A 45,800-nucleotide genomic window follows, 5' to 3' on the forward strand; every position below is an offset into this window, starting at 1 on the left:
CCCGCGGGCTTCTCGGCGGTGCGGCCGATGGCGGTGGCCATGCGGTTGATGGTGGCGACGCGCTTGTCCTCCAGCGGGCCGAGGATCGCGTTCTGTACGAAGTTGGGGCCGCCCTGGCCGACGGTGTCGGTGATCCGCTGGTTGGCCTCGGCGATCTGGGTGTTCAGCAGGGTGAGGTTGCGGTCGATCTCGGCCTGGGCGGAGGCCGGGACCGCGGGCAGCGAGCCGGCGACGTCCGGGCAGTTCACCGTACCCGCGGCGCCCGTGTCACCGGCGTCCCCGGCACCGGCACCCGCGTCACCAGCACCCGCGTCCCCGGCACCCGCGTCACCAGCACCCGCGTCCCCGGCACCGGCGTCATCGGCATCTCCCGCCCCGGCATCTCCCGCCCCGGCATCCCCCGCCCCGGCATCCCCGGCACCCGCGTCACCGGCGCCGCCGCCCGCCGCGTTCAGGGTGCAGGGCGCGAGCGCGTCCAGGCCCGCGGGCTTCTCGGCGGTGCGGCCGATGGCGGTGGCCATGCGGTTGATGGTGGCGACGCGCTTGTCCTCCAGCGGGCCGAGGATCGCGTTCTGCACGAAGTTCGGGCCGCCCTGGCCGACCGTGTCGACGAGCCGCTTGTTCGCCTCGGCGATCTGGGTGTCGAGGAGGGCGAGGTTGCGGTCGATCTCGGCCTGGGCGGAGGCCGGGACCGCGGGCAGCGAGCCGGCGACGGCCGGGCAGCTCACCGTACCGGCCGAACCGGCCGCCTTACTGCTGTCACCCTCCCCGGCCAGGGCGTTACCGGCGATCACGGCACCGGACAGGACGACCGCGGCGGCGCCGCCGGCGATGAGCACACGACGCTTGTTGTACTTCGGAAGAGCCCTGGACATGCGGAAACCTCACTCGGATAAGGGTGGGGTGGGAGTCGTCCGGTGGATGGCCGGACGGCTCGACCTCGGTGCGTACAACGCGGCGCCTGCGTTCGGTGAGGTGTACGAGGCGAGGGCGCCCGCCGTTCAAACGTCACGCCAATCTCATCGAGATTGACGAATCATACGGAGGGGTGCATAGTTATGCCCATCAGTGAATGCACCGTAAGGAGAAACCCGTGACCGAGCGCGTCGTACTCGCCTATTCGGGCGGCCTGGACACCTCCGTCGCCATCGGCTGGATCGCCGAGGAGACGGGCGCCGAGGTCATCGCCGTTGCCGTGGACGTCGGCCAGGGCGGCGAGGACCTGGACGTCATCCGCAAGCGCGCGCTCGCCTGCGGTGCGGTGGAAGCCGAGGTCGCGGACGCGAAGGACGAGTTCGCCGAGGAGTACTGCCTCCCGGCGATCAAGGCCAACGCCCTCTACATGGACCGTTACCCGCTGGTCTCCGCCCTCTCCCGGCCGACGATCGTCAAGCACCTCGTCGCCGCCGCCCAGAAGCACGGCGCGGGCATCGTCGCCCACGGCTGCACCGGCAAGGGCAACGACCAGGTGCGGTTCGAGGCCGGGATCACCGCCCTCGGCCCGGACCTGAAGTGCATCGCCCCGGTCCGCGACTACGCGATGACCCGGGACAAGGCGATCGCCTTCTGCGAGGAGAAGAACCTCCCGATCGCGACCACCAAGAAGTCCCCGTACTCCATCGACCAGAACGTCTTCGGGCGCGCCGTCGAGACGGGCTTCCTGGAGGACATCTGGAACGGCCCGATCGAGGACGTGTACGAGTACACCTCGAACCCGGCCACGCCGCGCGAGGCCGACGAGGTGATCATCTCCTTCAAGGAGGGCGTCCCCGTCGCGATCGACGGCAAGCCCGTCACCGTCCTCCAGGCGATCCAGCAGCTCAACGAGCGGGCCGGCGCCCAGGGCATCGGCCGGATCGACATGGTCGAGGACCGGCTCGTCGGGATCAAGTCCCGGGAGATCTACGAGGCGCCCGGCGCCATCGCGCTGATCACCGCGCACCAGGAGCTGGAGAACGTCACCGTCGAGCGCGAGCTGGCCCGCTACAAGCGGCAGGTCGAGCAGCGCTGGGGCGAGATCGTCTACGACGGCCTGTGGTTCTCCCCGCTCAAGCGCGCCCTGGACGGCTTCATCAACGAGGCCAACCAGCACGTCACCGGCGACATCCGGATGACGCTGCACGGCGGCCGCGCCGTCGTCACCGGCCGGAAGTCGGACGAGTCGCTGTACGACTTCAACCTCGCCACCTACGACTCGGGCGACACGTTCGACCAGTCGAAGGCCCAGGGCTTCATCGAGATCTTCGGCCTCTCCTCCAAGATCGCCGCCCGGCGCGACCTCGCCTGACACGCCTCCGTACGACAGCCCGCCTCCCCGTTCCTCCGCGGCGGGGAGGCGGTCGTACTTCCAGGCTTCCTCCAAGGCTTCCCTCAAGGCTTCACGAACCCTCCAAGGAGTTCAGCAGTGAGCAGCAACAACGGTGACGTCCGGCTCTGGGGCGGACGCTTCGCCGACGGTCCCTCGGACGCGCTGGCGGCTCTGTCGGCGTCGGTCCACTTCGACTGGCGGCTCGCGCCGTACGACATCGCCGGGTCCCGCGCCCACGCCCGCGTGCTCCACAAGGCGGGGCTGCTCACCGCCGACGAACTGACCCGCATGACCGCCGGTCTCGGCGAGCTCGAAGCGGATGTCGCCGACGGCTCGTTCACCGGCACCGTCGCCGACGAGGACGTCCACACCGCGCTGGAGCGCGGGCTGCTGGAGCGCCTCGGCGCCGACCTCGGCGGCAAGCTGCGCGCCGGCCGTTCCCGTAACGACCAGGTCGCCACGCTCTTCCGGATGTACCTGCGCGACCACGCGCGGATCGTCGGCGGGCTGATCGCGGACCTCCAGGACGCGCTGGTCGGTCTCGCCGAGGCCAACCCGGACGTCGCGATGCCCGGCCGTACGCACCTCCAGCACGCCCAGCCCGTCCTCTTCGCGCACCATGTGCTGGCGCATGTGCAGGCGCTGTCCCGGGACGCGGAGCGGCTGCGGCAGTGGGACAAGCGCACGGCCGTCTCCCCGTACGGCTCCGGTGCGCTGGCCGGTTCCTCGCTCGGGCTCGACCCCGAGGCGGTCGCCGCCGACCTGGGCTTCGAGCGCGGCTCCGTGGGCAACTCGATCGACGGCACCGCCTCGCGCGACTTCGTGGCCGAGTTCGCCTTCATCACCGCGATGATCGGTGTCAACCTGTCGCGCATCGCGGAGGAGATCATCCTCTGGAACACGAAGGAGTTCTCCTTCGTCACCCTGCACGACGCGTTCTCCACCGGCTCGTCGATCATGCCGCAGAAGAAGAACCCGGACATCGCGGAGCTGGCGCGTGGCAAGTCGGGGCGGCTCATCGGCAATCTGACCGGACTGCTCGCCACGCTGAAGGCGCTGCCGCTCGCGTACAACCGCGACCTCCAGGAGGACAAGGAGCCGGTCTTCGACTCCTGCGACCAGCTTGAGGTCCTGCTGCCCGCCTTCACCGGCATGATGGCCACGCTGACCGTCAACCGGACCCGGATGGAAGAGCTGGCGCCCGCCGGTTTCTCGCTCGCCACCGACATCGCGGAGTGGCTGGTCCGGCAGGGCGTGCCGTTCCGGGTGGCGCACGAGGTCGCGGGGGAGTGCGTCAAGGAGTGCGAGTCGCTCGGCATCGAGCTGGACGAGCTGACGGACGAGCAGTTCGCGAAGATCTCCCCGTACCTCACCCCGGACGTCCGTTCGGTGCTCAACGTGGCCGGCTCGCTGGCCTCCCGTAACGGCCGGGGCGGTACCGCTCCCTCCGCCGTGGCCGCCCAGCTCGCGGAGGTCAAGGCGGACCTGGTGATCCAGCACGCCTGGGCCACCGCCAAGAAGCAGTAGGCGGCAGGCCTCGGCAAGAACCGGGAAGCGGCCCTACAGCGCCGCCGCCCACCGTGCGAGCGCGTCGAAGTCCGGCCGGGTCAGCCCGATGCCGGGGTCGACGCGCAGCAGCAGGGCGGCGGCGAGGTGCTCCCGCTCCACCCACTCCCGGTCGTACGACGTGATCTCGTCGTCGATCCAGGCGAACGGCCGCCCGGCCGCGTACTCCAGGACGTACCGCGTCTTCCAGAAGGTCCCGCGAGGGGTCTTCCCGTGCGTCTGCGGCCAGCCGATGTACGGCAGCTCCGGCAGGCCGAGCCGCGGCCCGATCCACTCGTTGGCGTCGCCCTCCCAGGTCGTGGCCCAGACCAGTTCGTAGCGGTCGGCGAGGGCCAGCAGCTCGGTGCCGTGTTCGGGGTTGAGCAGCACGTGCAGCGGCTGCGGGTACGGCCAGGCCGCGGGGCGCATCACATGTCTGCCGTAGCCGCGTGGGGGCCGCTCCTCGGCCAGGGCGTCGTACGGATTGAGCGGACCGTCGACATCGATCAGCAGCAGTGGTTTCATCCATCCCACCTTTCCCGGTAGATCATCGTATTGAATGAGACGTTGATGTCTCATTCGGGTTATGGTTGCCTCATGACCATGGATCGTGACCAGGTGCTGCGCACCGCCGCAGCCCTGCTCACCCGTAAACCGACCGCCACCATGGACGAGGTCGCCCGCGCCGCCGGTATCGGCCGCGCCACGCTCCACCGGCACTTCGCAGGACGGGACGCCCTGATCAAGGCGCTGGAGGCGCTGGGCCTCCAGGAGCTGGAGACGGCGCTGGACAGCGCCGGGACCGACGAGGGCCCCGCGGACGAGGCGCTGCGCCGGCTCGTCGCCAGGGTCGAGCCCTCCGCCGGCCTCCTCGCCTTCCTCGTCACCGAGAACCAGCTCTTCGAGGGCGAGGTCAACGAGGGCTGGGACCGGATCGACGCCCGGTTCTCCGCGCTCTTCCGGCGCGGACAGGAGCAGGGCCACTTCCGGATCGATCTCAGCCCCGCCTGGCTGACCGAGGCGCTGTACGGGCTCATCGGCGCGGGCGCCTGGGCGATCCACGACGGCAGGGTCGCCGCCAAGGACTTCCAGTACATGATCGTCGAGTTGCTGCTCGGCGGAGCACGACGGAGCGTGGACACATGACCAGCACCCACCCGGCGGCGACCGAGAGTGAGTTCCGGCCCCGCCCCGGGCGCTGGATCGCGCTCGCCGTCCTGGTGCTCGCGGTGCTCCTGGTGGCCGTCGACGCGACCGTACTCGGTCTCGCCACGCCCTTCCTCAGCGAGGACCTCAAGCCGTCCGGCACACAGCTCCTGTGGATCGGCGACATCTACTCCTTCGTCATCGCGGGCCTGCTGGTCTCGATGGGCAGCCTCGGCGACCGCATCGGCCGCAAGAAACTCCTGCTCACGGGTGCGGTCGCGTTCGGCGGCATCTCCGTGCTCAACGCCTACGCGTCCAGCCCGGAGATGATGATCGTGGCGCGTGCGCTGCTCGGGGTCGCGGGCGCGACCCTGATGCCGGCCACGCTCGCCCTGATCCGGAATCTCTTCCACGATCCCCGGGAGCGCAGTCTCGCCATCGGTATCTGGGGCGCGATGGCGTCGGCCGGCGCCGCGGTCGGCCCGGTCGTCGGCGGCTTCCTGCTGGAGCACTTCTGGTGGGGCTCGGTCTTCCTGATCAACCTGCCGGTGATGGCGGTGCTCGTCCTCGTCGGCATCCGCACGCTTCCCGAGTCGAAGGACCCGGCCCCGGGCCCCTGGGACCTGCTGAGCGTGGCGCTCTCGCTCATCGGCATCGTCGGCGTCGTGTACGCGATCAAGGAGGTCGCGGCGCACGGGGCGGGCTGGGACGTCGCGGTGATCGCGGTCGCGGGCGTGGCCGCTCTGTACTGGTTCGTACGGCGCCAGCTCACCCTGCCCGCCCCGCTGCTGGACGTACGCCTCTTCCACCACCGGGGCTTCTCCGGCGCCGTACTGGCCGATCTGCTGACGATCCTCGGCCTGTCCGGGCTGGTCTTCTTCCTGTCGCAGTTCCTGCAACTGGTCCAGGGGCGCAGCCCGCTGGAGGCCGGCCTCGCCGAACTGCCCGCCGCGGTCGGCGCGGTGACGACCGGGCTGCTCGCGGGCCGGGCCGCGCGGCGGTTCTCCGTACGGGTGGTGGTGGCCGGCGGCCTCGCGGCGATCGGTGTGCCCCTCGCCGTGATGACCGGGCTGAGCCAGACCACCGGCTACCCGCTGCTGGGCGCGGTGCTGCTGCTCGTCGGGGCCGGCGCGGGCTTCTCGTTCACTGTCACCGCGGACGTGATCCTCTCCAGCGTCCCCAAGGAGCAGGCGGGTTCGGCCTCCGCGGTCTCGGAGACCGCGTACGAACTGGGCGCGGCCCTCGGCATCGCGCTGATCGGCTCCATCGTCACCGGCGTCTACCGTGACTTCCCCACACCGCCCGGTGTTCCCGCGGGGACGGCCACGGCCGCCCATCAGTCACTGGGCGGCGCGGTGGACGCGGCGGCCGGCCTGCCGGGCCCGGGCGGGGCGGAACTGCTCTCCGCGGCCCAGACCGCGTTCGTCGACGGCCTGCGGCTCGCCTCGGGCCTCGGCGCGGCGGTACTGCTGGCGACGGCGGTGGCCGCCTGGTTCCTGCTGAAGGGCCAGAAGCTGGAGGAGGGCGCGAAGCCCGAACACTGAGAGACCCTACGCGGCCTTGGCCTTCGTCGCGTACATGTCCACGTACTCCTGGCCCGACAACTCCATGACCTCGGTCATCACCGAGTCCGTCACCGCGCGCAGCACGTAGCGGTCCCGGTCCATCCCCTCGTACCGGGAGAACTCCATCGGCTTGCCGAAGCGCACCGTCACCTTGCCGAGGCGCGGCATGCCCGAGCCGTTCGGCTGGAGCTTGTCCGTGCCGATCATCGCGAACGGGACCACCGGCGCGCCGGTCATCAGCGTGAGCCGCGCGATGCCCGTACGCCCCCGGTAGAGACGGCCGTCGGGGGAACGGGTGCCCTCCGGGTAGATACCGAAGAGCTGGCCCTGCTCCAGCACCCGGCGGCCGGTCATCAGCGCCGCGACACCGCCCCGGCCGCCGTCCCGGTCGACCGGGATCATGCCGACACCGGTGAAGAACCAGGCCATCAGCCGGCCCTTGAGACCCTTGCCCGTGACGTACTCGTCCTTGCCGATGAAGAAGACCTGACGGTCGCAGACCAGCGGCAGGATCATCGAGTCGATGAAGGTGAGGTGGTTCCCCGCGAGGATGACGGGCCCGCTCCCCGGGATGTTCTCGGCGCCCTCCACCCTCGTACGCCACATCAGGCGCATGACCGGTCCGAGCAGTGCCTTGATGAGGGCGAAGCGGGACAACGGGTCCTCCGGTGTCGTGGTGCGGTTGTTGGACGGCCGAGTAAATCCATGCAGGTGAGTACGGTACTCGCGGCTCAGGGGCGGCGCACACCGGGTTCACGGAGTGGATACGCACTGTTGATCTGTGTTTCCACCACGTTCGCACGAAGGTCTCCCGTACGGAGGGGACGGCCGCCTACGCTCACCTCGATCCGCAGGTGCGGGACCTCACATCGAAGGAGCCTCCATGACACAGGGTGCGCGGAACACGCCCGGACGGCGGACCGTACTGGGCGCGGCGGTGCTCGGCTCGGCAGCCGCGGCGCTGCCCACGGCGGCGGTCGCCGCCGAGCGGGGCCGGGGCGGCCACGGGCCGTCGAAGCCGGACCTGCCCGTGCCCACGATCGTCGGCCACCGGGGCGCGAGCGGCTACCGCCCCGAGCACACCCTCGGCTCGTACCAGCACGCCCTCGACCTCGGGGCGCACGTGATCGAGCAGGACCTGGTGCCCACCAAGGACGGACACCTGGTGTGCCGTCACGAGAACGACATCACCGCCACCACGGATGTCGCGGACCACCCGGAGTTCGCGAACCGCAGGACCACCAAGTCCATCGACGGGGTCAGCCTCACCGGCTGGTTCACCGAGGACTTCACCCTCGCCGAGCTGAAGACCCTGCGCGCCAAGGAGCGCATCCCGGGCGTGCGCCAGCACAACACCCTCTACGACGGCCGCTGGACGATCCCCACCTTCGAGGAGGTGCTGCGCTGGGCCGACGAGCAGGGCCGCCGCCTCGGCCGCACCGTCTGGCTCTACACCGAGACCAAGCACCCCACCTACTTCCGCTCCATCGGCCTCGGCCTGGAGGAGCCCTTCGCCAAGCTGCTCCGTAAGTACCGGCGCGACCGCTCCGACTCCGCGATCTTCCTCCAGTCCTTCGAGCCGAGCAGCATGCGGCGGATGGCGAAGCTGGTCGACTCGCCGCGCGTCGTCCTGCTCGACGCGGCGGGCAGCCGCCCCTGGGACTTCAAGGTGGCGGGCGACCCGCGTACGGTCGCCGATCTGGTGAAGCCCGAGGGGCTGAAGTGGCTCGCGTCCTTCGCGCAGGGCATCGGCCCGACCCTCGACCTGGTCATCCCGAAGGACGCCGCGGGCAAGCTCGGTACCCCCACCACGCTGGTACGGGACGCCCACGCCCAGGGGCTGATCCTGCACCCGTACACGCTCCGCAACGAGAACACCTTCCTGCCCGCCGACTTCCGGCGCGGCACGGACCCGAACGCGTACGGCGACGCCTTCGGCGCCCTCAAGGCCTACTTCGCGCAGGGCATCGACGGGATCTTCACCGACAACCCTGACACCGGTCTGCTCGCACGCGCGGACTTCGTCAACCGCTGAGCGCACATCCCCCGGTCGGGTGACCGCCCGGCCGGGGAGCAACCATCCCCGGCCGTCCGGACGTCCCGCCGGACATGACGCCAGTCCGTGCCACCCGGCCCCTCCGCGCCCCCCGCCCTCCGCAGCCAGGAGCGCAGCACCCACCGGATCTCGTCCGCGCGCTGCTGCCCCTCGTCCGCGCCGAGGCCGCCGCCGAGGCGCCGGCCGCCGGGGTCGAGGCGGGCGATCTCGAACAGGGCGCCTGGGTAAGGCTGCTGGAGCGGCCCGCGGCGGCCGGAACGCCCGGCGACCCCGCGCGCTGGGTGCGCGACGTCGTACGGGCGGAGGCCCGGCGCGCCCGGCGCACCGCGGCCAGGGAGCGCGTGTACCACCACGAGCCCGCCGCCGACGCCGAGTCGGACCCCGAGCGGATCGCGCTGCGCACCGACCGGAGCAGAGCGGTGCACGCGGCGGTCGGGCGCACGCCGGGCCGCTGCCCGGGCGTGCTGACGGCGATGCTGTCGGCGAAGGACCTCACCTACCGGGAGATGGCCGGGGAGTTGGGTATGTCACAGGGCAGTTTGGGCCCCTTGCGGTCGAGATGCCTGGGATGCCTGCGCAGAATGCTGGCGGCGGAGGTTGCGGCTCCTGAACGCGGGGGAAAGGAGCGGTAGACACCGGCGGACCAAGTGAGCGGGAGGCATGCACACATGGGCATGAGTGTGACCATCTCAGCGGCGCGTGCGCAGGACGCGGAACAGATCCTGAAACTCCAGTACCTGTGCTACCAGAACGAGGCCGAGCTGTACGGCGACTACACCATCGAGCCGCTCACCCAGACCCTCGACGACCTGAGGGCCGAACTCGACGGTGGGCACGGCCTGGTGGCGCGCCTCGGCGACGAGGTGGTGGCCTCGGTGCGGGGCAGCGTGGACGGGGCGGGCACGGCCCGGATCGCCAAACTCATCGTCCATCCGCGGCTGCGCCGGCACGGTCTCGGCGGACGGCTGCTCGACGCCATCGAGGTCCACTTCGCGGCGGAGCCGGCCGCGCAGCGCTTCCAGCTCTTCACCGGCCACCGCAACGAGGGCAATCTGCGGCTCTACCGCAGCCGCGGGTACGCGCCGGTGGCGACGGAGCAGGTCGGTCCGAAGCTGCGGCTCGTCAGGCTGGAGAAGGCGGCGGCCGACCGCGTGTACGTGGCCAGCGCCTGAAGTGAGGGCGGAATCCTCCCCGTCCCGCGCGGACCGGCCGGGGGATTCCGCTTCTCGGACCAGCCCCGGGACCGGACCGGCCTCACACCGGTGCCACACCAGGACCGGACCGGCCTCACACCTGGCTCACGCCGTCGACGCCGCCCGCTTGCGCAGCCACACGATGCCCGTGACCGGCAGCAGCACCGGGATGAAGAGATAGCCCATGCCGTAGTCCGACCAGACGGTGGTGTCCGGGAAGGCCGAGGGATCGGCCAGCGTCCACGTCCCCACCGTCAGGACGCCGACGAGTTCGGCGGCGCAGCACACCAGGGCCGCCCGGCGCGCCGACTCGCCGCCGCGCACGAGCGTGTACGTGATGAACGCGTAGACGACGGCCGCGACGGCGGAGAGCGCGTAGGCCAGCGGCGCGTGGTGGAACTCGGTGGCGATCTGGTAGACCGACCGCGAGACGGCGCCCACGGACATCACCCCGTACAGCCAGACCAGCAGCAGGCCGGGGCCCGTGACCAGCCGGCTCCTCCTCGCCCCGGACGTCCGCGGCACCTCGGTGGTCATCGGGTCAGCCTCCCCAGATGTCGTGGAGCCGTACTTCCAGTACGGCCAGGACGACCGCACCGGCGGCGACCGTCACCGAACCCCAGCGGGTCCGCTCACCCAACGACAGGAAGCCCGCCGCGGGCACTGCCAGCAGGGCGCCCAGCAGATACGAGACGAAGATGACCGCGCCCTCGTCGGCCTTCTCCCCGCCCGCGAGCCGCACGATCCCCACCACGAACTGGACCAGCGCCAGCAGGGACACCACGGCCATGCCGATGAAGTGCCAGTCCTTGGTGGGCTGGTCGCGGTAGGCGGCGTAACCGCACCAGGCGGCGAGGACGAGCGCGGTCACGGAGACCGCGACCGTCAGGGCGACAAGCATGGGCCCGAGGGTATTACGGCGTAAAAGACCCGCTGCGGGCACCCCCGGGGCCGTATAGCGGCCGCCCGCGCGCCCGGTACGGCGGGACCGTGGCCTTGACCACAGGCGCGCCCCGGCCCCGTACCGTCCCCGAACGGCTCGCGAATCCGGTCGCACCTACCCGTTCTTCCGTATCCCCGCAGGTCAGAGCAGGTGGAACAAGGGTGTACGGGGTCGGCCCGGGCGGCCGGCCGGCCCCTGCCCCGGCCGCCGGGTCGTCCGTATGGTGCGACAAAATGTTCCGCTATTCGGACAACCGCCCGACGGGCGTCCTGGTGTCTGTTTTACTTGCCCGCATGACCACGACGAGCTACCGCGACCCCGCGACCGAGGCGATCACGACGCCCGGTGCTCGTTGTCTGTGTCGAATGTGCTCCTTCTGAGGGCCCCCGCCTGAGCCTCGCGCCCCGAAGCGAGACCCGGCCTCCCCGCGCGCCCGCGCCCGGTCGGGCCTGTCCCCGCACGCGCCGCGCCCCGGTCACCCACCGCGCGCCGGTGTGCGCGCGGCACCGACGAATGCCCCGTGCCCGGCGTACCCCGCCGCGCACTCGACAGTGACGGAAACCCCCTGTGATCACTACTACGGGCCTGACCAAGGTCTACCGGTCCGCGCAGTCGCGCGGCCGTGAGGTCACCGCGCTCGACGGCGTCGACCTGCACGTCCGCGAGGGCGAGGTCTTCGGTGTCGTGGGCCGCAGCGGCGCCGGCAAATCCTCGCTGATCCGCTGCGTCAACCTCCTCGAACGCCCCACCGCCGGCACGGTCACCGTCGACGGCCAGGACCTCACCGCGCTGGCCGGCCGGGGCCGCAGGGCCGGCAAGGAGCTGCGCCGCGCGCGCAGCTCGATCGGCATGGTCTTCCAGCACTTCAACCTGCTGTCCTCCCGCACCGTCAAGGACAACATCGAACTCCCGCTGGAGATCCTCGGCGTCACCGGCCAGGAGCGCAACCGCCGAGCCCTGGAACTCCTCGACCTCGTCGGACTCGCCGACAAGGCCAAGGCGTACCCCTCCCAGCTCTCCGGCGGCCAGAAGCAGCGCGTCGGCATCGCCCGCGCGCTGGCCGGCAGCCCGAAGGTGCTCCTCTCCGACGAGGCGACCAGCGCCCTCGACCCGGAGACCACCCGCTCCATCCTCCAGCTCCTGCGCGACCTCAACCGGCAGCTCGGCCTGACCGTCCTGCTCATCACCCACGAGATGGAGGTCGTGAAGACGATCTGCGACTCCGCGGCGCTGATGAGCCAGGGCCGCGTCATCGAGTCCGGCACGGTCGGCGAACTGCTCGCCACCCCCGGCTCCCAGCTCGCCCAGGAACTGTTCCCGGTGGGCGGCGCGCCCGCGGGCCCCGGCCGTACGGTCCTCGACGTCACCTTCCAGGGCGAGGCCGCCTCCCAGCCGGTGATCTCGCAGCTTTCCCGCACGTACAACATCGACATATCGATCCTGGGCGCCGCGATGGACACCGTCGGCGGACGCCAGATCGGCCGGATGCGGATCGAGCTCCCCGGTACGTACGAGGAGAACGTCGTCCCGATCGGCTTCCTGCGCGAGCAGGGCCTCCACGCGGAGGTCGTCGACCCCGACAGCCCCGCACCCGCTCAGGACCGGACCCCCGCGCCGGTGAAGGAAGATGCCAAGTGACCTGGTCGGAAATGCAGCCACTGCTCTCCCAGGGGACCGTCGACACCCTCTACATGGTGCTGTGGTCCGCGCTCGTCACCATCGCCGGCGGACTGCCGCTCGGTATCCTCCTGGTCCTCACCGACCAGGGCGGACTGCTCCAGAACACCGTGGTCAACAAGGTCGTCGGCGTGATCGTCAACATCGGCCGCTCGCTGCCGTTCATGATCCTTCTGATCGCGCTGATCCCCTTCACCACCCTGGTCGTGGGCACCTTCATCGGTCCCACCGCGATGATCGTGCCCCTGGCGATCGGCGCCATCCCCTTCTTCGCGCGCCTCGTCGAGACGGCGATCCGCGAGGTCGACCACGGGCTCGTCGAGGCCGTCCAGGCCATGGGCGGCTCGATCCCCACGATCGTCCGCAAGGTCCTGCTCCCGCAGGCCCTGCCCTCACTCGTCTCCGCCGTCACCACCACCCTCATCGTGCTCATCGGCTACTCCGCGATGGCGGGCGCGGTGGGCGGTGAGGGGCTCGGCTCCAAGGCCGTCACCTACGGCTTCCAGCGCTTCGAGAACGGCTTCATGATCGCCACCGTCGTGGTGCTGATCGCCATCGTCACCGTGATCCAGCTCCTGGGCGACGGCGCCGGGCGCCTGCTGGCACGCCGCGGCCGTACCACCGGCTGAACCCACCGACCACCCCCCGACGGCCCGCACTCCTTGTCCGGGCCAGGCCACCCGCATCACCGGAAAGAGGCACTCTTCGTGCGTACCACGCTCAAGATCACCGCGACCGCGGCCGTCACCACGGCCCTCGCCCTCGGCCTCAGCGCCTGCGGCACCTCCTCCGACCCCGGCGGCGGCGCCTCCGCGGCCGGAGCCTCCGCCGACCCCTCGAAGCCGCTGGTCGTCGCCGCGTCCCCGACGCCGCACGCCGACATCCTGAACTTCGTCAAGAAGAACCTGGCGGAGAAGGCCGGCCTCAAGCTGGAGGTCAAGGAGTTCACGGACTACGTCCTGCCGAACACCGCCACCCAGAGCGGCGAGGTCGACGCCAACTTCTTCCAGCACAAGCCCTACCTCGACGACTTCAACAAGAAGAAGGGCACCGACATCGTGCCCGTCGTCAACGTCGAGCTGGAGCCCCTCGGCCTCTACTCCCACAAGGTCAAGGACCTGAAGAGCCTCAAGGCCGGCCGGACCGTCGCCGTCCCCAACGACACCACCAACGAGGGCCGCGCGCTCAAGCTGCTCGCCGACAACGGTGTGATCACGCTCAAGGACGGCGTCGGCACCGACGCCAACCTCTCCTCCGTCAAGGACGCGAAGGGCCTCAAGTTCAAGGAACTGGAGGCCGCCACACTGCCCCGCGCCCTGAACGACGTCGACGCCGCCGTCATCAACGGCAACTACGCCATCGAGGCCAAGCTCAAGCCCGCCGAGGACGCGCTCGCCCTGGAGAAGTCCGACGGCAACCCGTACGCCAACTTCCTCGCCGTCAAGCGCGGCAACGAGAAGGACCCGCGCGTCGTGAAGCTCGCGAAGCTCCTCAACTCGGACGAGGTCAAGAAGTACATCGACGACACCTACGACGGCTCGGTCATCGCCTCCTTCGGCGCGGCCAAGTAGTCACAGCGGTAACGTCCTTGTCCGCGCGTGCCCCGCACACACGTTTCGTGTGCGGGGCACACCCATCCGTACCGCCCCGGCCATGCGCATCCCCTCCGGATGCTGCATGCTGTGCATTTACGACGGACTGAGGCATGGAGCTCGCATGACTACCACCTTTCCGGACGTTTCCATCAGCACGGAGCGGTTGGTGCTGCGCCCCTACGAACTCGCGGACATCCCGGCGCACATCGAGATGATGAACGACGAGATGGTCACGGCCTGGACCTCCGTGCCTCATCCGTACACCCACAAGGACGCCGAGGTGTGGGTCCGGAGAATCGCCCCCAACGAACGCCGCACCGGACGCGGGATCGCCTTCGCCGTCCACGAGTTCCTCACCCAGCGGCTCGTCGGCGTCGTACGACTGCGCTCCACCAACTGGCGCGCGCTCGCCACCGAGGCGGCCTACGTGACCGCCCCCTGGGCGCGCGGCGAGGGATACGCGACCGAAGCCATGCTCGCGGTCGCCCAGTGGCTCTTCCGCGACCTGCGGTTCGAACGCATCGAAGTGCGCACCCCCGCCGACAACACCGCCTCCCAGCAGGTCGCCCAGAAGATCGGCTGCATCAGCGAGGGCGTCCTGCGCAACGCCTGGATAGCGCGCTCCCAGACCGAGGACGGCGGCTGGACGGACATCCGCACCGACCTCATCGTCTGGGGCCTGCTCCCCGAGGACCTCGAAGGCATCGGCGACCAGATGGCCGACGCGGGCGGCTACAGCTCCTACCCCGACTGGCGCTGACCCTCCCGCCCCCAGAACTTCACCACCTCCGCCCGGCCGCCGCCCCACCACGCCAGGTACTCTCACCGTGCCTCGTCGTGCCCGGCCCCAGGGCGTACGAAGCGGCAGGGCCCCACCCGCGACAACCTTCGGGAGACTGACGACGATGGCCGACCGCGTCACGGTGATCGGCTGGGACGGCTCGCCCCTCACCGTCGCCGCCAGGTCCGCGCTCTCGGCCGCCACCCTGGTGGCCGGAGCCGCCCACCATCTCGCCCTCCCCGAAATACCCGCCGGCGCCGAACGCATCCGGCTCGGCTCCATCGAGCTGGCGGCCCGCAGGATCGCCGGACACCGCGGCACCGCCGTCGTACTCGCCGACGGAGACCCCGGCTTCTTCGGCGTCGTACGTGCCCTGCGCGCCCCCGAACACGGCCTGGAGGTCGAAGTCGTCCCCGCGGTCTCCGCCGTGGCCGCCGCCTTCTCCCGGGCCGGCATGGCGTGGGACGACGCCCAGATCGTCGTCGCCCACCGCCGTACGCTGCGCCGCGCCGTCAACGTCGTCCGCGCGCACACCAAGGTCGCCGTCCTCACCTCCCCGGGCGCGGGCCCCGCCGAACTCGCCCTGCTCCTCGAAGGAGTCCACCGCACCTTCGTCATCTGCGAGGAACTGGGCACCGACCGCGAACAGGTCACCGTCCTCACCTCCGACAAGGCCGCCGACCACGTCTGGCGCGACCCCAACGTCGTCATCGCCATCGGTGGCATCGGCACCGCGCTCGTCCCCACCGGCGGCTGGATCGCCGGCCGCGACCCCGGCTATCCGCCGGAGCGCCGCGGTTGGGCGCTGCCCGGCGAGGAGTACGGCATCAACCTCGACGAGGGCGAGTCCACCTGGCTGCGCGCCGCCCAGCTCGCCCGGATCGGCGCCCGTACCGGCGACCTGATCTGGGACATCGGCTCCGGCAGCGGGGCGCTCGCCGCCGAGGCGGCCCGCTTCGGCGCGGCCGTGATCGCCGTCGACGACGAACCCGGGGCCTGCGCCAGCACGGCCGCCGCCGCCCGCCGCGCGGGCGTCCAGCTCCAGGTCGTCCAGGGCCGGGCGCCCCACGTACTGGAACGGCTGCCCGAACCCGACGTCGTACGGATCGGGGGCGGCGGTGTCGATGTCGTCATCGCCTGCGCCGACCGCCGGCCCGAGCGCATCGTCACCCACGCCGCCACCAGGGACGAGGCGGAAGCGGTCGGAACGGCCCTGGCCGGAGGGGGATATGAGGTGGAGTGCGCCCTCCTCCAGTCCGTCGCGCTCGACACCGGAGGCTGGACCGAGCGCGAACGCTCCGTCGTCTTCCTGGTCTCAGGACGGCGCCAGGACCTCGCCCCATGACCCTGCCGCGACCCGGCGCGGGGTAGGCTGGCCGATCGTTGTACCGCTGCCGGTCGTTCGTCGCTTCGTTCGTCAATGTCCGGAAAAGGGGCCCGTTTTAAGCCCTGATGTGGTACAGCGGAGACCGGGGGGACGCGCGACGTGGCGCAGTCCACAGCGGGCCGTGGCGGATCCCCGCCATGGCTGTGCAAGCCCGCGGGAAGCCGTGACACCACGGGGGACCGCGGGGCGATTCGTGCCGCGCGGCGCCCACGCTCGTTGTTCCTGACGGGCGCCGGACACAGACCGCGGATCGGGCGCCCCGGTGGTAGGGCCGAAGGAGCGGAAACAATGGGCGAGGGGTACGCATGACTGACACCGGCCAGGTCCCGGGCGAGGGACTGCCGGAGAACGCAGGCATGGTGGAGCAGCCGGGCGTACCCGCTCCCGGCACGTACACCTACCTGACCCCCTCCGGGCCCGCCACCGAGGACGAAGACCTGCTGCTGATGCCGAGTTCACAGGGCGGCTGGAGCGACCCCCAGGTCGTCCCGGCGGATCCGCACGCCGCCTACGCGACACCGGAGGGGTACGCGGCCGAGACCTACGCGACGGCGCCCCAGCAGGCGTACGGCGTCCCCGAGGGCTACGCCGCCCCGGAGACGTACGCCGCCGCGCCCGAGACGTACGCGCCCGCGGAGGCCTACGCCCCCGCGGCCCCGTACGCCGCCCCGGAGGAGTACGCCGCCGCACAGGTGCCCGTCCAGCAGCAAGTGCCTCCCATAGAACAGCCGGCGCCGATGACGGAGCCGGTGTCACAGGTAGAGCCCCAGGTCCCGCCGGAGGCGCCCGAGGCCCCCGCGCAGGCCGGGCAGCCCGAACCGCAGGAGCAGCACCCCCCGGTCGCGGTCGCCGCGCCCGGGACGGAGGAGCCCGCGGAGCCCGGGGCCGAGCCGCAGGTCCCGCACCAGCCGGGTGCGCACGAGACCGGTGGCCGGGACTCCGGCTCGGTCGACCTGAACGGCGTACGCGTCCCGCCGCCCGCCGCGGCCCCCGCCCCCGCGACCGCGCCGGCTCCGCCGCGCCGCCCGCTGCACATGGGTCCGCCGGTGCCCGACCCGACGGGCGGCGTGGTCCGCTCACTCGCCGACCGGGGTCCGGCCGGCGCGCCGACGCAAGCCGTCCGCGTACGCCCCCGCACCCAGGCACCGCCCGCGGCCCCCGAACCGGAGACGCCCGCCGTGGCGGAGGCGGCGCCGGAGACCCCCGTGGAAACGGTCGTCCCCGAACCCGAGCCCCAGCCCGAGCCGGCCGCGGTGACGGAGCCCCCGGCGGTCGGGGAAACCCCCGAACCGGAGCCGGTGGTGGCGGTCGAGGAGCCCGCGGCCCCGGAACCGGAGCCTCAGCCCGTGACCGAGCCCGCCGCGGTCGCCACCGAGCCGACCTCTGAGCCCGAGCCGGTCGCTCCCGCACCCGAGCCGGTCGCTCCCGCACCCGAGCCCGCAGCCGAAGTCCCGGCCCCCCAGCCGGAGCCGGAGCCGGTGGCCGAGGAGGCACCCGCCCCCGTCGCGGAGCCCGAGCCCGAGCCGGTCGTAGCGGCGGCCCCCGAACCCCCTCAGGAGCCGGAGCCGGAGCCGCAGCCCGCACCGGAGCCGGAACTCGCACCGCGGCCCGAAGCCGCCGCCGAGCCCGCGCCGGCTCCGGCCCCCGAACCCGTGGTGGAACTCGCGCCCGAACCCGAGCCGACGCCCGAACCCGTGGCGGCGGTCGCGCCCGAACCCGAACTGGTCCCGGAACCCGTGGTGGAGCCCGAGCCCGTGGCGGAGGTCGCGCCCGAGCCGACCACCGAGCCCGTCGTGGAGGCCGCGCCCGAACCCGCGCCGGCTCCGGCCCCCGAACCCGTGGCGGAGCCGGTGCCCGAGCCGCAGCCCGCAGCGGCAGAGGCGCCGCCGTCCCCCGACCCCGCGCCCGCCCCGGTGGTCCCCGGCGAGGCACCCGAGCCGACCCAGCAGCAGGTCCGAGAAGGCCAGGAGAGCCACGAGGTTCAAGAGGTTCAAGAGGTCCAGGAGAGCCACGAGAACCAGGAAGGCGAGGAGGGCACGGCGGCCCCCTCCGGCTACGACGACGCCGAGCGGGACGCCGTACTCCGTGTGATGCGCGAGCGCCGCGACATCCGCAACGGCTTCCGCTCCGACCCCATCCCGCACGAGGTACTGCTCCGCGTCCTGGAAGCCGCGCACACCGCGCCCAGCGTGGGCCACTCGCAGCCCTGGGACTTCGTCGTCATCCGCTCCGCCGAGACCCGGCGGTCCATGCACGAGCTGGCACAGCGTCAGCGCGACGCCTACGCCAAGTCGCTGCCCAAGGGCCGGGCCAAGCAGTTCAAGGAACTGAAGATCGAGGCCATCCTCGACACCCCGGTGAACATCGTCATCACCGCGGACCCGACCCGCGGCGGCCGGCACACCCTGGGCCGGCACACCCAGCCGCAGATGGCCCCGTACTCCTCCGCCCTCGCCGTGGAGAACTTCTGGCTCGCCTCCCGCGCCGAAGGCCTCGGCGTCGGCTGGGTCAGCTTCTTCGACGAGCGTGAGATGGTCCGCGTACTGGGCCTGCCGGAACACCTCGAAGTCGTGGCGTACTTGTGCGTCGGTTACGTCGACGAGTTCCCCGAGGAGCCCGAACTGATGCAGGCGGGCTGGTCGAAGCGCCGCCCCCTGTCCTGGGTCGTCCATGAGGAGACGTACGGCCGCCGCGCCCTGCCGGGCGAGGAGCCGCACGACCTGCTCCAGGAGACCGTCGCCGGAATCCGCCCGCTGGACGCCAAGGCTCTGGGGGAGGCGTGGGAGCGCCAGAAACGGATGACGAAGCCGGCCGGCGCGCTCGGCATGCTGGAGATCATCTCGGCGCAGCTCAGCGGCCTCTCCCGGCTCTGCCCGCCCCCCATCCCCGAACCGGCCGCCGTCGCGGTCTTCGCGGGCGACCACGGGGTGCACGCGCAGGGGGTGACCCCGTGGCCGCAGGAGGTGACCGGCCAGATGGTCGCCAACTTCCTGGCCGGCGGCGCGGTCTGCAACGCGTTCGCGAACCAGGTCGGCGCGGAGGTCTGCGTCGTGGACGTGGGCGTGGCGGGCGACTTCCCGGCCACCCCGGGCCTGCTGCCCCGCAAGGTCCGCCCGGGCACGGGCGACTTCACGGCCGGCCCCGCGATGAGCCGCGAGGAAGTCCTCGCGGCGATCGAGGTCGGCATCGAAACGGCCCGCGATCTGGTGGCCGCGGGCAACAAGGCGCTGCTCACCGGTGAGATGGGCATCGCCAACACGACGGTCTCGGCCGCGCTGATCTGCGTCTACACCGGGCAGGACCCGGCGGAGGTCACCGGCAGGGGCACCGGCATCAACGACGAGATGCACGCCCGCAAGGTCGATGTGGTCCGCCGGGCCCTCGACCTCCACCAGCCGGACCCGGCAGACCCGATCGGCGTCCTCGCGGCCGTCGGCGGGCTGGAACACGCGGCGCTGGTCGGCTTCCTGCTGGGTGGCGCGTCGCTGCGTACACCGGTGATCCTGGACGGCGTCAGCGCGGGCGCGGCGGCACTGGTCGCCCGCGCGATCGCCCCGGAGGCCCTGGCGGCCTGCATCGCGGGACACCGCAGCGCGGAGCCGGGCCATATGGCGGCCCTGAACAAGCTCGGCCTGCGCCCCCTGGTCGACCTGGACCTCCGCCTGGGCGAGGGCACGGGCGCGCTGCTGGCCCTGCCGGTGATCCAGAGCGCGGCACGGGCGATGCACGAGGTGGCGACGTTCGACTCGGCAGGAGTGACGGAGAAGTAACCCGTACGGCCCCCTTCCCGACCGGTGGCGGCGAGCGGTGTGCCCACCGGCGGGAGGGGGCGGGGCCTCCGGAGACCCCGGCACCCGCCCCCGGGCACGTACCCGTACCGCCCCCGGCCACGTACCCGTACCGCCCCCGGCCACGTACCCGTACCCCACCGCTCGCGCTCGCCGCCCGCGGCCTCGCCGCTCGTGGTGGGGCAGCGAGCGGCGAGGCGGCCCACGAGCGCCCACAGCCCCGCCGCGTAAGCTGTTCGGTACCCCTCTCCCCACCCGCACCCTTCGTCACGTCCCACCGCCCGAGGAGCCTCCGCCCACATGGCCCAGCACGCCGACCACCCCGCCTACCCCGTAGGACTCCGTCTCTCCGGGCGGCGCGTCGTCGTCGTCGGCGGGGGCCAGGTCGCGCAGCGCAGGCTGCCGTCGCTCATCGCCGCGGGCGCCGACATCGTGCTGGTCTCACCTTCGGCCAAGCCGTCCGTCGAGGCCATGGCGGCGGCCGGGGAGATCCGCTGGGAACGGCGGCGGTACGAGGAGGGTGACCTGGCCGGCGCCTGGTACGCGCTCGTCGCCTCCAGCGACCCCGAGGCCAACCGCGTCGCCTCCGCCGAGGCCGAGCGCGGCCGGGTCTGGTGCGTGCGCAGCGACGACGCGGAGGCCGCCACCGCCTGGACCCCCGCGACCGGCCGCAGCGAGGGCGTCACCGTCGCCGTGCTCACCGGGCGCGACCCGCGCCGCTCCGCCGCCGTGCGCGACGCCATCGTCGAGGGGCTGCGCGACGGCACGCTCGCCGCACCGCACCACCGCACCCGTACCCCCGGTGTCGCCCTGGTCGGAGGCGGTCCCGGCGACCCGGACCTGATCACCGTGCGGGGCCGCAGGCTGCTCGCCGAGGCGGACGTCGTCATCGCCGACCGGCTCGGCCCGCGCGATCTCCTCGACGAGCTGCCGCCGCACGTCGAGGTGATCGACGCCGCGAAGATCCCGTACGGCCGTTTCATGGCCCAGGAGGCCATCAACGCCGCCCTGATCGAGCACGCCAAGGCGGGCAAGGCCGTCGTCCGGCTCAAGGGCGGCGACCCGTTCGTCTTCGGCCGGGGCATGGAGGAGGCGCACGCGCTCGCCGCGGCCGGCATAGCGTGCACGGTCGTGCCCGGCATCTCCAGCTCGATCAGCGTGCCGGGCGCCGCCGGGATCCCCGTCACGCACCGCGGTGTCGCCCATGAGTTCACCGTCGTCAGCGGCCATGTCGCCCCGGACGACGACCGGTCGCTGGTCGACTGGGCCGCGCTCGCCCGGCTGCGCGGCACGCTCGTCCTGCTGATGGCCGTCGACAAGATCGGTTCCATCGCGCGGGCGCTGATCGAGCACGGCAAGGCCCCCGAGACCCCCGTCGCACTGGTCCAGGAGGGCACGACAGCCGCCCAGCGCCGCGTGGACGCCACGCTCGCGACGGTGGGGGAGGTCGTGCGGGCCGAGGAGGTGCGTCCCCCCGCCGTCATCGTCATCGGCGACGTGGTCGCACTGGGCGACGGCCACTGACACCCCCACCCCACAACAGGACAGGGCAGTACCACCCCGTGGCCGAACTCATCACCGTCGAGGACCCCGACGACCCGCGCCTGAGCGACTACACCGGGCTGACCGACGTCGAACTGCGGCGCCGGCGCGAGCCCGCCGAGGGACTGTTCATCGCGGAGGGTGAGAAGGTCATCCGCCGGGCCGCCCAGGCCGGCTACGCCATGCGGTCGATGCTGCTCTCCGCCAAGTGGGTCGACACCATGCGCGACGTCATCGACGGGGCGTCCGCACCGGTCTACGCGGTCAGCCCCGAACTCGCCGAGCGGGTCACCGGCTACCACGTGCACCGCGGCGCCCTCGCCTCCATGGCACGCAAGCCGCTGCCCGCCGTGACCGACGTGCTCCGTACGGCCCGCCGTGTCGCCGCCATGAAGGCGGTCGACGACCACCCCGACATCGGCGCGGTGTCGCCTTTGGGTCTACAAGAACGTGCTGGTCAATGTCGTATCGCGATCTTCGAGGACATCGTCGATCACGCCAATCTGGGTGCGGCCTTCCGTAATGCGGCGGCTCTGGGAGTGGACGCCGTGCTCCTCACCCCGCGCTGTGCCGACCCCCTTTACCGGCGGGCTGTGAAGGTGTCCATGGGGGCCGTCCTCGCGGTCCCGTACGCCAGGTTCGAGTCATGGCCGCGTGACGCCGATGTCGTCCGGAAGGACGGCTTCGTGCTCGCGGCCCTCGCCCTCTCGGCGAGTTCCCTCTCTCTTGACGAGCTCGCCGGCCGCCGTTACGAGAAGTTGGCTCTGATGCTGGGCACGGAGGGGGAGGGGTTGTCGGCCGGAGCGCTACGGGCTGCTGACGAGCATGTACGCATCCCGATGGACGCAGGTGTCGACTCCCTGAACGTGGCCGCTGCCTCAGCTGTCGCCTTCTACGCCACCCGGCCGCGGTCTGACTGACCCCGGAGGACGAGGATCACGGGCCCGCCTGCTGCGGCGCTCCGAACTCGGTCTCGCCGGGCGGGATCGACACCCCCCGACCCGGTGATGGGCCGACTCCATGGGCAGGGGCGTGTCCGAAGCCTCTCGGGTCAGGTGTTGAGTGCGTGTCCGGTCGTCGGGTCCACGTGCTCCGGGATCTCGTCGTGGCGATCGCCCACGGTCGGTGTCCCGGTGGGCTCGAACAGGAAGGCCGAGGAAACCACTTCCGGTGCTGGTTCGGTGCTGACTCCTGTCACGGAAGCCTGCCCAGGTGTGAATTCGCTTCCTTTGCCGCTGACGCGAGTTCGGGAAGTTCCTCCACAACGACCCCGGCCGCCGCCAGCTGCTCGACACCGACGCAGTCGTCGACGAACAGCGATGGCTCCCGCCAAGCAATGACGACCCGGGGGACGCCGGTCTCAAGGATGCGCTGCGTACAGGGGGTACGCGGCGAGCGCCGCTGGGAACACGGCTCCAGCGTGCTGTAGATCGTTGCTCCGGCCAGGCGTGCGTCGCCGGCGGGCAGCTTCGCGAGTGCGGCCTCTTCAGCGTGCTCGTGAGGGTCGGCCTCCCGCGAATAGCCGGACGCCAGTTCCGTGCCGTCCTCGCTGACGATGACCGCGCCGACCGAGTAAGCCCCGGCGGCCGGTGGGCACAGCGCGGCCAGGGCAATCGCACGTTGCATCCAGCGCAGGTCCTGGTCCCGGTCGGGCGAGTACATCAGCCGCGCTCTTTGGGTGCGTAGCGGACGAGCACGACGTCATCGATCGCTCGGATCTCCAACACCTTCATCCGGGCGTTCGACCCACCCGGATAGTCTGCCGCGCCCAGGAAACGAGCTGCCTCCGGCTGCCCCACCAGCAGCGGCGCAATCACAAGGTGCATTTCGTCGGCGAGGTCCGCGGCCATGAGCTGGGTGTGGATCGAGCCGCCGCCCTCCACCATGAGCTGCTTGATGCCTCGATGTCCGAGCTCATCGAGGACCAAGCCCCAGTCGAGGTCGGGCCCGACGCTGACGACGTCTGCGAGGTCCCCGAGCGTGGCGCGAACCTTCTCCACCGCGGCGTCCACGGTGATGGCCAGCTTGTCGCCGCCGTAATGCCAGAACTTCAGGTCGGCGGCGAGGTCGCCGGACCGGGTGACCGTGACCTTGAGCGGGTACTCCGACCTGCCGTCGGCCACGCGCCGCGCGCGCCTCTCGTCACTGTTCACCAGCAGGCGGGGGCTGTCCCGGCGCATGGTGGTCGCGCCGATCAGTATGGCGTCCGCCTCTGCGCGGACCTGGTCGACCCGGTCGAAGTCCGGTGCGTTGGACAGGCGCAGTCGCTCAGAGGTGGTGTCGTCCAGGTAGCCGTCGACCGACATGGCGGCGGAGAGCACGACGTACGGGCGGGCGGTCGTCAAATCAGACATCCGTTCCGGTCTCGGGGCGGGAGTGGCGTCGAAGGTGGCGCGGAACTCGGGGACCGAGGATCGGCGCTGCCAGGAATCAAGGCCCTGTCGAGCCGGGCGAGTTCGTTGGTGGTTCGCCCGGTGCCGTTGTCGGCCCTGACGGTGATTGTGTGCACGCCGACCGTGGCGGCCCGCTCCGTATCGCGGGCTCAGGCCAGGCGCCACAGCGTGCCGTGCAAGGTGGACGCCGTGGTCTCGGTGGATTTCGACGTACGAGGTGTTCAGCCACACGCCCCACGGAGCGGGGCCGGAGCCGATGCCGGAGAGAGCGTTGCGCGGGGAGACGATGGCACGCTCACTGTCGTCGGCGTCGCCGCGGAGGGCTTGCCCGTACGCCTCGTGGACGCGGCCACCGCCTGCGGGGTCCTTGGCCGCGGGTCAAGATACTCCGGCCTCGATCACGAGTGTGTCCGGTACGGCGCGCAGGAGGACTCCTTCCGGGACCACTTCCACGGTCGCGCCGTGCACGGTCGTGGGGACGGATCCGCCCACCAGGAGCAACGCCCAGTCCCGCACCGGCCGGTCCGCGGTGACGCGTGTGAGGCCGCTGTCGTGTTCGACGCTGAAGAGCGCGGAGAGGTCTCCCTGCGGTGTCACGATCCTGGTGGTGGCCGACACGTCGCCTCGGAGCGGGTAGATCCTCAGTACGACACCCGTGGCGTAGTCGTAGTCGGGGCGGTCCTGAACGGCACCCAAGGGGAGCACCGTCCCGGGCCTGACCAGGACCGGCAGGCTGTCGAAGGCGTGGGTCTCCTCGATCCAGCCGGGTCCTTCGACGATTGCGCCGGTCAGGAGGCTGGTCCAGCTGCCCTCGGGCACGTAGAAGCGGACGGTGCCGTCGGCGGAGAACACGGGGGCGACCAGAAGAGACTCACCCAGCATGTACTGGGTGTCGAGGTAGGCGCAGCCTGGGTCGTCGGGGAACTCCATGACCATGGGGCGCATCATCGGCAGGCCCTCGGTGTGCGCCTGCTCGGCTGTGCCGGCCAGGTATGGCATCAGGCGCATCTTCAGCCGGGTGAAGGTGCGCAGCACGTCGACGGACTCCTCGTCGAACATCCAGGGAACCCGGTAGGAGCCGCCTCCGTGCAGGCGGCTGTGGGAGGAGAGCAACCCGAAGGCGATCCACCGTTTGAACACGTCGGGGTCCGGGGCGCCGATGAAGCCGCCGATGTCATGGCTCCAGTAGCCGAATCCGGACAGGGCCAGGGAGAGGCCGCCGCGCAGGCACTGGGCCATGCCGGCGTAGGTCGCCTCGCAGTCACCGCTCCAGTGGACGGGGAACTGCTGGCTGCCTCCGGAGGCGGCACGCGCGAACAGGACGGCCTCGCCGCGTCCCCGCCGTTCTTCGATGAGGTCGAACACGGTCTGGTTGAAGAGATAGGCGTAGTGGTTGTGCATCCGCTCGGGGTCGGAGCCGTCGAAGTACTCCACGTCCAAGGGGATGCGCTCGCCGAAGTCCGTCTTGAAGGAGTCCACTCCCATGTCGAGCAGTGCGCCGAGTTTGTCGGCGAACCATGCGCGGGCTTCCGGGTTGGTGAAGTCGACCACAGCAAGGCCGGGTTGCCACTTGTCCCACTGCCAGACGTCGCCGTTCGGCCGGTGCAGCAGGTAGCCGTGCTCCGCGCCCTCGGAGAAGAGCGGCGAGAACTGCGAGATGTAGGGGTTGATCCACACGCAGACCTTCAGGCCGCGGGCTTTGAGGCGGGTCAGCATGCCCTCCGGATCGGGAAAGGCACGTTCGTCCCAGGTGAAGTCGCACCACTGCAGTTCGCGCATCCAGAAGCAGTCGAAGTGGAACACCGACAGGGGCAGTTCCCGCTCGGCCATGCCGTCGATGAAGGAGGTGACGGTCTTCTCGTCGTAGGAGGTGACGAAGGAGGTCGACAGCCACAGACCGTAGGACCAGGCGGGCAGCGGTGCCGGGCGGCCCGTGAGCGCGGTGTAGCGGCGCAGGATCTCCTTCGGCGTGGGTCCGTGAACGATGTAGTAGCGCAGGGACTGGCCCGGCACGCTGAACTGCACGCGCGCCACAGACTCCGAGGCGACCTCGAAGGACACCCTCCCCGTGTGGTGCACGAAGACTCCGTAGCCGGCGTCCGTCAGATAGAACGGGATGTTCTTGTAGGCCTGTTCGGTGGAGGTGCCGCCGTCCTCGTTCCAGATGTCGACCGTCTGGCCGTTCTTGACCAGGGGGCCGAAGCGCTCCCCCAGGCCGTAGACGTGCTCCCCCACGCCGAGGACGAGTTGTTCGCGCACGTAGGAGCGGCCGTTGTCCTCGACGACGGCCATCGAGCCGGCTCCGCTGCTGGTCAGGAGGCGTCCCTCGGCCAGGAAGTCCATCCGCCAGGGTTTGTCGCGGGCGAAGCGGACGGACAGCGAACCGCTGGTGAGCCGAGCCGCCTCGTCGTCCACGGACACCTCGACGAGGGTCTCCTTGTCGACGGCGAGTTCCAGCTCGGGGCCGCGCGGGCGCCCGCCTGAGAAGTGGGTGACGTCCACCGCTATGACATCCGGCATGGGGCTCGTGCAGCGCACAGTGACGACGGGCCCCATCGTGAGGTCGCCCTTGCCCCGGATCTCCCGGACCGGGGCGTGCACCGTCAGCGCGTCCGTGTCGGCGTCGATCCGGTACGCCTCCGCGGGCGAGGAGACCTCCACGCCGTCGCGCAGCAGCCAGTAACCGTCAGTGAACTTCATCGGTACGCACTCTCCTTGGAACGGCTCTAATTGCTGACGCTCTCGTACCGTTGCAACCCACGGCGGAAAACGAGTCTGGCCAGCATGTGGATGATGAGGGCGGCGGCCGGTGCCGCCGCGAGGTAGGGGAGAGGACCGCCTTCCGTGAGCAGGACGGCGGGCAGGTAGGTGACGAAGGCGAAGGGGATCGGGAAGAAGAAGACCGCGGCCAGCGGGCGCGGATAAAGGCCCAGAGGGAACCGGGCCAGGTCGGTGAACTGCTGCACGAGAAAGGGGATGTTGTGCAGTTCGCGGAACCAGAACCCCAGGGAGGCCGAGGCCAGGTTGACGGAGCCGTAGATCACCGCGCCCGACAGTACGCACACGAACAGGATGGGGAGCGTCCACAGGCCGTAGGCCATCGGGAGGTGGTCGGCGGCGAGGCCTATCGCGAGCAGGCCGACGGCGAGGTCGCCGCATCCGTGCAGGCTCACGTCGCGGGTGAAGAGCTGGAGGGCCGGATCGACCGGGCGCAGGACGAGGGTGTCGAGTTCGCCCCGGCGGATGAGGTCCGTCAGCTGCCACACGCCGTCGAAGAGCAGGACGTTGAGGCCCAGCGGGACGGTCGCCAGCCCGTACAGGAAGATCATTTTCCAGGCGCTCCACCCGTCCATGACCGGTGCGCGGCCCAGCAGCACCAGCATGAGGACGAGCCAGACGCCCTGCCGCAGCAGTGCGGCGAGGATCTGGAGAAAGAGGTCGGCGCGGTAGGCCGACTTGGCCCGGTACTGGAGCGAGAGCAGCAGCGCGAAGTGCGCCAGATGAGGTGTGCGTCGTTCACCCGCCATAGGTGTCCATCCGTCGGAATCCGTGGTTCAGCAGGAGGCGGGTCGCCCCGACCAGGGCGGCGAGCCACAGCATCTGGAGGGCGACCAGGCCGACGGCTTCCGCCGTGCCCGTGCGGCCGAAGTAGATGACCATCGGGGTGTGGAAGGAGCCCTGGAAGGGCAGCGCCCAGGCCATGGTCTGCAACCAGTCAGGGAGCATCGGGAGGGGGAACATCGAGCCGGACAGGAGCAGTGCCACGGCTTGCCGGCACCGGATGAGTCCGATGACGTTCGTCGTCCAGAAGCACAGGACCCCGGTGGTGACCGCGATGGCGGCCTTCAGCGCCACCGCGAGGAAGAGGGAGAGGGCAAGGAGGGCCTGCGAGCCTTCCTCGGGGGGTACGGCCCGCACCACGGTGAGCGCGGCGAGCAGCAGGCACAGGCCCGCGGAGAGCAGTTCGATGAGTACGGAAGCGGTCAGTTCGGCGACGCGGAGCGTCATGTAGTGCACCGGTTTGAGGAGGTCCATCGAGACGTTGCCGTCACGGATGCTGGCGGAGACCCGCTGTTCGGTGCCGAAGGAGAGGAGCAGACTGAGGAGGAACGAGAGCAGGAGATAGGTCTGCATCTGCGGCCAGTCGTAGCCGGCCTGGCTCTGCCCGTCCCTCATGATGGCGCGCCAGATGAAGAAGAGGACCGATATCTGGACCAGGCCGACCAGCACGCCCACCACGTACCGGCCCCGATACATGAAGGCTTCCTGGACGGCCGCGCTCAACAGGGCGCGGAACGCACCCAAGGAGGACATCACCCGTGGTCCTGGGGTACGGGCGGGGGCTGTGCGAAGAGCCGCTGGACGACGTGTTCGAGGGTGGGTTCGCGCAGTTCGATGTCGACGACCTCGTGGTCGCGCATGGCGAGACCGACGAGGTGGGCGGCGCTGGTCTTCCCGGGGTCGAACTCGCAGGAGATCTGGTGCCGGTCCGTCACCGTGCAGTCGATGCCGGTGGAGGCGCGCAGCGAGGACACCACCGCGGCGGTGTCCTCCTCCCGGGCCAGAGTGACCAGGAGGCGCCGTGTGGTGGTGAGCCGCCGTCTGACGCCGTCGACGCCGTCGTCGATGACCTTCCGGCCGTTGTCGAGGATGATCAGCCGGTCGCAGATGCCCTCGATGTCGGCCATATCGTGACTGGTGAGGAAGACGGTGACGCCGTGCTGCTGATTCAGCAGGCGGATGAAGCGGCGTACGACGGCCTTGGAGTTGACGTCGAGGCCGTTGGTGGGCTCGTCGAGGAAAATCAGGCGGGGGTTGTGGAGGAGCGCGGCGGCCAGGTCGACCCGCAGGCGCTGGCCCAGGGAGAGCTGGCGTACCGGGACGGGGAGGATCTCCGCGAGGTCCAGCAGGTCGGTGAAGAGCTCCAGGTTGGCCCGGTAGGTCGCGGCGGGGATCTCGTACATGCGGCTGAGGGTTCTGAAGGAGTCGGTGACGGGCAGGTCCCACCACAGACCGGTGCGGTGTCCGAAGACCGCTCCGATCTCGCGCACATACTTCTGGCGGTCCCGGTGGGGTTCGAGTCCGTTGACCTGGACGGAGCCGCTCGTCGGCGACATCAGCCCGGTGAGGATCTTGATGGTGGTGGATTTACCGGCCCCGTTGGAGCCGAGGTAGCCGATGGCCTCGCCGGGCTCCACCTCGAAGCTGACCGCGTCGACGGCCACCTTCGTGCGGTGTCGGGGCCGCACGAAGTGTCTGACCGTGCCCGCCAGTCCGGGGTCCTTCTCCGGTATCCGGTACTCCTTGCGCAGGTAGCGCACATCGATCGCCTTCATGCCCCTCCCCGGGCCGGTCTGTTCGAGGTCGGCTTCCGGCCGACGGGCAGGAAAGTGGTGGCGCGGGCGCCGTAACCGTGCGTCTGTTCCGGCGCCCCACGCCCTAGGCCCTGTCTGACAAATCCCGCCTGGCTCGCGACGCCTGGCACGCACACTCGCTGCGTTGTCGGAGTCGCCCGAGTACGTCCAGTACACGGGCGATCCTCCGCCTTGCGATTGCACGCGCCAGACACCGCGAGCCCCGCCCTGCGGGCGGACGGCGCTATTTGTCAGACAGGGCCTAGGGCACGGTCCAGGACTGGGCGGCACCGGCCCGGTCCGCGGGCAGGACGGCCTTGACGATCAGGTACATCGGGACGTGCTGACGTGCGCGCAGGGTCTCCTCGTCGAGGGTGCCGTTCCGGGGCCGTCCCTCCCGGAGCGCGGCGAGGCGCAGACCTGCTCCTTCCAGGCAGGTCAGGTAGTCCTCGATGCTGCGGTGGTGCTTGACCACGGTGCCGCCCAGCCAGTGCAGCGGGCGGGGCCCGGGCCGGAAGTAGTCGCGCACCAGCCATGAGCGGGGGAAGTCCTCCTGGTCCGCCAGGTCGTAACAGCTGGTCAGCGTGGGGTGTTCGACAGAGAGGACGAAGGCGCCGCCAGGCCGCAAGGCGCTCCGTACGCGCTCCAACAGGTCCCCCAGGTCCGGGAGGTAATGCAGCACCATGCGGGCGGTGACGACGTCGGCGCTGCCGGGCTCGGGGCGCCAGTCCCGCAGAGTCGCGTGCTGAACCCGGAGCCGATCGGTCGCCGGGGGCGCGTGCTCCAGCAGGCGGCGCGAGGCGTCGACGCCCACGTAGCGTTCGGCCCCCTCGTCCAGGAGCGCCCGTCCGAACCTGGCGTCCCCACAGCCGAGGTCGAGGAAGGAGCGCCCGGTCACCGGTCCCATCAGCTCGCGCACGTACGGCTCTTCCATGAGGTCGTTCGGATGCCCGGTCTGCGACCTCCGCCGGAGGTACTCCTCCGAGACCCCTGGCAGGTCGTAGAAGGTGTCTCCGCTCACCGCGTCTGTCACGGACTCTCCTTCGGGTAAGAGTTCAGGTGCTGATCACGAGGCGGAAGCCGGTGTCGTGGGGGATCGGGTCGTAGGCGCCGTGCCGGCGGGCGCACCGCGCGAGGTCGCGGTTGTGGCGCCACGAGCCGCCGCGCGTCACGTGCCGGTCGCTCGCCCAGGTCTCCTCGGGGGCCACGCCGCCGGGCGCGCCGGAATAGGGCTCGTAGGGTGTCGCGGTCCACTCGTCGACGTTGCCCGCCATGTCGAGGAGGCCGAAGGGACTGGCGCCGGACGGGAAGGAGGCGACGGGGGACGTGCCGTTCAGTCCGAGCGGAAGCAGGTTGGCCCGTGCGGCGTCGAATCCGTTGCCCCAGGGGTACTCACGGTCGTCGCCGCCGCGTGCGGCGCGCTCCCATTCAGTCTCGGTCGGGAGCCGCACGGGCAGTCCGGTCCGCTCGGCCAGCCAGGCGCAGAAGTCCGTGGCCTGTTGCCAGGTGACTCCCGCCACGGGATGGTCGTCGGGGCCGCTGGGCGGTGCTTCCAGGGTGTGTTCGTCGGCGAAGACCGCCCACTGAGCCCAGGTGACCGGAGTCCGGCTCATGGCGAAGCCGGGGACCAGGATCTCCTTCTGCGGGCACTCCTTGAGGAACCAGTCCTGCGGCAGGTCGAGGTCCGCGTGGCGGCGCACCAGTGCTGGGACGTCCCGTTCGTCGGTCCCCCGTACCAGTACCCCTTCGGGGACGGTCACCCATGCGACGGGGGGAACGCTGCTCGCTGTCATGTCGTGCACCGCCTGCTTTCTGTGTTCTTCCGGGGGCAACCTTGTCCTACCCGCTGTCCCGGACGCTGTGCCACACCTTGTTCACGGTGGCCATCTCCCAGACCGCCCGCCACCCCGCGGCACCTTGTATCAGCTCGAAGGCCAGCAGGGTGAACCAGCCTTCCTGGATGCCCAGTTGCCGCCACTGGGGCGAAGCGGCCGTACGGGCTATCCGTACGCCTTCGAGCAGGGCCGCGGCCGCCGCGGCCCGCCGTAGGCGGCTTCGCGGCCGGGACAGCAGGAGGGCGGGCGGAACGAGGAGCTGGGCCGCGATGCTCGCGCCCGTCACGCCGAGGGCCAGCCGTCCGGTGACCGGGAGCCGGTGGTCGGTCAGGTGGCGCAGGGCGGCGAGCTGGCCGCGCAGCCAGCGCACCCGCTGGCGCAGAGCCAGGCCCAGCTCTTCGACCGGGGCTCCGTAGGAGACGGTCTCCAGGAAGCGGATCTCCGGTTGGAGCCGGCTGGCGAACATCGACCAGACGAAGCACTCCTCGGCCTCGTCCTCGATGAAGCCGCCTGCTTTCGCGAGGAAGGCGGTGCTGACGTAGAGGGAGCTGCCTTGAAGGAACGCGGTCCGCATGCGTTGTTGCAGGAACATCATAGAGGCCAGGTGGGTGGCGTTCTCCGCGGCGATGGCCCGGCCCACCCAGTTGCGCGATTCGTGGAACTCGAAGGCCTCCACGATGTCCGCGCCCTCGTCGAACGCGCGGACCGCTTCAGTGACCTGGGTGGGTCCGGGGACCACGTCCGCGTCCAGGAACAGGACAATGTCGTACCCGTCGAGCTGGGGCAGTACGTGGTTCAGAGCACGCCCCTTGGGCTGCATGTCCGGTACGGCCAGCACGCCGGACCGGGGGTCGAACCCCGCCGTGGCCAGGTCCTCGAAGGCGGTGCGGGCGGGTAGCCCGCTGCGCTCATCTCCCTCGGGCACCAGCCACAGGACGGTCACACGGTCCCGCGGATGACGCATCCGGAGCATGCCGTCCGCGGAGCGCCCGCATGTCTCGACGGACTCCTGGAACATGGGCACCAGTACGACGACACGGGCGGCGCTGTCCGATCCGTCCCCGGGCAGGGGGACCCGGTCGGCACCCCGCGCCGTGGTGGGGATCAGGAAACCGGTCATGTCGGGTCCTCCTCCTCTGTCGTGAGCGAAGCGTCGGTCGGGTGTCGGCGTCCCGGCCGACGCCACGGAGCGGCAGCCTGCGCCGTCCCTACCGTGAGCTGCCGGCGAGCGGGCTCAGGCGCGCCGATCCGCGGGGGCAGGGCTCACGGCTGGATGCGGCTCACCTGGCCGTCGTAGGAACTGGCGAGGAAGACCGCCGTCCGAGGGTCGTAGGCGAGGGAGGAGATGCCGGACGTGGTGGGCCGGGTGACGGGTGCCCAGGTGCCCGACTGCCGGTCGTACACGGCGACGCGGCCGTCGTAGGAGCCGGTGGCGACGTGTCGTCCGTCGTCGGACGCGGCCACGCACTTCACGGAGTGGACGTGGGGGGTGGTCAGCACCTCGGGCTGCCGCGAGGGGTTCCAGATCCGGAGCTTCAGGTCGCGGCTGACGCTGGCGAACCAGCCGTCGCCCAGGCCGGCACAGCCGTTGGCGATCTTGTCGTGTCCCTCTTCGAGGGTGGCGAGGTGTTCGAGAGTGGGGAGGTGGAACCAGGTGGCGGAGGTGTCGGCGGCGACGGAGAAGAGCAGGTCCCCGGAGACCGCCAGGCCCTTCACCGCGTTGGTGTGCAGGGGGAGGTCGGCGACGTGGACGACATCGTTGTCGGAGAGCTTCAGCAGGATGCCCTCTCCCGTGTAGCTGCCCAGAACCGCGTACTTGTCGCCGTCGCGTTCGAAGGTGGCTCCGCAGTTCAGGGGCGAGCGGTGTTGGTGGAGCTCGTCCCCGGTGAGGGCGTTGAAGACCTTGCCGAGCTGGCCGCCCGCCAGGACCAGCGGACCGAGGGGGGTGAGGAAGTTGCACAGGCTTCCGGTCTGCGCGATCGGCCGGCCGTCGCGGCGTACGCTGCCGGCGTCGCCGACCGTCAGCGCGGTGCCGTCCGCCCGGGGCAGGACCGCGTTGATGCCGCCTGTCTGAGGGACCTCGGTGCCGTCCCAGACCCGTGTCCGGTAGTCGTAGCCACGGTAGGTGGCGCCGAAGGTCGCGAAAACCAGCCGGTCGTCGCCCGCGAAGGCGCAGGAGCGGGGCCACACGTCGGCGGGCAGCTCGGTGCTGTCCCTGGGGACGGGCTCCCGGGAGCTGACGTCCCACAGGCGCATGGTGCGGTCGTAGGAGAGGCTGATCAGCAGGTGGAGGCGGTCGTTGAGGACGAGCCGCTTGATGCCCGCGTCGTGAGCGGGCACCGAGGTGCGTCCCTCGGGACCGATCACGATGATGGATCCCTCGTCGTTGCCCGCGTAGACGGTGCCGTCGGAGGAGATGGCCACCGTGTCGGTCTCCACGCCGTCGGTGCTCAGCTCGGAGACGAGGGCGCCCGTCGCGAGGGACCAGCGCTTGACGGTGCCGTCGTCGCTGGAGGAGATCAGTGCCTCGCCGTCCGCGGTCCACTCGACGGAGATGACGTCGGCGGTGTGACCGACGAAGACGTTCAGCAGCCGTCCGGTGAAGTCGTAGACGCGGACGCGGTGGTCGCGTGACGCGGTTGCGACCAGTTCCCTGTGCGGGTGGAAGACCGACATCTCGACATCGTCCTCGTGGGCAGCGAAGACCGCGACCAGGAGCAGGTCGGGGACCGTCCAGAGGCGGGCCGTGTAGTCGCTGGACGAGGTCAGCAGATAGCGGCCGTCCGGCGAGAAGGCGCACTGGTTGGCCAGGTGGTCATGGAAGGAGCGGGCGAGCGGTTCGCCGGTGCGCTGGTTCCAGCATATGACCTGGTTGTCGTAGCCGGCGGTGGCGACGTACTTGTCCTGGAGGGCGGCGACACCGCTGATAGGACCGCGATGCATGATCATGCAGTCTCCCCGATGAGTTCGATCGTGTGACCACTCTGCTCGGCCTTGACACGCAGGTACCGGTCGTTGTGTTCCGTTCGGAACACCTGCGTGGCCACGGTCTCCTCGATGGCGATTCCGTGGGAGGAGAGCTGGCTGACCTTGTCCGGATTGTTGGTCAGAAGACGCACCCGTGGAATTCCGAGGGCCCTCAGCATCTGCGCGGCGGAACGGTAGTCGCGCAAGTCGTCCGAGAAGTTCAGCGCGCGATTGGCCGCGTAGGTGTCGAGACCCTGCTCGTCTTGGATAAGATAGGCGTCCAGCTTGTTGTAGAGGCCGATTCCGCGCCCCTCCTGCCGCAGGTACAGCAGGACTCCGCCGAATTCCGACAGTTGCTCCATGGACTCCGCGAGCTGCGGACCGCAGTCGCATCTGGCCGAGCCGAAGACGTCTCCGGTCAGGCATTCCGAGTGCAGGCGGACCAGAGGGGCCGCTGCCCGGCCGGGAAATACTGTCGGAGGCCCGGGGAATACCAGGGCGATGTGTTCCTGTCCGTCGTCGAGGCCGCTGAAACTGACGATTTCTGCAGCCCGCCACGATCCGCCGCCCATGGGCACGGGGACTTGCACCCGGGTGCGCACGTCGGCCTTCTTCATTCGATTGGAGATTTCCGGTCCGCCGTCAGTTCCTGCGGCTCGCACCAGTTGACTCTCTTCCTCTGCGAAGCTCTGCGAACACCCGGATCTGCCGGATGTTCGCAGAAACATTAACAGTTCGTGGTCAGCGAGCGTCAACAAGGGCCGACCGGCCTGGCCGAATTATGATGCAGGAGTCACAGGTCACCTTGGAAGCAAAAATGGGCGGTGATCGCGCTTGAGCTGCCGAGCTTTCGCACTCCCCCGTGAAGGGACTGAAATATCGAACGGGCCGATTGGCTCATTCGACAATGATTCGACAATCGACGTGCGGGAATCAGAGAAGAAGCGCACGTGGCGCATGAATTAACGGCAAATAGATGCTGATATTTTGGTTTTGATCGTTAGGCCCGTTCTTTGCTGCTATGGCGGGAAACAGGGTCGGAGAACATGGCGCGTGCGGTAAGGTGCCGTTCCTCATGGAGCCCATGTCTGCCGACGACAGCGACATCAGCGGCCACCGTGACCAGTACCGGGACGCCCTCCGGCCTCGCTCTTTCACAGGGCGTGGTGTCCGACAGCTGGTCAAGCAACCGAAGTGCGCCTCTGACCAGCAAGAATGAGGATCGCAGAGGTCCTTGTTCCTGCCGCCGCCGGAGGCGCTTCCCAGGTGAAGAAGCGTATCGGCTCCTACCCGCGTGACCGCTTCGAGGGCGGGCCGGGCGGGCGGTCTCGCGGGCAGGTGACGTCTTGCTGGTGGAGACGGCCCGGAAGACCACCGCCCGGCCACCGCCTGGACGGCCGCCGCCGAGCCGGGCGGTGAGATCCGCGCGGGTGCCTTGGTGGCCGAACTCGACGGCGACTGCCTCAAGGGCCGGCCGGCGGGATGCGGCCGATCGTGCGCAAGGAATGCCCGCATCGGGGATGCCGGTCCGGTAGTTGATCCCGACGCCCCGACACGCGTCCTGACTGCTCATGCCCTGGTCCGTGAGCCGGAAGTATTCCTCCCGCTCACGGGCCGGCCGCCGAGGCCGACCGGAAGGCTGGTCAGTGCGTTGTCCGTGACATTGAGGTATCGCAGGTCGGACAGTTTGCACGACGATTCGGGGACGCTCTGGAGAGCGTTGTTTCCGGCGTGGAGACAGCGATCGGGCGCCGGGCGGTTCGCCGATGTCCTCAGGTAATTCCTTGAGGCGGTTGTCACCAGAATCGAGGGCGTGAAGGTGCTTGAGGCTGCGCAGCTCGGTCAGCTCGGGGAGTCAATGTGGAGCGAATGCCAGTTGGTTCTTGTAAAGGCTGAGCGCCTCAAGGTCGGCCAGGTCAGGAGGGAATCCGGCAGGGACGTGATGGCCGGAGCGTCGAGTCGCACCTCAGTAGGGGTGCTCAAATTATTCGGCCCTGAAGGGATTTCTGGCAGATCGTTGTGGGAGAGGTCGAGCACCCGCAGATGGCGCAGGCCTTCGAGTGACGGTGGACCCGGTCGATCCCCACATGCCGAACGGAGAACCCGACAACTCTGCCCAGCGCGTTCTTCTCCAGGCGGGCTTTGTCGTGGTGCTCGCCGTCGCTGTTCTCGTCCATCTCTCTCTTCGGAGGGAATCCCCGCTTCTGGGCGAGGAGAGAATCCGTTCTCAGGGCTGCTCCGACTCGCAGGCTACGACGGGAGTTTTCGCTGCTCGATGTACTGCTTGACGATGCTCAGCGGCCCGCCGCAGGACCCGGCGAAGTAGGAGCCGGACCAGAACCTGCCGTGCATGATGAAGCGGCTGACGCGGCCGGTGAACTCCTGCCGCAGGTGGCGGGAGGACACGCCCTTGAGTGAGTTGACCAGGGAGGACGGGGCGACCTTCGGCGAGTAGTGCACCAGCAGGCGACACCGTGGACTTCCCCAAGGACGGGGACCGCTGCCGGTGGGATTCCGCACGCCCCCGTGCCCCGCGTGCGCTTCCAGGGCGTCGGGCACGTCAAGGTCAACCAGCACCGGCCGGTGACCGGCAAGGTCAGGACCGTGCCGGTCACGCGTGAGGGCCGTACGTGGTTCGTCGTGCTGACCGCCGAGCAGACCCGGTCCGAGCCGTTACCCGCGCCGCAAGGCCGGGGACCGCACCCGCGACCACCGGCGCGCCGTGGAACGCGTCGCCCCCTCGCCACGGCAACGTGCGCCGCCGGCGGCTCGACCACGCGCACAGGACCGCGCTCAGCCTGGTGCGTGAGCACGACTTCATCGCGCACGAAGACCTCAAGATCCGCAGCATGAGCAGGGCCCCGCACCGAAGCCCGACCCCGGGAAGCCGGGCAGAGTGGCCGGCCCCAGCGATCCGCCGAAATATTGCGCGGACCCGCTCCACCGCCGCTCGGGGCGGAGGGCGACGGGCTGTCCCGGCGGGCGCTGGACTCCGCCGACGCCTGGGTCCGTATCCCGATGGCGCACGGCGTGGACTCGCTGAACGTGGGCGCCGCCGCGGCGGTCGCCTTCCACCCGGTCACGACGGGCCGCCCGGAGAACTGAAGGCCCCGGCCACAACCCCCGGAGCGTCCCGGGCCCCCGGCGGAACCCCTCAGAGCTGCTGCGCCGCCGCGATCCCCAGCGCGACGATGAGCGTCACGACGACGAAGACGATCAGCCGCTGCCGCAGCAGCCGCGGGTTCGCGGGCCGCAGCTTGGACGAACGCGTCCGCGGCCCCGACGCCGGCCGGCCGTTCGTCCGGCCCGCGCCGCGGGCCGGGTCCCGGGGCCGCGGGGGCCGGGTGGACCCCGCGCGTCCGCCGGAGGAGCCGGTCCGGCCGGACGTTCCGCCGGTACGGGAGGAGCCGGCGCCGCCCGTACGGGAAGCACCGCCCCCCGGGCGCGGCCCGGAGCCGTCCGGCGCCCCGGGCGCGCTCGCCCGGCCCTGCGAGCCGCGGGCGACCTCCCGCTCCGTGTACCGCTCGGTCAGCCCGCCACCCATGGGCTCCTGGCCGCCGCGCGTCCGCTGCACGGGCGGCCGGCTGTCGATGAGCCCCTGCGCCTCCCGCGCGGCGATCTCCTTGAGCCGCATCGAGAGCTGGAGGGTGCTGGGACGTTCCTCCGGGTCCTTCGCCAGGCAGGCCCGAACGAGCGGCGCGAGGGCGTCGGGCACACCGTGGAGGTGCGCCTCCTCGTGGACCACCCGGTAGAGCATCACCTCGGAGCTGCCGTGCCCGAACGGGGAGTCGGCGGTCGCCGCGTACGCCAGTGTGGCGCCCAGCGAGAAGACGTCCGTGGCGGGGGTGACGGCGGCTCCGCGCACCTGCTCGGGGGCGAGGAAGCCGGGTGATCCGACCGCCGTCCCGACGTGCGTCAGGGTGCTGGCGCCGGTGGCCCACGCGATGCCGAAGTCGATGATGCGCGGGCCCTTGGGGGAGAGCAGGATGTTCGACGGCTTCAGATCGCGGTGCACGACCCCGGCCTCGTGGACGGCGACCAGGCCTTCGGAGAGCGCGGCGCCCACCGAGGCGACCTCGGCCGCGAGCAGCGGGCCTTCCTCGTTTACCTTGTCGTGGAGCGAGGGGCCGGGGACGTACTGGGTCGCGAACCACGGGCGGTCGGCGTCCAGGTCGGCGGCGACCAGCCGGGCCGTACAGCCGCCGCGGATGCGCCGCGCGGCGGAGACCTCGCGGGCGAACCGTGACCGGAACTCCTGGTCCTCCGCCAGGTCGGGCCGGATCACCTTCAGCGCGACCCGCTGGCCGCGCCGGTCGGAACCGAGGTAGACGACGCCCATGCCGCCCGCCCCGAGCCGTCGGTGGAGTCTGAACGAGCCGACGACACGCGGGTCCTCGCGCCGGAGCCGCATCATCGCCATGTCCATCCCCGCTGCCCGGTCGTCCGTGTGACGTGCCACAGCTTACGTACCTGCGCCCGGGTGCGCTCATAGGCCGCGCCCTCGCGCACCGACCGATTGTCAGTGCGGAGCGGCGAAATTGAAGAATGGTCAGTCATCGGACCGTCCGCGCGGCCCGGCCGCCGCGGTTCCCAAGGGGCGTGCCCGGAAAGGGGATTGGAGGGAAGGAGTGCGCGGTGGTTCCGTTCCCCGGCGGGGGAGCGGGGGCGTGAGAGATGTCACCAGAAGTGGATCAGCGCGGGGCCCGGTGGCGGATCAGGGTCGCGCGGGCGCGGGACCGGGGGTGAGCGGACGCCGGATCACCCGCCCGAGCAGCCGCTTCCCCGGTTACGCGCCTCATCCTTACGGGCGAGAGGCCGGTCCTCCGTAAGACGTCGCGGATCATCCCCTCCGGGAAGACCCCAACTCCCGGAGCCCGCTCTCCACCCAGGGGAGTACGCCGCCGGTCCACGGCTCATCCTCCGGGAGGCCCGGCAATAGGTACGCGGGCATGACGCCCCGACTTCCAGGTGTCCCTAATGTTGAGATCAAGCGGCGGGTGAGGAACTCGTCCCCCGAGGTCGGATACTCGCCGCTGTCGAATCGGGACAGGAGAAGGACCATGGCGGACACGGCAGCGCGGGCAATGATCCGCACGCAGGGACGTAGGGCGTACGCCGCGTTCGGCGGACGCCGGTCCGGTACGCGCCACCCGCTGGTGGCGACGGCCATGGTTCTTCCTCTGGCGGCCCTGCTCGTCGTCGTCTTCGGCGGCTGGGAAGCAGTGGTCACACAAGCGTCGTCCGTGGGCGTGATGCTGGGGCGCTGAACGGCGCCCCGGACCCGGGAGAGCGGCCCGGGTCGGGGACATCCGGCCAACAACCCCGTGGGGACGGGGGTGCGGCGGACGGCAGCGATGGGCCGGTCAGCTGGGGAGCTGACCGGCCCTCGCGCTTTTCCGTACCGGTACGGTCGCCGCCCGGACGGCCCGGCGGCGGCGTACGCTCCACGCCCGAACACCTTCGCCTCTCCCGGGGACCACCGTGACCGCATCCGTCGTCCGCGCGCTCGCCGACGTCGCCCGCGCCGCGGCCCACCCGCCCCCGGCGCACGCCCCCGCTCCGTCTCCCGAGCCCTGCCGGGTCTGCCGCGTCTGCCGGCAGAGCGTCACCGTCCTCGCCGACCGGCCCGACGGCACTGTCGTACGGCACGGCGCGGCCGTCGCCAAGGCACACGCCGACGGGACGGATCCCGCCGAGCACCGCGCCAGACTCGCCGTCGCCGCGCACCCCCGGCTCGCCGGGATCCTGCTGCCGCCCCTCTCCATCACCACCGGGGACGTGGACGGACGGCCGGTCACCGCATGGCCCTACGGGACCCCGGTCGACCCCGCCGACCCCGACGCCGCCCCCTGGGAGCAGGCCGGGACGCTCATCGCCCGGCTGCACTCCGTACCGCCCGCCGCCCTGGCCGCTCCCGCGGACGGGATCCGTTCCGTCCCTGCCGCCCTGCCCGCCATGCGCGGCCCCGCCAAGGCCGCCCGCGCCCTCGCCCGGCTGCGCGCCGCCGGCCCGCACCCGGCCGCGGTACCCGTGCGGCACGCCTGGGAACGGCTTCCCGCCTGGGCCCGTGGCGAGGCGCCGCCACCGGTTCCGTACGCCCTGTGCCACGGTGATCTGCACCTCGGCCAGCTCGTACGCCACCCCGCCCCCGACGGCCGCTGGCTTCTCATCGACGTGGACGACCTCGGACTCGGCGCCCCCGCCTGGGACTTGGCGCGCCCCGCCGCCTGGTACGCGACCGGGCTGCTGCCGCCTGAGCCCTGGCAGCGGTTCCTCGGCGCCTACCGGGCCGCGCGGGGACCCGCCGTGCCCGCGGATCCCGCCGCCGACCCCTGGCCGTACCTGGACGTCGCCGCCCGCGCCCTCACCGTGCAGACCGCCGCGCTCGCCGTCGTCAAGGCCGTCGCCGAGGACCGGGAGCTGGACGAGGTGGAGCTGTTGATGATCGATGCCTGTGCCCGGATCACGGGCCTCGCAACCGAGTTGGGTCCGGAGGCGTCGTCGTAGGGTGAACGGATCGTCGTCGGGAGCGTGTTCCGGCGATGCCGGACGAACGACGAGGAGCGATTCGACCATGCAGTGTCCCAAGTGCCGTGCCCCGATGCAGACGTACAACCGCAACGGCGTCCAGATAGAACAGTGCGGCGGTTGCCGGGGGATCTTCCTCGACTACGGCGAGCTGGAGTCCCTGACCCGCCTGGAGTCGCAGTGGACGCAGCAGGCGCCGCACGTACAGCAGGCCCCGCCGCCGCAGGCGTACCCGGCGGCCCCGGCCCCCGCCTGGGGCGCCCCGCAGCACGGCGGCCCCTACGGAGGTCACCACGGCGGGCACCACCGTCACAAGAGCTTCGGGCGGATGCTCTTCTCCTCCTGACGACAGCGGGGCGCGCACGAAAGAACCCCCGGTCGCCGAGGCGGCCGGGGGTTCCGTGGTGGTGCGCGATACTGGGATTGAACCAGTGACCTCTTCCGTGTCAGGGAAGCGCTCTCCCGCTGAGCTAATCGCGCAGGTCATTCGTACGGGTACTGCGTCATGCGGGTACTGCGTGCTGCGTGCGCGATACTGGGATTGAACCAGTGACCTCTTCCGTGTCAGGGAAGCGCTCTCCCGCTGAGCTAATCGCGCGGGAATCCAGAAGGATCCAGTGGACGATACTGGGATTGAACCAGTGACCTCTTCCGTGTCAGGGAAGCGCTCTCCCGCTGAGCTAATCGTCCTTGGAGGTGGAGACGGGATTTGAACCCGTGTAGACGGCTTTGCAGGCCGTTGCCTCGCCTCTCGGCCACTCCACCAGGAGTGTGGGGGTTCGGGAAAACGCCCCACCATCGAGCGGACGACCAGGTTCGAACTGGCGACCTCAACCTTGGCAAGGTTGCGCTCTACCAACTGAGCTACGTCCGCATGCCGTTTCCCGGGCCCGTCTGCGCGGCCCGGCGACGTGTTGAACTCTAGCGGATTCCCGGGCCAGCACAAAAACGCGTTTCCGCAGCGTGACGCGGTACGTTCGCCACGGGTTCGGCCCGGAGCCGCTCAGTGGTGCCTGTTCTAGACTCGCAACTGTGCACGACCTCGCTCCTCTGGCCCGCTTCGGCGGCCTCGTCGCCTCCGGTCTGCGGGATGTCACCCACGATCCGGAGGCGCTCGACTCCGCCGGGTTCTGGGCCGTCGCCGCGGACTTCGAAGGCCGTCTCACCTGCGCCCGTTTCGACGACGTACGGCGCGAAGCGGTGCCCGCACCGGTCCCCGGGCAGTGGCGGGGCCCCGACGCCGGTGACTGGACGTCGTCCCTCGACCGCGCCGCGTACACGAAGGGTGTGCGCCGGATCCGTGAGTACATCGCGGCGGGCGACGTCTACCAGGCCAACCTCTGCCGCGTCCTCTCCGCCCCGCTGCCCGCGTCCGCCGCGACCGACCCCACCTCCGCCGATGTCGACGCGCTCACCGCCCTGCTCGCCCGCGACAACCCGGCCCCGTACGCCGGGACGGTCCGGCTGCCCGCGCACGGCGTGGAGATCGCCACCGCCTCGCCCGAGCTGTATCTGCGCCGGGAGGGCCGCACCGTCGAGTCGGGGCCGATCAAGGGCACCGGACGGACCGCCGCCGACCTGCTGGAGAAGGACTTCGCCGAGAACGTGATGATCGTGGACCTCGTCCGCAACGACCTGGGCCGTGTCTGCGCCGGCGGATCCGTCACCGTTCCCGCCCTGTGCGCCCTCGAACCCCACCCCGGTCTGGTCCATCTCGTCTCGACCGTACGGGGCGAACTCACCGAGCGCGCCGGATGGCCCGGGCTGTTCGCCGCCACGTTCCCGCCCGGCTCGGTCACCGGCGCCCCCAAGTCCAGCGCGCTGACGATCATCGAAGAGCTGGAGACCGCCCCGCGCGGCCCCTACTGCGGTGGCATCGGCTGGGTCGACGCCGACCGGGGCACGGCCGCGCTGGCCGTCGGGATCCGTACGTTCTGGATCGACCGCGCCACCCACCCCCGCCCCGTCCTGTGCTTCGGCGCGGGCGCCGGGATCACCTGGGGCTCCGACCCGGAGGGGGAGTGGGCCGAGACCGAGCTGAAGGCGTCCCGGCTGCTCGCGATAGCGTCGGGCACGTACCAGCCCGGAGCCGACGACTCCGGAACGGCCGGGGCCGGCGCCGGTGCGACAGCGATCAGCGGAAGGACCGTGTGATGAGTATCTGGGTCAACGGAGCGCTCCACCCGGCCGACGCCGCCCGGGTGTCCGTGCTCGACCATGGACTGACCGTCGGCGACGGCGTCTTCGAGACGGTGAAGGCCGTCCGGGGCCACCCCTTCGCCCTCACCCGCCACCTGCGCAGGCTGGCCCGCTCCGCGCACGGCCTCGGCCTGCCGGAGCCCGACCTGGACGAGGTGCGCCGCGCCTGTACGGCCGTGCTCGACGCCAACCCGATGGAACGGGGCCGGCTGCGCGTCACGTACACCGGGGGAGTCTCCCCGCTCGGCTCGGACCGCGGCGACGCCGGCGCCACCCTGGTCGTCGCCATCGGCGAGACGGAGCGCCGCCCGGACACCACCGCCGCCGTCACCGTCCCCTGGACCCGTAACGAACGCGGCGCGCTCACCGGGCTCAAGACCACGTCGTACGGGGAGAACGTCGTCGCGCTCGCCCACGCGCACGAGCGGGGCGCCGGCGAGGCGCTCTTCGCCAACACCACCGGCGCGCTCTGCGAGGGCACCGGCTCCAACGTGTTCGTCGTCCTCGACGGCGTGCTGCACACCCCGCCCCTCGCATCGGGCTGTCTGGCCGGCATCACCCGCGAACTGACCGTCGAATGGTGCGGCGCCCGCGAGACGGACCTGCCGTTCGACGCCCTGGAACACGCCGAGGAGATCTTCCTGACGTCGACGCTGCGCGACGTCCAGGCCGTCCACCGCGTCGACGGCCGCGCCCTCGACCACGCTCCGGGGCCGGTGACCGGCAAGGCGATGCGCGTCTTCGAGGAGCGGTCCGGCGCCGATCTCGACCCGTAGGCCTTCACCGAGCTTCCCGGGTCTTGAAGGGGTGACGAGCACGCGTCCGCGAGGGTAGAACTCCCCTGATGACCACCACCCTGCGGCCCACCGGACCGCTTCAACAGGCCGACGACGGCACGAAGTCACGCTCCTACGAGGTGTGCGTGAACGGCCGCCCCGCCGGAGCGGTCGAGATCGCCACGGACCCCGGCTTCGCCCACCGGGCCGGCCTCGTCCGCTCACTCCGGATCGACGGGCCCGACCGCCGCCGCGGCCGGGCCACCGTGGCCGTGCTCGCCGCCGAGGAGGTGCTGCGCGGCTGGGGCTGCGACCAGGTGCAGGCGCTCGTACCGGCCGGTGCCGAAGCGGCGCTGCGCCTGGCGGAGAGCCTGGGATACACCGAACGCAGCCGCAACATGGACAAGGAACTCTCCCCGGAGCCCCCGGCGCTCCCCGAGGGCGTCGAGGGCCGCCCCATGACCGAGGCGGAGTACGCGGCCTGGCGCGCCGGCTCCGTCGACGACTTCGCACGGAGCTGGACCGACCGCGGCGTACCGCCCGAGCAGGCCCGCGCCAAGTCGGAGGCGAGCCACCGCGACAACCTCGCGCGGGGGCTCGCCACACCGGGCGTCTCGTTCACCGTCCTCGTCCGCGAGGGAGCCGCCGTGGGCCATGTCTGGGTCGCGTCGCGCGAGGTGCGCCCCGGCCGGCCCGGCTCGTACGTGTACGACGTGGAAGTGGCCGAGGACCAGCGCGGCAAGGGGTACGGCCGCGCCCTGATGCTGCTCGCCGAGCGGGTCGCCCTGGAGTCGGGACCGCCCCTGCTGGGGCTGCACGTCTTCACGACCAACACTCCCGCGCTGCGGCTCTACACCTCGCTCGGATACCGGACGACGCAGTACAACTTCTTCCGGCCGCTCCTCTGATCGGCCTGCGGACCGCGGCCGGTCCCACGACGGCCTACGGCGTGCCGTCGGCCAGCAGCCGGTCGGCGATCGCCTCGATGCGCTCCCGCAGGCCCTCCTGGCTCTTGCCGCCGTCCAGCCGCTCCCCGCCGATGACGTACGTGGGCGTACCGGTCACCCCGATCGCCTTGCCCTCGGCCTCGTCGGCGTCGACGGCCAGCAGATGCCGGCCGTCGATCAGAGCGGTGTCGAACTCCTCGGCGTCCAGCCCCAGTTCGCGCGCCACCTCCAGCAGGAACGGCTCGCCCCGGGCGGTCAGCTCCCCGGTCCCGGCCAGGACGGCCTCCACGTACGGCCAGCCGCTGCCCTGCTCGGCGGCCTCCTCGGCGGCCTGGGCGGCGGCGTACGCGTGCCGGTGCTTCTCCAGCGGGAAGTGCCGCAGCCGTACGTCCAGCCTGTCGCCGTAGCGGGCGCGCAGCGCGCGGACGTCCTCAAGGGCGCGGTCGCAGTCGGGGCACTGGAGTTCGCACCAGAGGTCGAGGACGACGGGGCGCGGGGTGGTGGAGTCGTTCATGGCCCCAGTCTTCCAGCAGGCCGGCCCTCCGATGTCCGAGGGCGGTACTCGTCCCCGGGGACCGCCGACCGGGACCTGGGGACGACATCGCCCCCGAGATCTCCCCCAGATCCGCCGGTCGGGGCCCCGCACCGTGGCCCCGACCCCGGTGCCAGGTGCAGGATGGAGGGGAGACGAGTTCGGCTGTTGACGCGTGATGCCTGGAGGACCCGATGATTGCCGAGACCATTTGCTCCGCGGTGTCAGCGGCGGGCCTGGGCATCGCCGTGATCACGGCGTACCGCAAGCGGTTCCTCGCCGCGACCAGGATCGCCGCGTACGCGCTGGTCCCGGTGGGTCTGGTGATGACGGGCGTCGTGCAGTGGGCCGCGAGCACGGCCTTCAGCCCGGTCGCCTGGGCGGGCTTCGGGGTGCTCGCGGTGGCGTGGGTGCTCTTCATGACGACGCGCGCGGTGGAGCGGCGCGGTGGGGGTACGCGCAAGGAGCGCAGGGCCGCGGCGAAGGCGGCCAGGGACGGGGCGGTCGAACCGGCCGCCTCCGCGCCCTCACTGGGCGCCGGTGCCGGGCCCGCCGACCGGCCCCGGGCGAAGCCGGAGCCCGTGCGGTCCGGGGACGACTTCAGCGACATCGAGGCGATCCTGAAGAAGCACGGCATCTGAGCCGCTCCTAGGGCGTGTTTCGAAAGTAGCGCCGTCCGCCCGTAGGGCGGGGCCTGCGGCGTCCGGTGCACTGCACTCGCTCCGCTCGCTCCGTCTCGGCGC

The 45,800-nt window shown here is 71.0% G+C and carries 40 protein-coding genes, 5 tRNA genes and 3 pseudogenes; 23 read left to right on the top strand and 25 right to left on the bottom strand.

Annotated features, from left to right (window positions below):
* Nucleotides 1-875 (bottom strand): hypothetical protein (locus ACFXPL_RS30590; RefSeq protein ID WP_384925701.1); only part of this gene is annotated, 875 nt, incomplete at its 3' end.
* Nucleotides 876-1,093: 218 nt separating this feature from the next.
* Between ACFXPL_RS30590 and ACFXPL_RS30595 the strand changes: the two genes are divergently transcribed.
* Nucleotides 1,094-2,287 (top strand): argininosuccinate synthase, encoded by a 1,194-nt coding sequence (locus tag ACFXPL_RS30595; RefSeq protein ID WP_329821466.1) that lies wholly within the window; start codon nucleotides 1,094-1,096, stop codon nucleotides 2,285-2,287.
* 117 nt (nucleotides 2,288-2,404) lie between these two features.
* Nucleotides 2,405-3,835: an argininosuccinate lyase gene (gene argH / locus ACFXPL_RS30600; protein WP_384925703.1), complete on the top strand. Its 1,431-nt coding sequence runs from the start codon at nucleotides 2,405-2,407 to the stop codon at nucleotides 3,833-3,835.
* A gap of 33 nt (nucleotides 3,836-3,868) precedes the next feature.
* On the opposite strand, the gene ACFXPL_RS30605 is transcribed toward argH, so the two are convergent.
* Nucleotides 3,869-4,378, bottom strand: a complete 510-nt coding sequence (locus ACFXPL_RS30605; RefSeq protein ID WP_384925705.1) for an HAD domain-containing protein — start codon at nucleotides 4,376-4,378, stop codon at nucleotides 3,869-3,871.
* A 72-nt stretch (nucleotides 4,379-4,450) separates the two neighbouring features.
* Here ACFXPL_RS30605 and ACFXPL_RS30610 point away from each other — a divergent pair, with 72 nt between their 5' ends.
* A complete protein-coding gene (locus tag ACFXPL_RS30610; RefSeq protein WP_384925707.1) occupies nucleotides 4,451-4,999 on the top strand; it encodes a TetR/AcrR family transcriptional regulator in 549 nt (182 codons plus the stop codon).
* Nucleotides 4,996-6,543, top strand: coding sequence for an MFS transporter (locus tag ACFXPL_RS30615; RefSeq protein WP_384925709.1), 1,548 nt, complete (start codon nucleotides 4,996-4,998; stop codon nucleotides 6,541-6,543). Before ACFXPL_RS30610 ends, ACFXPL_RS30615 begins: the two co-directional genes overlap by 4 nt.
* A 6-nt stretch (nucleotides 6,544-6,549) precedes the next feature.
* Here ACFXPL_RS30615 and ACFXPL_RS30620 read toward each other — a convergent pair whose 3' ends face one another.
* Nucleotides 6,550-7,179: a lysophospholipid acyltransferase family protein gene (locus ACFXPL_RS30620; RefSeq protein WP_384925772.1), complete on the bottom strand. Its 630-nt coding sequence runs from the start codon at nucleotides 7,177-7,179 to the stop codon at nucleotides 6,550-6,552.
* A gap of 268 nt (nucleotides 7,180-7,447) precedes the next feature.
* Here ACFXPL_RS30620 and ACFXPL_RS30625 point away from each other — a divergent pair, with 268 nt between their 5' ends.
* From ACFXPL_RS30625 to ACFXPL_RS30635, 3 genes are all read left to right on the top strand, one after another.
* Nucleotides 7,448-8,599, top strand: coding sequence for a glycerophosphodiester phosphodiesterase (locus tag ACFXPL_RS30625; RefSeq protein WP_384925711.1), 1,152 nt, complete (start codon nucleotides 7,448-7,450; stop codon nucleotides 8,597-8,599).
* Nucleotides 8,600-8,673: 74 nt separating this feature from the next.
* Nucleotides 8,674-9,252 (top strand): sigma-70 family RNA polymerase sigma factor, encoded by a 579-nt coding sequence (locus ACFXPL_RS30630; RefSeq protein ID WP_384925713.1) that lies wholly within the window; start codon nucleotides 8,674-8,676, stop codon nucleotides 9,250-9,252.
* Nucleotides 9,253-9,288: 36 nt separating this feature from the next.
* Nucleotides 9,289-9,792, top strand: a complete 504-nt coding sequence (locus ACFXPL_RS30635) for a GNAT family N-acetyltransferase (protein WP_384925715.1) — start codon at nucleotides 9,289-9,291, stop codon at nucleotides 9,790-9,792.
* A 126-nt stretch (nucleotides 9,793-9,918) separates the two neighbouring features.
* On the opposite strand, the gene ACFXPL_RS30640 is transcribed toward ACFXPL_RS30635, so the two are convergent.
* The gene (locus ACFXPL_RS30640; protein ID WP_384925717.1) at nucleotides 9,919-10,350 is read right to left on the bottom strand and encodes a hypothetical protein; all 432 of its coding nucleotides are present in this window, start codon (nucleotides 10,348-10,350) and stop codon (nucleotides 9,919-9,921) included.
* A 4-nt stretch (nucleotides 10,351-10,354) separates the two neighbouring features.
* A complete protein-coding gene (locus ACFXPL_RS30645; RefSeq protein ID WP_384925719.1) occupies nucleotides 10,355-10,714 on the bottom strand; it encodes a hypothetical protein in 360 nt (119 codons plus the stop codon).
* A gap of 609 nt (nucleotides 10,715-11,323) precedes the next feature.
* Between ACFXPL_RS30645 and ACFXPL_RS30650 the strand changes: the two genes are divergently transcribed.
* From ACFXPL_RS30650 to ACFXPL_RS30685, 8 genes are all read left to right on the top strand, one after another.
* On the top strand, nucleotides 11,324-12,394 hold the full coding sequence (locus tag ACFXPL_RS30650) for a methionine ABC transporter ATP-binding protein (protein WP_384925721.1): 1,071 nt from the start codon (nucleotides 11,324-11,326) through the stop codon (nucleotides 12,392-12,394).
* On the top strand, nucleotides 12,391-13,062 hold the full coding sequence (locus ACFXPL_RS30655) for a methionine ABC transporter permease (RefSeq protein ID WP_384925723.1): 672 nt from the start codon (nucleotides 12,391-12,393) through the stop codon (nucleotides 13,060-13,062). Before ACFXPL_RS30650 ends, ACFXPL_RS30655 begins: the two co-directional genes overlap by 4 nt.
* 78 nt (nucleotides 13,063-13,140) lie before the next feature.
* The gene (locus ACFXPL_RS30660; RefSeq protein ID WP_384925725.1) at nucleotides 13,141-14,004 is read left to right on the top strand and encodes a MetQ/NlpA family ABC transporter substrate-binding protein; all 864 of its coding nucleotides are present in this window, start codon (nucleotides 13,141-13,143) and stop codon (nucleotides 14,002-14,004) included.
* Nucleotides 14,005-14,110: 106 nt separating this feature from the next.
* Nucleotides 14,111-14,788: a GNAT family N-acetyltransferase gene (locus ACFXPL_RS30665; RefSeq protein ID WP_384925774.1), complete on the top strand. Its 678-nt coding sequence runs from the start codon at nucleotides 14,111-14,113 to the stop codon at nucleotides 14,786-14,788.
* 145 nt (nucleotides 14,789-14,933) lie between these two features.
* Nucleotides 14,934-16,154: a precorrin-6y C5,15-methyltransferase (decarboxylating) subunit CbiE gene (cbiE, locus tag ACFXPL_RS30670; protein WP_384925727.1), complete on the top strand. Its 1,221-nt coding sequence runs from the start codon at nucleotides 14,934-14,936 to the stop codon at nucleotides 16,152-16,154.
* A 347-nt stretch (nucleotides 16,155-16,501) separates the two neighbouring features.
* Nucleotides 16,502-19,966: a nicotinate-nucleotide--dimethylbenzimidazole phosphoribosyltransferase gene (cobT, locus tag ACFXPL_RS30675; protein ID WP_384925729.1), complete on the top strand. Its 3,465-nt coding sequence runs from the start codon at nucleotides 16,502-16,504 to the stop codon at nucleotides 19,964-19,966.
* Between the two features lie 318 nt (nucleotides 19,967-20,284).
* Nucleotides 20,285-21,508 carry a uroporphyrinogen-III C-methyltransferase gene (cobA, locus tag ACFXPL_RS30680; RefSeq protein WP_384925731.1) on the top strand — a complete coding sequence of 408 codons (1,224 nt, stop codon included), beginning with the start codon at nucleotides 20,285-20,287 and terminating at the stop codon, nucleotides 21,506-21,508.
* 38 nt (nucleotides 21,509-21,546) lie between these two features.
* Nucleotides 21,547-22,446, top strand: coding sequence for a TrmH family RNA methyltransferase (locus tag ACFXPL_RS30685; protein WP_384925733.1), 900 nt, complete (start codon nucleotides 21,547-21,549; stop codon nucleotides 22,444-22,446).
* A 131-nt stretch (nucleotides 22,447-22,577) separates the two neighbouring features.
* Here the strand turns inward: ACFXPL_RS30685 and ACFXPL_RS30690 are convergent.
* From ACFXPL_RS30690 to tnpA, 13 genes and pseudogenes are all read right to left on the bottom strand, one after another.
* Nucleotides 22,578-22,673, bottom strand: a pseudogene (locus ACFXPL_RS30690) (cupin); the annotation flags it as partial.
* Nucleotides 22,674-22,720: 47 nt separating this feature from the next.
* Nucleotides 22,721-23,188 (bottom strand): deaminase, encoded by a 468-nt coding sequence (locus tag ACFXPL_RS30695; protein WP_384925735.1) that lies wholly within the window; start codon nucleotides 23,186-23,188, stop codon nucleotides 22,721-22,723.
* Nucleotides 23,188-23,880 (bottom strand): RibD family protein, encoded by a 693-nt coding sequence (locus ACFXPL_RS30700; RefSeq protein ID WP_384925737.1) that lies wholly within the window; start codon nucleotides 23,878-23,880, stop codon nucleotides 23,188-23,190. The genes ACFXPL_RS30695 and ACFXPL_RS30700 overlap by 1 nt, the downstream gene beginning before the upstream one ends.
* 417 nt (nucleotides 23,881-24,297) lie before the next feature.
* Nucleotides 24,298-26,619, bottom strand: coding sequence for an alpha-xylosidase (yicI, locus tag ACFXPL_RS30705; RefSeq protein ID WP_384925739.1), 2,322 nt, complete (start codon nucleotides 26,617-26,619; stop codon nucleotides 24,298-24,300).
* 26 nt (nucleotides 26,620-26,645) lie between these two features.
* Nucleotides 26,646-27,446: an ABC transporter permease gene (locus ACFXPL_RS30710; protein ID WP_384925741.1), complete on the bottom strand. Its 801-nt coding sequence runs from the start codon at nucleotides 27,444-27,446 to the stop codon at nucleotides 26,646-26,648.
* On the bottom strand, nucleotides 27,436-28,233 hold the full coding sequence (locus ACFXPL_RS30715; RefSeq protein ID WP_384925743.1) for an ABC transporter permease: 798 nt from the start codon (nucleotides 28,231-28,233) through the stop codon (nucleotides 27,436-27,438). The genes ACFXPL_RS30710 and ACFXPL_RS30715 overlap by 11 nt, the downstream gene beginning before the upstream one ends.
* Nucleotides 28,233-29,255 carry an ATP-binding cassette domain-containing protein gene (locus ACFXPL_RS30720; protein WP_384925745.1) on the bottom strand — a complete coding sequence of 341 codons (1,023 nt, stop codon included), beginning with the start codon at nucleotides 29,253-29,255 and terminating at the stop codon, nucleotides 28,233-28,235. Before ACFXPL_RS30720 ends, ACFXPL_RS30715 begins: the two co-directional genes overlap by 1 nt.
* Nucleotides 29,256-29,535: 280 nt before the next feature.
* On the bottom strand, nucleotides 29,536-30,306 hold the full coding sequence (locus ACFXPL_RS30725) for a class I SAM-dependent methyltransferase (RefSeq protein ID WP_384925747.1): 771 nt from the start codon (nucleotides 30,304-30,306) through the stop codon (nucleotides 29,536-29,538).
* 22 nt (nucleotides 30,307-30,328) lie between these two features.
* Nucleotides 30,329-31,066: a formylglycine-generating enzyme family protein gene (locus ACFXPL_RS30730; protein WP_384925749.1), complete on the bottom strand. Its 738-nt coding sequence runs from the start codon at nucleotides 31,064-31,066 to the stop codon at nucleotides 30,329-30,331.
* A 46-nt stretch (nucleotides 31,067-31,112) separates the two neighbouring features.
* On the bottom strand, nucleotides 31,113-32,228 hold the full coding sequence (locus tag ACFXPL_RS30735) for a glycosyltransferase (RefSeq protein WP_384925751.1): 1,116 nt from the start codon (nucleotides 32,226-32,228) through the stop codon (nucleotides 31,113-31,115).
* Between the two features lie 143 nt (nucleotides 32,229-32,371).
* Complete coding sequence (locus ACFXPL_RS30740) at nucleotides 32,372-34,057, bottom strand: WD40 repeat domain-containing protein (RefSeq protein ID WP_384925753.1); 1,686 nt, start codon at nucleotides 34,055-34,057, stop codon at nucleotides 32,372-32,374.
* Nucleotides 34,054-34,692: a GTP cyclohydrolase II gene (gene ribA / locus ACFXPL_RS30745; RefSeq protein WP_384925755.1), complete on the bottom strand. Its 639-nt coding sequence runs from the start codon at nucleotides 34,690-34,692 to the stop codon at nucleotides 34,054-34,056. The genes ACFXPL_RS30740 and ribA overlap by 4 nt, the downstream gene beginning before the upstream one ends.
* A gap of 1,633 nt (nucleotides 34,693-36,325) precedes the next feature.
* Nucleotides 36,326-36,541 (bottom strand): annotated as a pseudogene (tnpA, locus tag ACFXPL_RS30750) (IS200/IS605 family transposase); the annotation flags it as partial.
* Between the two features lie 483 nt (nucleotides 36,542-37,024).
* On the opposite strand from tnpA, the pseudogene ACFXPL_RS30755 reads away from it, so the two are divergent.
* Nucleotides 37,025-37,180, top strand: a pseudogene (locus ACFXPL_RS30755) (TrmH family RNA methyltransferase); the annotation flags it as partial.
* Between the two features lie 49 nt (nucleotides 37,181-37,229).
* Here ACFXPL_RS30755 and ACFXPL_RS30760 read toward each other — a convergent pair.
* Complete coding sequence (locus ACFXPL_RS30760; RefSeq protein ID WP_384925776.1) at nucleotides 37,230-38,501, bottom strand: serine/threonine-protein kinase; 1,272 nt, start codon at nucleotides 38,499-38,501, stop codon at nucleotides 37,230-37,232.
* 634 nt (nucleotides 38,502-39,135) lie between these two features.
* Here ACFXPL_RS30760 and ACFXPL_RS30765 point away from each other — a divergent pair.
* From ACFXPL_RS30765 to ACFXPL_RS30775, 3 genes are all read left to right on the top strand, one after another.
* Complete coding sequence (locus tag ACFXPL_RS30765) at nucleotides 39,136-39,342, top strand: hypothetical protein (protein ID WP_384925757.1); 207 nt, start codon at nucleotides 39,136-39,138, stop codon at nucleotides 39,340-39,342.
* Between the two features lie 214 nt (nucleotides 39,343-39,556).
* Nucleotides 39,557-40,582, top strand: a complete 1,026-nt coding sequence (locus ACFXPL_RS30770) for a phosphotransferase (RefSeq protein WP_384925759.1) — start codon at nucleotides 39,557-39,559, stop codon at nucleotides 40,580-40,582.
* Nucleotides 40,583-40,649: 67 nt separating this feature from the next.
* On the top strand, nucleotides 40,650-40,949 hold the full coding sequence (locus tag ACFXPL_RS30775; RefSeq protein ID WP_384925761.1) for a zf-TFIIB domain-containing protein: 300 nt from the start codon (nucleotides 40,650-40,652) through the stop codon (nucleotides 40,947-40,949).
* A 59-nt stretch (nucleotides 40,950-41,008) separates the two neighbouring features.
* Here the strand turns inward: ACFXPL_RS30775 and ACFXPL_RS30780 are convergent.
* From ACFXPL_RS30780 to ACFXPL_RS30800, 5 genes are all read right to left on the bottom strand, one after another.
* Nucleotides 41,009-41,083, bottom strand: a tRNA-Val gene (locus tag ACFXPL_RS30780).
* Between the two features lie 46 nt (nucleotides 41,084-41,129).
* Nucleotides 41,130-41,201 (bottom strand) — tRNA-Val (locus ACFXPL_RS30785).
* A gap of 20 nt (nucleotides 41,202-41,221) precedes the next feature.
* Nucleotides 41,222-41,293, bottom strand: a tRNA-Val gene (locus ACFXPL_RS30790).
* Nucleotide 41,294: 1 nt separating this feature from the next.
* Nucleotides 41,295-41,368 (bottom strand) — tRNA-Cys (locus ACFXPL_RS30795).
* Between the two features lie 36 nt (nucleotides 41,369-41,404).
* Nucleotides 41,405-41,477: transfer RNA gene (locus ACFXPL_RS30800), tRNA-Gly, on the bottom strand.
* Nucleotides 41,478-41,635: 158 nt separating this feature from the next.
* Here ACFXPL_RS30800 and ACFXPL_RS30805 point away from each other — a divergent pair.
* The 3 genes from ACFXPL_RS30805 (at nucleotide 41,636) to ACFXPL_RS30815 (ending at nucleotide 44,486) form a co-directional block, all read left to right on the top strand.
* Nucleotides 41,636-42,757 carry a chorismate-binding protein gene (locus ACFXPL_RS30805; RefSeq protein WP_384925762.1) on the top strand — a complete coding sequence of 374 codons (1,122 nt, stop codon included), beginning with the start codon at nucleotides 41,636-41,638 and terminating at the stop codon, nucleotides 42,755-42,757.
* Complete coding sequence (locus tag ACFXPL_RS30810) at nucleotides 42,757-43,578, top strand: aminotransferase class IV (RefSeq protein WP_384925764.1); 822 nt, start codon at nucleotides 42,757-42,759, stop codon at nucleotides 43,576-43,578. The genes ACFXPL_RS30805 and ACFXPL_RS30810 overlap by 1 nt, the downstream gene beginning before the upstream one ends.
* 68 nt (nucleotides 43,579-43,646) lie before the next feature.
* On the top strand, nucleotides 43,647-44,486 hold the full coding sequence (locus ACFXPL_RS30815; protein ID WP_384925766.1) for a GNAT family N-acetyltransferase: 840 nt from the start codon (nucleotides 43,647-43,649) through the stop codon (nucleotides 44,484-44,486).
* A gap of 34 nt (nucleotides 44,487-44,520) precedes the next feature.
* Here the strand turns inward: ACFXPL_RS30815 and ACFXPL_RS30820 are convergent, their stop codons facing one another.
* Nucleotides 44,521-45,039 carry a DsbA family protein gene (locus ACFXPL_RS30820; protein ID WP_384925768.1) on the bottom strand — a complete coding sequence of 173 codons (519 nt, stop codon included), beginning with the start codon at nucleotides 45,037-45,039 and terminating at the stop codon, nucleotides 44,521-44,523.
* Between the two features lie 212 nt (nucleotides 45,040-45,251).
* Between ACFXPL_RS30820 and ACFXPL_RS30825 the strand changes: the two genes are divergently transcribed.
* A complete protein-coding gene (locus ACFXPL_RS30825; protein ID WP_384925770.1) occupies nucleotides 45,252-45,698 on the top strand; it encodes a hypothetical protein in 447 nt (148 codons plus the stop codon).
* Nucleotides 45,699-45,800: the final 102 nt, after the last annotated feature.

It is taken from the genome of Streptomyces sp. NPDC059092 (genome assembly GCF_042756365.1).
Classification (GTDB): Bacteria; Actinomycetota; Actinomycetes; order Streptomycetales; family Streptomycetaceae; genus Streptomyces.

Coding starts and splice junctions, on each gene's coding strand:
- ACFXPL_RS30605 (WP_384925705.1), bottom strand. CDS start 4,378: ATGAAACCACTGCTGCTGATCGATGTCGACGGTCCGCTCAATCCGTAC.
- ACFXPL_RS30740 (WP_384925753.1), bottom strand. CDS start 34,057: ATGATCATGCATCGCGGTCCTATCAGCGGTGTCGCCGCCCTCCAGGAC.
- ACFXPL_RS30775 (WP_384925761.1), top strand. CDS start 40,650: ATGCAGTGTCCCAAGTGCCGTGCCCCGATGCAGACGTACAACCGCAAC.
- cobA (WP_384925731.1), top strand. CDS start 20,285: ATGGCCCAGCACGCCGACCACCCCGCCTACCCCGTAGGACTCCGTCTC.
- ACFXPL_RS30635 (WP_384925715.1), top strand. CDS start 9,289: ATGGGCATGAGTGTGACCATCTCAGCGGCGCGTGCGCAGGACGCGGAA.
- ACFXPL_RS30695 (WP_384925735.1), bottom strand. CDS start 23,188: ATGTACTCGCCCGACCGGGACCAGGACCTGCGCTGGATGCAACGTGCG.
- ACFXPL_RS30765 (WP_384925757.1), top strand. CDS start 39,136: ATGGCGGACACGGCAGCGCGGGCAATGATCCGCACGCAGGGACGTAGG.
- ACFXPL_RS30760 (WP_384925776.1), bottom strand. CDS start 38,501: ATGGACATGGCGATGATGCGGCTCCGGCGCGAGGACCCGCGTGTCGTC.
- cbiE (WP_384925727.1), top strand. CDS start 14,934: ATGGCCGACCGCGTCACGGTGATCGGCTGGGACGGCTCGCCCCTCACC.
- ACFXPL_RS30825 (WP_384925770.1), top strand. CDS start 45,252: ATGATTGCCGAGACCATTTGCTCCGCGGTGTCAGCGGCGGGCCTGGGC.
- ACFXPL_RS30720 (WP_384925745.1), bottom strand. CDS start 29,255: ATGAAGGCGATCGATGTGCGCTACCTGCGCAAGGAGTACCGGATACCG.
- ribA (WP_384925755.1), bottom strand. CDS start 34,692: ATGAAGAAGGCCGACGTGCGCACCCGGGTGCAAGTCCCCGTGCCCATG.
- cobT (WP_384925729.1), top strand. CDS start 16,502: ATGACTGACACCGGCCAGGTCCCGGGCGAGGGACTGCCGGAGAACGCA.
- ACFXPL_RS30630 (WP_384925713.1), top strand. CDS start 8,674: ATGACGCCAGTCCGTGCCACCCGGCCCCTCCGCGCCCCCCGCCCTCCG.
- ACFXPL_RS30620 (WP_384925772.1), bottom strand. CDS start 7,179: ATGCGCCTGATGTGGCGTACGAGGGTGGAGGGCGCCGAGAACATCCCG.
- ACFXPL_RS30735 (WP_384925751.1), bottom strand. CDS start 32,228: ATGACCGGTTTCCTGATCCCCACCACGGCGCGGGGTGCCGACCGGGTC.
- ACFXPL_RS30700 (WP_384925737.1), bottom strand. CDS start 23,880: ATGTCTGATTTGACGACCGCCCGCCCGTACGTCGTGCTCTCCGCCGCC.
- ACFXPL_RS30730 (WP_384925749.1), bottom strand. CDS start 31,066: ATGACAGCGAGCAGCGTTCCCCCCGTCGCATGGGTGACCGTCCCCGAA.
- ACFXPL_RS30820 (WP_384925768.1), bottom strand. CDS start 45,039: ATGAACGACTCCACCACCCCGCGCCCCGTCGTCCTCGACCTCTGGTGC.
- ACFXPL_RS30810 (WP_384925764.1), top strand. CDS start 42,757: ATGAGTATCTGGGTCAACGGAGCGCTCCACCCGGCCGACGCCGCCCGG.
- ACFXPL_RS30665 (WP_384925774.1), top strand. CDS start 14,111: ATGCTGTGCATTTACGACGGACTGAGGCATGGAGCTCGCATGACTACC.
- ACFXPL_RS30610 (WP_384925707.1), top strand. CDS start 4,451: ATGACCATGGATCGTGACCAGGTGCTGCGCACCGCCGCAGCCCTGCTC.
- ACFXPL_RS30625 (WP_384925711.1), top strand. CDS start 7,448: ATGACACAGGGTGCGCGGAACACGCCCGGACGGCGGACCGTACTGGGC.
- ACFXPL_RS30715 (WP_384925743.1), bottom strand. CDS start 28,233: ATGTCCTCCTTGGGTGCGTTCCGCGCCCTGTTGAGCGCGGCCGTCCAG.
- ACFXPL_RS30815 (WP_384925766.1), top strand. CDS start 43,647: ATGACCACCACCCTGCGGCCCACCGGACCGCTTCAACAGGCCGACGAC.
- yicI (WP_384925739.1), bottom strand. CDS start 26,619: ATGAAGTTCACTGACGGTTACTGGCTGCTGCGCGACGGCGTGGAGGTC.
- ACFXPL_RS30710 (WP_384925741.1), bottom strand. CDS start 27,446: ATGGCGGGTGAACGACGCACACCTCATCTGGCGCACTTCGCGCTGCTG.
- ACFXPL_RS30615 (WP_384925709.1), top strand. CDS start 4,996: ATGACCAGCACCCACCCGGCGGCGACCGAGAGTGAGTTCCGGCCCCGC.
- ACFXPL_RS30645 (WP_384925719.1), bottom strand. CDS start 10,714: ATGCTTGTCGCCCTGACGGTCGCGGTCTCCGTGACCGCGCTCGTCCTC.
- ACFXPL_RS30640 (WP_384925717.1), bottom strand. CDS start 10,350: ATGACCACCGAGGTGCCGCGGACGTCCGGGGCGAGGAGGAGCCGGCTG.